At 56.9% G+C, this 40,495-nt stretch carries 37 protein-coding genes; 17 read left to right on the top strand and 20 right to left on the bottom strand.

The window, feature by feature from the left end; all coding sequences use genetic code 11:
* Nucleotides 1-863 precede the first annotated feature (863 nt).
* Both AB1644_07155 and AB1644_07160 read left to right on the top strand, forming a co-directional pair.
* Nucleotides 864-6,056: a PQQ-binding-like beta-propeller repeat protein gene (locus tag AB1644_07155; GenBank protein ID MEW6050822.1), complete on the top strand. Its 5,193-nt coding sequence runs from the start codon at nt 864-866 to the stop codon at nt 6,054-6,056.
* A 368-nt stretch (nt 6,057-6,424) separates the two neighbouring features.
* Entirely contained in the window at nt 6,425-7,483 is a 1,059-nt protein-coding gene (locus AB1644_07160; GenBank protein ID MEW6050823.1) for a site-2 protease family protein, read from the top strand.
* On the opposite strand, the gene AB1644_07165 is transcribed toward AB1644_07160, so the two are convergent.
* Nucleotides 7,458-8,975, bottom strand: coding sequence for an HD domain-containing phosphohydrolase (locus AB1644_07165; protein ID MEW6050824.1), 1,518 nt, complete (start codon nt 8,973-8,975; stop codon nt 7,458-7,460). The genes AB1644_07160 and AB1644_07165 overlap by 26 nt on opposite strands.
* Nucleotides 8,976-9,084: 109 nt before the next feature.
* On the bottom strand, nt 9,085-9,960 hold the full coding sequence (gene lipA, locus AB1644_07170) for a lipoyl synthase (protein ID MEW6050825.1): 876 nt from the start codon (nt 9,958-9,960) through the stop codon (nt 9,085-9,087).
* A 134-nt stretch (nt 9,961-10,094) separates the two neighbouring features.
* Here lipA and AB1644_07175 point away from each other — a divergent pair, with 134 nt between their 5' ends.
* Nucleotides 10,095-12,542: a dockerin type I domain-containing protein gene (locus tag AB1644_07175; protein MEW6050826.1), complete on the top strand. Its 2,448-nt coding sequence runs from the start codon at nt 10,095-10,097 to the stop codon at nt 12,540-12,542.
* Between the two features lie 368 nt (nt 12,543-12,910).
* Here the strand turns inward: AB1644_07175 and AB1644_07180 are convergent, their stop codons facing one another.
* From AB1644_07180 to AB1644_07230, 11 genes are all read right to left on the bottom strand, one after another.
* Nucleotides 12,911-14,014: a hypothetical protein gene (locus AB1644_07180; protein ID MEW6050827.1), complete on the bottom strand. Its 1,104-nt coding sequence runs from the start codon at nt 14,012-14,014 to the stop codon at nt 12,911-12,913.
* Between the two features lie 22 nt (nt 14,015-14,036).
* On the bottom strand, nt 14,037-14,801 hold the full coding sequence (locus AB1644_07185; protein MEW6050828.1) for a DNRLRE domain-containing protein: 765 nt from the start codon (nt 14,799-14,801) through the stop codon (nt 14,037-14,039).
* A complete protein-coding gene (locus AB1644_07190) occupies nt 14,798-15,112 on the bottom strand; it encodes a hypothetical protein (GenBank protein MEW6050829.1) in 315 nt (104 codons plus the stop codon). The genes AB1644_07185 and AB1644_07190 overlap by 4 nt, the downstream gene beginning before the upstream one ends.
* A complete protein-coding gene (locus AB1644_07195) occupies nt 15,113-15,487 on the bottom strand; it encodes a hypothetical protein (GenBank protein MEW6050830.1) in 375 nt (124 codons plus the stop codon).
* Nucleotides 15,488-15,497: 10 nt separating this feature from the next.
* Nucleotides 15,498-16,310, bottom strand: a complete 813-nt coding sequence (locus AB1644_07200) for a hypothetical protein (GenBank protein MEW6050831.1) — start codon at nt 16,308-16,310, stop codon at nt 15,498-15,500.
* Between the two features lie 2 nt (nt 16,311-16,312).
* Nucleotides 16,313-17,734, bottom strand: coding sequence for a hypothetical protein (locus tag AB1644_07205; GenBank protein MEW6050832.1), 1,422 nt, complete (start codon nt 17,732-17,734; stop codon nt 16,313-16,315).
* A 54-nt stretch (nt 17,735-17,788) separates the two neighbouring features.
* Nucleotides 17,789-18,889, bottom strand: a complete 1,101-nt coding sequence (locus AB1644_07210) for a hypothetical protein (GenBank protein ID MEW6050833.1) — start codon at nt 18,887-18,889, stop codon at nt 17,789-17,791.
* Nucleotides 18,890-18,901: 12 nt separating this feature from the next.
* Entirely contained in the window at nt 18,902-19,324 is a 423-nt protein-coding gene (locus AB1644_07215; protein ID MEW6050834.1) for a hypothetical protein, read from the bottom strand.
* 79 nt (nt 19,325-19,403) lie between these two features.
* Nucleotides 19,404-19,817 carry a hypothetical protein gene (locus tag AB1644_07220; protein MEW6050835.1) on the bottom strand — a complete coding sequence of 138 codons (414 nt, stop codon included), beginning with the start codon at nt 19,815-19,817 and terminating at the stop codon, nt 19,404-19,406.
* Nucleotides 19,801-20,157, bottom strand: coding sequence for a hypothetical protein (locus AB1644_07225; GenBank protein ID MEW6050836.1), 357 nt, complete (start codon nt 20,155-20,157; stop codon nt 19,801-19,803). The genes AB1644_07220 and AB1644_07225 overlap by 17 nt, the downstream gene beginning before the upstream one ends.
* A 54-nt stretch (nt 20,158-20,211) precedes the next feature.
* Nucleotides 20,212-21,747 carry a hypothetical protein gene (locus AB1644_07230; protein MEW6050837.1) on the bottom strand — a complete coding sequence of 512 codons (1,536 nt, stop codon included), beginning with the start codon at nt 21,745-21,747 and terminating at the stop codon, nt 20,212-20,214.
* A 257-nt stretch (nt 21,748-22,004) separates the two neighbouring features.
* Here AB1644_07230 and AB1644_07235 point away from each other — a divergent pair, with 257 nt between their 5' ends.
* The gene (locus AB1644_07235; protein ID MEW6050838.1) at nt 22,005-22,319 is read left to right on the top strand and encodes a PEP-CTERM sorting domain-containing protein; all 315 of its coding nucleotides are present in this window, start codon (nt 22,005-22,007) and stop codon (nt 22,317-22,319) included.
* 82 nt (nt 22,320-22,401) lie between these two features.
* Here AB1644_07235 and AB1644_07240 read toward each other — a convergent pair whose 3' ends face one another.
* Together AB1644_07240 and AB1644_07245 are read right to left on the bottom strand one after the other, a co-directional pair.
* Nucleotides 22,402-22,974 carry a DUF1697 domain-containing protein gene (locus AB1644_07240; GenBank protein MEW6050839.1) on the bottom strand — a complete coding sequence of 191 codons (573 nt, stop codon included), beginning with the start codon at nt 22,972-22,974 and terminating at the stop codon, nt 22,402-22,404.
* Between the two features lie 30 nt (nt 22,975-23,004).
* Nucleotides 23,005-24,378, bottom strand: coding sequence for a hypothetical protein (locus AB1644_07245; protein MEW6050840.1), 1,374 nt, complete (start codon nt 24,376-24,378; stop codon nt 23,005-23,007).
* Between the two features lie 193 nt (nt 24,379-24,571).
* Between AB1644_07245 and AB1644_07250 the strand changes: the two genes are divergently transcribed.
* Nucleotides 24,572-25,030, top strand: coding sequence for a DinB family protein (locus tag AB1644_07250; GenBank protein ID MEW6050841.1), 459 nt, complete (start codon nt 24,572-24,574; stop codon nt 25,028-25,030).
* A 312-nt stretch (nt 25,031-25,342) separates the two neighbouring features.
* Here the strand turns inward: AB1644_07250 and AB1644_07255 are convergent, their stop codons facing one another.
* Complete coding sequence (locus tag AB1644_07255) at nt 25,343-26,536, bottom strand: terminase family protein (GenBank protein ID MEW6050842.1); 1,194 nt, start codon at nt 26,534-26,536, stop codon at nt 25,343-25,345.
* A 137-nt stretch (nt 26,537-26,673) separates the two neighbouring features.
* Complete coding sequence (locus AB1644_07260) at nt 26,674-27,942, bottom strand: hypothetical protein (GenBank protein MEW6050843.1); 1,269 nt, start codon at nt 27,940-27,942, stop codon at nt 26,674-26,676.
* A gap of 315 nt (nt 27,943-28,257) precedes the next feature.
* Between AB1644_07260 and AB1644_07265 the strand changes: the two genes are divergently transcribed.
* From AB1644_07265 to AB1644_07285, 5 genes are all read left to right on the top strand, one after another.
* Nucleotides 28,258-29,049: a PEP-CTERM sorting domain-containing protein gene (locus tag AB1644_07265; GenBank protein MEW6050844.1), complete on the top strand. Its 792-nt coding sequence runs from the start codon at nt 28,258-28,260 to the stop codon at nt 29,047-29,049.
* A gap of 178 nt (nt 29,050-29,227) precedes the next feature.
* A complete protein-coding gene (locus tag AB1644_07270; protein ID MEW6050845.1) occupies nt 29,228-30,715 on the top strand; it encodes a tetratricopeptide repeat protein in 1,488 nt (495 codons plus the stop codon).
* A 65-nt stretch (nt 30,716-30,780) separates the two neighbouring features.
* A complete protein-coding gene (locus AB1644_07275; protein MEW6050846.1) occupies nt 30,781-31,350 on the top strand; it encodes a hypothetical protein in 570 nt (189 codons plus the stop codon).
* 89 nt (nt 31,351-31,439) lie between these two features.
* A complete protein-coding gene (locus AB1644_07280; protein ID MEW6050847.1) occupies nt 31,440-31,976 on the top strand; it encodes a GNAT family N-acetyltransferase in 537 nt (178 codons plus the stop codon).
* A 183-nt stretch (nt 31,977-32,159) separates the two neighbouring features.
* The gene (locus AB1644_07285) at nt 32,160-32,540 is read left to right on the top strand and encodes a hypothetical protein (protein ID MEW6050848.1); all 381 of its coding nucleotides are present in this window, start codon (nt 32,160-32,162) and stop codon (nt 32,538-32,540) included.
* A gap of 141 nt (nt 32,541-32,681) precedes the next feature.
* Here the strand turns inward: AB1644_07285 and AB1644_07290 are convergent, their stop codons facing one another.
* Nucleotides 32,682-32,810 (bottom strand): hypothetical protein, encoded by a 129-nt coding sequence (locus tag AB1644_07290; GenBank protein ID MEW6050849.1) that lies wholly within the window; start codon nt 32,808-32,810, stop codon nt 32,682-32,684.
* Here AB1644_07290 and holA point away from each other — a divergent pair.
* Nucleotides 32,809-33,822, top strand: coding sequence for a DNA polymerase III subunit delta (gene holA / locus AB1644_07295; protein ID MEW6050850.1), 1,014 nt, complete (start codon nt 32,809-32,811; stop codon nt 33,820-33,822). The genes AB1644_07290 and holA overlap by 2 nt on opposite strands.
* A 16-nt stretch (nt 33,823-33,838) precedes the next feature.
* Here holA and AB1644_07300 read toward each other — a convergent pair whose 3' ends face one another.
* Nucleotides 33,839-33,979 carry a hypothetical protein gene (locus tag AB1644_07300; GenBank protein ID MEW6050851.1) on the bottom strand — a complete coding sequence of 47 codons (141 nt, stop codon included), beginning with the start codon at nt 33,977-33,979 and terminating at the stop codon, nt 33,839-33,841.
* Here AB1644_07300 and AB1644_07305 point away from each other — a divergent pair.
* From AB1644_07305 to AB1644_07330, 6 genes are all read left to right on the top strand, one after another.
* Nucleotides 33,962-34,396, top strand: coding sequence for an RNA polymerase sigma factor (locus AB1644_07305; GenBank protein ID MEW6050852.1), 435 nt, complete (start codon nt 33,962-33,964; stop codon nt 34,394-34,396). The two genes, AB1644_07300 and AB1644_07305, sit on opposite strands and share 18 nt — an antisense overlap.
* A 34-nt stretch (nt 34,397-34,430) precedes the next feature.
* Complete coding sequence (locus AB1644_07310; protein ID MEW6050853.1) at nt 34,431-35,618, top strand: zf-HC2 domain-containing protein; 1,188 nt, start codon at nt 34,431-34,433, stop codon at nt 35,616-35,618.
* A gap of 132 nt (nt 35,619-35,750) precedes the next feature.
* Nucleotides 35,751-36,212, top strand: coding sequence for a PspC domain-containing protein (locus AB1644_07315; protein ID MEW6050854.1), 462 nt, complete (start codon nt 35,751-35,753; stop codon nt 36,210-36,212).
* On the top strand, nt 36,209-36,583 hold the full coding sequence (locus tag AB1644_07320) for a DUF5668 domain-containing protein (GenBank protein ID MEW6050855.1): 375 nt from the start codon (nt 36,209-36,211) through the stop codon (nt 36,581-36,583). The genes AB1644_07315 and AB1644_07320 overlap by 4 nt, the downstream gene beginning before the upstream one ends.
* On the top strand, nt 36,580-37,479 hold the full coding sequence (locus tag AB1644_07325; GenBank protein MEW6050856.1) for a DUF5668 domain-containing protein: 900 nt from the start codon (nt 36,580-36,582) through the stop codon (nt 37,477-37,479). The genes AB1644_07320 and AB1644_07325 overlap by 4 nt, the downstream gene beginning before the upstream one ends.
* 114 nt (nt 37,480-37,593) lie before the next feature.
* On the top strand, nt 37,594-38,373 hold the full coding sequence (locus AB1644_07330) for a basic amino acid ABC transporter substrate-binding protein (GenBank protein MEW6050857.1): 780 nt from the start codon (nt 37,594-37,596) through the stop codon (nt 38,371-38,373).
* A gap of 174 nt (nt 38,374-38,547) precedes the next feature.
* On the opposite strand, the gene lpdA is transcribed toward AB1644_07330, so the two are convergent.
* Entirely contained in the window at nt 38,548-39,966 is a 1,419-nt protein-coding gene (gene lpdA, locus AB1644_07335; protein MEW6050858.1) for a dihydrolipoyl dehydrogenase, read from the bottom strand.
* Nucleotides 39,967-40,495: the final 529 nt, after the last annotated feature.

Raw genomic sequence — 40,495 nt, forward strand, 5'->3', positions numbered from 1 at the left:
CGGGCGTCCCCGCCCGACACTTTTCGCGAGCTCGTGTAGGTCAAGACCCCACCAGAGGCCAAACAGGGGGGGGTCTTGACATCAACCGCCACCGATGCTCCCCCGAATCGTCAAAACCCCTCTCCAAAAATCCTCCGTTGGGTTTTGACCTACAAGAACTGAGTTTTGTGTAGGTCAAGACCCTATCAGAGGCTCAACGTGGGCAGGGGTCTTGACACCCCTTGGCGGATAATCCAACCGTTTTCTGTCGTTTTTGGGAAAAAGGTTCCAAATATTTCTTGACAACATGTGGAAAAGTTTTACCTTAGGGTCGAGCGTGTGTGACGCATTATAGGCGGATCCGAGAGCCAAATTAGATTCGGCTATAACAAGTATTCCTCTTTTAAGAACAGTCGATTGGTAAAGTGAACGGACCCACCCGAACGGTGAGTTCTGTCTGCTGTTCTCACATACTGCACTGACAGAACGTTCGTTCGGACGTCTTACCCTTCACCGTATCCCTGTTCATCCTCCCACTCATTCCACTATCGATGCGTAACCGTGAACCGTGAACCTTTTAGTGGAATCATTTCAGGAGGTGACTCAGTTAGTTCACCTGATATAAGCGTCCAGAAGCGACTAAGTAATTTACTGCACGACTATACTTGGACCGCGAAGCCATGTGATGAGGTGGCTCCGACGATCCAGACTCCAAGATAGGAATCATAATGAATTCGTTAACGGTGGTTAGAATCTCTCCCTTCCCTAGACATCATGAGATTATGGACATATCCCGCATGGTTGCCGATAACCTCGGTATATCTGGTATATGCTCCGGACCACAGAAGGCGGATTTACTCGTTCCTTATTTAAGGAGGAATTAAATGTTAAAAAGACTGTTAACCGCGGTACTCGTTTTGGGCGTCCTTTTTGCCTTTAACGGTACAGCATTTTCCAACCCATCGGACATACCACGGGATCTTGATCCTAAGGATCGTGACCTACCCACTGTAACGGGTACCACGTCCAAGGCTCAACTCCAGCCCGGTCAAGTCAACACGCCGAACAAGTCCTGGCCTCGCGTTCAGGCCTTGCCGACGGCGGCTGACATGACCCCGGGTGCGCCGGCTCCGGATACCACGCAGTGCTTCTTCCAGGACTACTACTCTGCGTACTTTACTGGTATCCCGTGCTACGCGTATCTGTGGGGCATGGAGGACGGAACAGGCACACCGGTCACCGACCAGATTGCCGTCCGTTACGACAACTACAACTACCCCTTGTATGTGGCCGATGTTTATCAAGTCGCGGTTCGAGTTTCCGAAGCCAGCCATCTCGGTGGCGCCGGAGTGCCGATCCGCGTTTCGGTCTATGACGATGCCGGCGGCCTGCCGAATGCTCTGATGGGCTTTGCCGACTTCGCTCTGCCGTATCTGGCGGTGGGCGGCTCCGGAGCCTTCGTAACTCTGGTCCTGCCGACACCGATAACGGTAGCTGGTGGGGCGTACCATGTTAGCGTTGGCTACGGTCCGACCGCTGCTTTCGGCGACACACTGACTCTGCGGTCAACCTCCGGTAATGATTTTGGCTGCACCAATGCCGTCTCTGGGCGGAGCACCTATTATTATGCCGGCACATGGTATGATCTGCCGACTCTGTTTGGCGACGATACCGGTTATGACTGGGGTCTTCGCGTATGGTCCTGCGAGCACTATACTCAGTGCTTCACGCAGATGTCTTTCGGCGGTTATGTGTGGCTCTGGGCTGTCCCGGATCCTGCCTGGTCGACCGGGAGCACTCTGAACGGTATGGCTCAGCGCTTCGTGGCGACTGGTCCCGATACGCTGAAGACTGTGCGGTGGCGTCACTATTACCTGAACGATGGCGCCTACACCGGTGCCAGCACCAACGGCGTTGAAATCTCTGTCTGGGGTGACAATGCCGGCATGGTTGACTATGCCTCCGGGCCTCTGGCCACGGTGACGCTGCCAGGCGGTGTGGGTCTGTTCCCGAACACCGGACTTGGCGCAACCACCGGCTGGAATACTCTGGATATCGATTTCAGTTCGTTCAACCTCGTTCTTCTTGGCGCCTTCCATCTGTCCGCCAAGATGACCAGCGATGTCGGTGCTACTGGCGTGTTGTATTTCGCTACCTCGTTTGAAGGCGGCGGTCCGAACAACAATGACCAGACCGGCATGTCGTCTAATTTCACCGGCGACACCTGCCCGTGGCAGCTCACTACTGGCGCGGCCGTGGGTTGCACGACTGTTGCTACGTGGGATACCGACCTGGGTCTCGATCTGGGCTTCCTGATCGGCTCCGTTCGCTGCAAGGACGAGTTCTATACCTGTCAGCATCAGGCTACACACGACGGCTACTTCAATACTGCCTGGGGCCTGGGATACGCCGCTATCGGCTTCTCGCGCCGCGCGGTCTCCCAGATGATCCAGGGTGGTGTTGGCGGAGCGCCGAACCGCGTCGAAAAGATCGGCTTCGTCGTTGCTGATGACGCCCTCTTTGGCGACCCGTGCTGCACCAACGGTACCCCGAGCCTGAAAGTCAGCATCGATGCTGACAACGGTGCGATGGGTCCCGGTGCGACACTGTGGTCAACGACGCTGACCTATGCTCAACTCTCGCCTACCATTAATGGGTGGACGGAAGTGGTAATCCCCGGTGGGTTTGTAGTTCCCGGCAACTTCTATGTCACTGCGGAAATCGCTCCCACCGATTCGACTGCTGAATACTGGTACTTTGGCGGCGACCGCATGGTCGGTTCCCACACTTCACCGCCGCACATCATGTTCAACGGCGGTATGTGGCAGTTACGGAACGATCCTATAGCCAACTACTGGCAGAATCGTCATGCCGCAGCCGGTGACCTGGCCAACGCCATCTTCGAGGTGGATTTCTGCTCAATTCCACCGAACGAAGCCACCTGTGCGACTCCTGATGTCTGGCCGACTGCCGGTCATGACTATCAGCGCACCAACCATTCGAACGTGGCACTTTCCGATGCCTATTGCGATCTGACTCTGAACTGGCTCTATCAGCATCCGACCCAGCTCGCAACGTTCGTTGGTCCTATTATCGACGGTAACGAAGTTGTCATGTCATTCACCGCCGAGTACAAGATCCTCGATCTTGCCACGGGCGCTGTCCTCTCCACCCTGAACGACCCGGGCATCATGGGTTCCACCAACATCCGCTGCATTCCGACGATTGCAACGGTGGGCGGCATCCGGACCCTGTTCGTGGCGGGCGGCAGCCAGAACGCCGTCGCGGCGTATGACATCACCAACCCGGCTCTCCCCGTGGAGCGCTGGCGGATTGGCCCGACCAACGGGTGGGCCGGTCTTGGCAACATTGGTGTTGCCCGGTACACGAACTTCACCGTCCAGACCGTGGCCGGTACCGAAATCGTAATCTTTGGTACGGACGGCGGTAAGGTGTTTGCGGTCGATGCGAACCTCGGTACTGCCTATGCTCCGTGGGGTGTCGGCCTGGCCAACGCCACCAACGTGGGCGGTTCGACCCTGGCGTCAGGCGCTACCGACGGCGTGCGTTATTACTGCGGCACCAAGATCGACGGCTTGAACGCCGATCTGTTCGCTCTCAGTCTCGTCGATGGCAGCATCGTATGGCAGCTTTCCACCTCCGCCGGCCTTCAGGGTACTGTCGTGTACCCAGGTCTCGGTGCTGGTGCGGAAGGCTTCGATGCGACCGTGGCGGTCACACCGGACGATGGCACGGTTTGGGCCAACGCCACCATGGGGATCGGTAATCACCCGACCGATGGTGTGTTCTATCGCCTGAACTCGGCCTCCGGCGCGCTGAAGAGCGCGGTTGCTTCCAACTCCTCCTTTGGCGGTGTAAGCAATCCGATTATTGACCAGAATCGCGTTTATATTCCGACTCGCAGCCGCTGGGTCACCCCTCCGTCGGGTGGCTTCCTGCTGGCCTTCAGTCGGTACACTGGTACTCTCTCCTATGCTACGTATCTCGGCGCGGACGACAACGCTGGTCCGTTCCGTACCAACGGTGTCCTGACCTGCGAGACCGGTGCTCCGGATCAGTTGTTCGTATTCTCTGATAACGGCTACCTGAGCTGTGTCAATGCCGACAATGGTGACGAAATCTACCATCGTCGCATCGACCACCTCAGCGCCTCTCTGAACATTGGTGGCGCGGGTGCGGCTGCTCCGGGTCATTTGGTCTTTGGCGATCGCTACGGCGACGTCATCGACATGTCCAAGCAGACCGACCGGGCCCGTTTGGAGATTCTCCACTACGCGATAGCGCTGCCGGTTCCGTTCGGTTCACCGAATCCGACTATGGTGACGGTACCGAACGTGTACACCAACACCGGTTGCGTTGCGTTGAACGTTGCCTCCATCGCTTTCTCGGATGTGACCAACGGTCAGACCCCGGGCGCGGCGATGTTCTCGGGCGTCAGCGACGACGCTATGGCGAACGCCTCGTCGATAGCCAACAACCTGGCTGCCAACGCCGCGTCGTTTGCCAAGTGGCATCCTGCTGCCAAGGGCGACGAGATGCTCGTGGAGAATCGTGAGATTGCCGTCAAGCCGGCTCTTAACAAGGCCGCTGCGGCTGTCCCGCCGTTCATCAACGTCGGCGTCATTGGCCCGTTTGTGATCCCTGCGGGTGACACCGCCGACATCATTCTCAACGTCAATGGCCCGCTGGTGAACCGTGGTCCGAACGTCGCTTACGCGCAGTTCACGACCGATGATCCCGACTTCTGGCTGGGCACTTCAGCCCTGTTGCCGGAAGTGAAGATCACGCTGGTTGGTGGCTGCTTGATTGACACCACCGCGCTGAATTTCGGCGCTGCCAGTGCCAACATGCAGTGGGTAACCAACACCGGCCGTTTGGGTACCGGTGACTGGACCCCGCACGCGTTTGACATCGACGGCGAAGATGCGATCTTCTATCAGGGCACGTATCTCTTCGGCGTGGATTCCTTCCGCCTTGCCATGAACACGCAGGATTGGTCCTCGGGTGGTGGCGAGAACGATGCATGGATTTCCATGCAGCCGGATCCGAACTTCTGCGACGGCGATTGCAAGCCCGCGCTGACGACGGGTGCCACCCTTGGCGCCGTGTCGCTCACCGGTGTGGGTCTCTATACCCCGCTGGTTGGCAACATCATCTGCAAGAGCTACATCGATTCCGTCCAGAACTTCGACGACGGTACCGGCTGGTACTGGAGATGGTACGGCGCTCCGTTCGACGACACGCTGACCATGGGTCTGTACTGCAACAGCAAGACCTTTGCGGTTGAAGACGCTCCTGTCGGTTTCGAGCTGCTGAACAACGTGACGGTTGAAGTCATGAAGTTCTTCCCGCGGTTCGGACAGGCTGTTCCGGGCTGGAAGTTCGCTTCCGACATCGACTATGATGTTGGCACCGATACGGCCGCTATGGACCAGAGCATTTCGACCGTCTGGTCGTTTAACGCCAACAAGCCGGCTACCGGCGATGCGTATGGTATGGTGAAGCTGCCGTTCGGCGGCTGCGGCATTGCACCCATGAAGAACGTGCGTGCGCTGCAGTCTCTGCAGGGTCAGTTTGAAGACACCGATGGTCGTGGCAACCCGTACTGGGATTCTGCCTATTACTACATGAGTCTGCCGTCCGGTTCTATGACTTCACAGAACATCCGGCAGTCCGGTGGTGATCAGCAGATGCATGCCACCTTCATCGAGCACGACTTCACCGGAAACGATACGCTCGTGTTTGGCGTGGCTCACTTTGGATTCCTCGGGCTGACTAATCCGCACGATGGTTCCAATTATGCGGCCCTGGCTCGCTTGGTTAACAAGTGGGTCGGCTATGGTCGCGGCGACGTAAACAATGACAACACCATTAACCTGGCTGACATTGTTTACCTGACCCAGACCGTTGCCGGTGGCCCGGGTGCGATTCCGTTCGCTCATTTGTCGGACGTGAACGCTGACGGCGCTACCGACGCTGCCGACGTCACCTTCCTGGTGAACTACTACTTCAACTATGGCGATTGCCCGAGTGGCGCGTTCATAGTGGGGTTGTAATTTCTCAGGTCGTTGACCAAAGCTGGTCATTAGACTAAAGAAGCGAGGGCACTTGCCCTCGCTTCTTTTTTTGTCATGCTTGTGCTTGGCACCCGTCCTCGTGTGCCAGCTCCGGCAGACGGGGACGTCTGCCGTTCACATACCAACGTTTGCGGCGTGACGCGCTGAGCGGAGTCGAAGCGCGAACCATGCCTTCGTTGACGCTTGTGCCACACCTATCAGGTGTGCCGATGCCAAGATGCGTATCGCAACAATTCGCACCTGTTAGGTGCGGCACAAAATCGCAAGCTGGCTAAGTGTGACCTGACGCCACCGCCCGCCCTCTTTTTTTCTGGCCCGCAAATCGAAAGGACGCGTATACTTGTCTCATGTCCAAGGAAGAACGCGAACTTCACAACATCTCGCGGCTGCTCGCCGACCTGTACGCGGTCGACGCCATGTACCGGCAGGGGCCGGAGTTTGTCTTCTCCATGACCAGCCGCGCCGACCCCGAGCGAACCGCATATCTGTTGAACGAGCGACTCCGGACCAGCGGCTATCATTTCGACCTCAAAGCCCGACCGGGGGAATCGGCGCTGCTGACCATCGACCCGAAACGACATGTCCGAATCCCTCTTGTCAACATCGTCTTGTTTGTCGCCACACTTCTGACAACCTACCTGGTGCCAGTGTATATGACGAGTCCGCAGGGGGAGTTCTGGTCGCGGTTGCAGCAGGGTGCCGGACTCGAATTCATGGCGGCGATGATGTCCATTCTGTTCGTGCATGAGATGGGGCACTATGTCGCCGGACGGCGACGGGGGATCGTGACGTCGTGGCCGTATTTTCTTCCGGCGCCCAATCTGATCGGGACATTCGGGGCGATCATCAAATCAAAGTCACCGTTTTGGAATCGAAGAGACCTCATTGAAGTTGGCGCGTGGGGCCCGGTAGCCGGGTGGATTGTGGCACTGGGGTGGTTGATATACGGGCTGCCCAAATCTACGCTGGTGGCCATGACCGGCGAGAATGCGCTCCGGTTGGGAGATTCGGTGATTATGAAAGCGCTCAGCTCGGCCCTGATGGCCTCGCCGCCCGCAGGGTACGACTATATGCTGAGCGAAGCGGCATTCGCCGGATGGGTGGGACTGCTGGTGACGGCCATCAATCTTTTGCCGGTCGGGCAGCTCGACGGCGGGCATATCCTCTACGGATTGGCGCCAAAACGGCAACGACTGCTCGGCTGGGCAGCATGGATTGGTCTTGCGCTATTGGGGTTGAAATGGGAGGGCTGGTGGCTGTTCGCGGCGTTCGGACTGATCTTCGGCGTGTCTCATCCCCCCACACTCGACGATCACCACCCGATCGGACGTTCCGCCCTGGCGCTGGGGGTTGTGGCGCTGATAATATTCGCGCTCTCTCTTACACCGGCACCGTTTCAGTTTTAGACGGTATTGTCTCAAGGCAGCTCAGATCGAAAGAGCGCCCGTACAATTCTTCGAGATTGATTTTCTTCTCGCGCAACACCTGGAGAAACACTTCGACTATTGCCGGGTCAAACTGTTTCCCCTTATTGGTGACCAGCTCCCTGAGAGCGATCTCGATTGACGCGCCGTTGCGGTATGGCCGATCCGACAGGATGGCATCAAACGTATCGACCACTGCCAGCAGGCGTCCTTCCACCGGGATCTCATCTCCGCGCAGCCCCTTGGGGTACCCCTTGCCGTCGTACCGTTCATGATGGGAGATGATGTACGGTACGGCCGCTTTGAACAGGTCGATACCGCTCACGATCTTGAGCCCGACCAGCGGGTGATTGATCATGCGCTGGCGCTCATCGTCGGTGAGCCGGTCCGGCTTGTTGAGGATAGAATCCGGCACGCCGATCTTGCCGATATCGTGCAGCGTACAGCCCATGACGAGGCTGTTCAGGCGGGCACCGGTCCAGCCCATTTCGCGGGCCACCGGCTCGGCCAGACGAATCACCCGGTCGGTATGACCGGCCGTGTGCGAGTCGCGTGCTTCAATGGCGTTGGCCAGCGCACGAATCGCCTGCAGATACGAGGTCTGCAAGTCCTCGTATAGTTTCTGGTTAGAAATGGCCGAAGCCGCTGCATTGGTCAGGATATTCAGCGCGTTCAACTGCGCCGGGTAGACCCGTTGGAAGCGATCCAGCACCAATAGATTGATGACGCCGTGCAGCGTCCGCCGTACGAAGATGGGTGACGAGATGAACGTCCGCACCATCATCTGATCTTCGATCTTGATCGGCGAGCTGGTGATATGAGGCTGTGGACTCTTCGTATACGTGAACTTGAGCAGATGTGCGTCTTCGAGCACGGCCGCCGTGTGGGCTTCGTCATCAGATTCATGAACGGTCCGGATAATTCTCCCCTGGACCGGATCGATTTCGATAATGCCGGCCGCCGCCGCACCCAACTCGGTCTTGCAGGAGCTGAGGACCATACGAAGGTACTGATCGATATCGATACCCATAGTGAATGCGCCGGCAGCCTTCAAGAATTCGACCTGCCCTTTCAGCGTCAGGTTCTCGCGCACCACTTTCTGATGCGCAACCCCCCGGCGGATCACCGCCTTGAGCACTTCGAGCTTGAACGGCTTCACTAGAAAATCGTAGGCCCCTTTTTTGAGAACAGAGATGGCCGTCTGGACAGTCGGGTGGGCCGTCATAATGATCACGATCGCGTCCTGGTGTTCCTTGAGCGCAACTTCGAGGACCTCCACGCCCGATGATTCCCCCATCACCAGGTCGGTCAACACGAGGTCGACCGGGTTTTCGTGCAAATGTTCGATCGCCTTGACCGGGTCGGTAAACGAGATGATGTCGTACTTCTCGGCCGTCAATGATTCGACAATGATGTCGCAAATATACTTTTCATCGTCGACCACTACGAGTCGGAGATTGCCTGGGTTGGTCATACTTTCTCGCGCTTTCCCACGTCGATTTACCCTATACTTTCGGACGTCGCCGGACAAACATAACGGCGCTTTCCGTATCTGTCTGATAATTGCGCTTGGGGATTTTCGACTATAGCCGTTCGGCTATGACGTCGGCAAAATACGATGAGCGAACCAGCGGACCCGAAACCACTGTTCCGATGCCTGATTCGCGCGCCCACGTCTCGAGCTGTACGAATTCATCCGGGTGATAGTAGCGAGCGATAGGATAATGTTCACGCGAGGGTGCAAGATACTGTCCGATGGTGAGGATTGAAACGCCGGTATCGGCGAGTTCCTTGAACACCTGTTTCAATTCTTCAGCCGTTTCACCAAGGCCCACCATCAGACCCGATTTCGTACAGGCATTATGCGAATGACGGGCGCGGTGCAATAGCTCCAAGGACTGGTGGTAGTTGGCGGCGGGCCGAATGCTCGCGTAAAGTCGCGGCACGGTCTCAATGTTATGATTGAAAATGTCGGGCGACGATTGCATCACAGTCGCAAGCGCCGTGTCGCTGCCGCGAAAATCCGGAGTGAGAACCTCGATAGTACACGCAGGAAGTTTTGAGCGGACCTCGCGAACGGTACTTGCAAAATGCGCAGCGCCGCCATCGGCCAGATCATCACGGGTGACGGACGTGATCACAACGTGTCGCAAGGCAAGGGCGGACGCCGCTGCGGCAACTCGAGCCGGCTCATTGGGATCAAGCGGCTTTGGCATGCCCGGTCGAACATCACAGAACCGACAGTTGCGCGTACAGGTGGGACCCATCAGGAGAAAAACGGCGGTACCACGATTGAAACACTCGCCGCGGTTTGGACAATTGGCCTCCTGACAAACCGTGTGCAAGCCAAGATTTCCGAGGAGCGCTGTCACACGACGATACTCCTCGCCGCCGAACGGCTTCACCGTCAGCCACGATGGCTTACGAGCCGGAGTCGTCGTCACTTTGCCGCTGTTCAATTGTTGCACATCCTCGACCATCGCGTTCCCGTCAAAACGTGTCGACTGGGAAAATCGACAGCGGGTCAAGTATATGGAAATTCGCTCGATAATCAAGGGAAAGGGTATGAACCGACGACTAAGGAGCTTCCCTCATGTCTTTGCGCATAGCTGCGAGCGGCCTGCTGATTCTGCTGGGGCTGTCGACCTCCCTATCAGCCGCCGATAAGCGTCAGGCCCGCGTCGAGCGCATCATCGACCTGCCGTCCCAGAGTCTGGGGAGCATCGGTTCCTTTGCCGCTGCCGAAGCCTGCACCGCCGGCAACGACTCGGCCATCGCCTACTGGATCGAAGGCTGGGTGCTTGGCAATGAATTGTACAAAGCCTACATCGACCCGGCTACCCAGTGTCCGTCACCGTACCCTTTCACCGTCCGCGAGATCAATATGCCGATGAAATTTGACGCGGCGGTGAGTTTCACGGTGTCGGTCGATGTCGAGTCTCCCGACAATAGTATCCCCTTATGCCTGTACCCCGGCAACACGCTGGCGATTTCATCAGACTGGCAGATCGATGTTCCAGGGCCGGGTGGCTATATGATCTGGATTCCTCTCGATACACCAATCGTTGTCAACGGCCCGTTCTTTGCGGGATTCTTTCTTGGTTCAGCTATCGATATAGCGTCCAATCCTTCCGTGTATTGTGACAACGACCCACGGGAATGCTTCACCTACAACATCTGGGACACCACCATTGGCTTTGTCGATCTCGTGAACAACTCCATGTTCAATTTCCCGGGTCGTCTGGCCATGTACGTCAACGGCACCACCGGCGGTGCCGGCGGTACGGACTGCTGCGACATTACGCCCGGCACGCTACTCGATTTCGTCACAGTACCAATCGGCCAGTTCAAGGACCTGATGTTCACTCTGAACAACTGCGGTGGCACGACGCTTAACGGCACCATCAGCGAGACAAGCCCGCAGTATAGTCTTGCCTCTGGCGGCGGCTCGTTTTCACTCGCTCCCGGCCAGAGTCGGACCGTCACTGTCCGTTTCGAGCCAACAATTGTGGGAGTCTATTCCTGCACAATCTGGACAGGTCTTCCCCAGTGCTCCACTGTCATTGCCACCGGCGTGTACGGAAGCAGCGAACCGGCGCCACAAATTGTGCTGGTCAATCCGAATGACGGCGATCTCCTCATGGGCTCGGTCGACCTCTGGGCGGCGGAGATCTTGGGATCGACGATCATCGATTATGTTTCTTTCGAGTATTCCGGCGGCGGTACGTTCGTTGAAATCGGGCGGGATTTCGACGGCACGAGGCCGCTTCGCGACGGCGTCACAGCCGCCATGGCCGGCAGCGGATACAACTGGGACTGGAACTTCGCGTCATTGGCAGAGGGGACCTATACGCTTCGTGCCACCGTCTACGACACGCTCGGGCGAAGCGCGTACGCCACGACGACCGTCTATCTTGAGCCAACGCCCCCCATTCCCCGCATCGTCAGTCCCGCCAACGGCGATACTCTCTGTTTGGCCGAGACATTCGTCTTACAGTGTTCCGATGAAGACATGTCGAACATTCAATTGTACCGCTCCAATGCGCTTGCGAATTACAGCATTGGGCTGGCAGCTTTTGATGAGCACTCGGTCGGCGATGCCAACGGGAACCCGTCTGACGGCAACCCGGCCGCAGCCGGCGAATTCGGAGACTATTACAGCGCCCCGGTCGCAGCCGCAGTGGCAGTCAAGGTCTGGTTTGACCGGAACTTCACACTAACAATGAGAGAGGGAGCCGTACAGCTTTCTCTCGTCGACGTGGCCGAACGACTGGCCACGGCCTTCAAGACACGGACGAATAAGGGAACTTATGACGAAGACCTGCTGACCGGCTTGACCTCATATTCCCTGGCGCATGGTGACCAACTCGATTTCGTCTACCGGAGAACTCCGGACTACTTCGAACTCCGCACCTGGGCCGAGGAAGAACAGAGATCGGTGATATTGGGACTCGGCGGAGCGCCCGGCCTCTGGGTGGCAGTCGATGGCTTCACTGGCTGGATAAATCCCGACAGCAGCTACTCAGTTTCCATCATGAACCCCATATCCGGAGCCATTGAGACTGCGTCGATGCGGTTGAGTCTTGGTGCGAGCGAGTTGTATGTGAACGGTTCCTGGCATCGCGTCGATATTATGGTCTCGATGTTGGCCAAAGCCTGGACCGTGAATCGAACGCTCGTCGCAGCCGATTTGAGCGGCGCCGACGGCTGGTCCATCAACTGGCCCCCCACCGGTTTGATCGAAGGGAGTCGGTACTTCTTCACAGCGATCGGACGCGACGCCACCTCATATCGCGGTAGTTCCACCGTCCTGCTCGAATATTCCTGCCTGAGTCAGTTTGCAAAGGGGGACTATAATGGCGACGGAGCATCGGATATCCTCGACCTGTACGTGCTGATCGATGTCATTCGCCACAATGGAGTTGCTCCGGTGGGAGGTCTTGGCCGAGCCGACTGCAACTGCGACGGCTATATAAACATCGCCGATATGGTTTACTACATAAACTACCTCTTTGGCACGTCCTCATCACCGTGCTATTGAGCTATTGAAGAGAGAGAGCCAATAGGACCCAGGCCCCGCCCATCGGCGGGGCCTTTGTATGTGAAGCTTACGACTACCACATCAGTTGTAGGTCGCGGTTTCATGCTGCAACATTCAGAGAGCCGTGCAAGTTAATCATCACATTCACCACAAGGACAGGTCAGACCAGCAATACACATTCAGCATGAAACCCGACACCCAAAGGAGCTACAACAGTAATGTCGGGTTTCTCGCTGGGTTCCTCTTGAGAAATAGCTGTAAGACTGTATTTCCTTACGATGCGTGTGGCGATTCCAGCTGTTCGATCGCTCGGAACGCCGACCTGGAGACCACAAAATACTTGATATCAAGACAGTCGCTACAATCCCTCACCACGTCAGCCGCCAGGAGGTCGTCGACGGCACTTTGACCCTTTGCCGAAGAATCGTCCCGTTCTGTCGCGCTATCGTGAACTCATACTTGGTGCCGCCGGCAGTGAGCGAATCGGAGGGAATTACATCCAGAAAGAAATAGCCCGCGCTGTCGGTGACTGTGGTCACAGCAAACGGTGATACCACCAGTTCCCCTGACCGCACCACTCCACCCGGCAGATAAGCCCCAACCGCAGCGCCTGCTTCGGGAGTTCCGCTTAGGCCATATAAATAACCGTACACCCGACAGAGCGTTGGCGAGGAGGGTGTCCCGGGGTCGAATCGGTATCCGAACACCGTGTCGATCCCAGTACCGGTGATGGTAACAGTATCAAAGGCGCTGAAGATATATCCCGGCGCACCAGAGATCGCCAGATACGATGCAGTGTCGAGATTAAGATTCACCCGGCCGGATGAGTTCGACATGCCGACGGCAATGAGCGCGCTCTGGTCCAGATTCCTGATCGCAAGCTCGGCTTCTGGAACCACCTGATTTGTCGACGAATCATAGACAATCACCGTGACGGCATATGCGCCGGAACCGTTGCAGCCACCCGTTTCGAGCGTCCCCAAAGTCGTGATTATCTTGCCCAGACTGTCGAGCGCTTTGGCCGAATTGCCCGCTCCCATGCCCACCGAATCAAGGGCATCGGACAACTCCCGATCGACTATCTGAAAGCTGAATCGGTTTGGCGTCAGGAGTGCGCCACTGTTTTTCTTGGCGGTAATGACCCCGGAATACCAGCCGGCCGCACCCGCGCTGTCAATATCGGCGATGGGGCGGTGATAGTAGTAGTACCGCTGTCCCGCGATAGTCAGTGTATCCAATCCGGACATGGCGGCATTACCTGAGTCACGGAAGATCGCTCCGTTGGCGTCTGATTTGCAGATGACCACATAGAAGCTGTCAGACGTCGTCGGGCGGCCGAGCGAATCCAAGCTCAGCACCAGCACCGACAATGAGTCCTCACCGGAGGAACCCACATTGTTGACAAGCCCCTGCGCCGACACCGCCGTGACCAGAAACGGCGCGAGCACGAACATCACGAACAGATATCTCATGGTAGACCTTTCTCAAAATTGATCATAGCCGAACGAGCACGTGGCGTCGCCGCGAATTGGCCGTTTCAGATGTGGCGGTCGAATACACGAACTTCACCCACGGTCGAAGTGCACTGTTGCTGTTTTCTGTGCTGGCCCCTTCGGTGCGGGTCGACAGGGTGCTGAAGGCACGCCCCTTGATGAATACGCCGTAATTGGCGCGCGTCCCTTTCAGCAGTGAATCGACCTGAACCGAATCCAGCACCCAGTAGTACCAACCGGCAGATGATCCCCCCGGAATGATCCGGTGCGCCAGTGTATCGGCCGTGGTGAAATCGCCACCTGCTGTTGTCCAAAAGGTATCCGGCGGCGTGGCGCTGACGCCGTTGTTGAACAAACGGTCCCAGTCCATTTCCGACGAGTCGGCCGTAATACCAAGGTTGTTGCCGACAAAATACCGGGCGTTGGGGCGGGTGCACCAGAAGATGTCGAACGTATCCGGGTTTATGGAAAGCGTGGTTAAGTACACTGCGAGCGAACAAACCACGTTCGTGTTGGTACCAGTCGGTGTATTGAACCAGAGATACTGGCGGAAAGCCACGGCAGTACCTGATCCCTTACCGATGATGACCCTGGTATCGCCACCATAATTATTGGCCGGATACGGCTGATAGATAAATCCGTCTTTGAAATCGGCTGCACCGGTGGCCGTGTAGCTGTCGGCGAAAACCGAACCACTTATCGACAAGACCAATACCGTGACGAGCCACAGAATAATCGACTTGTCGTGCGTCGCCGGTCGCCTCATTTCGGACTCCGCGGCCGCACCCTGGGTCGGGGCGACTTCACCGACTCAACGTGAGCTGTGCTGATGTCGACCGCGGCTCCGTCATTCGCAAGCGCTTCACGACGGATTCTATCCATCATGTTCCAGAACTCGCGCTGCGCGCTGTTCTGGGGTGCCAGTTTCTTTCGCATTTCAATCATTTTGAGCAAATCTCCCAGCTTTGGTTTCTCTTTGAGGGTTTTCGCAATCTCCATGTAGCACTTCTCGATGAGACCATCCAGTACGTCCAGTCCGACCGGCACGGTCTCCTTTGATGCTGCTTTCGATGCCACTCAGTCCCCCATTTCAATTATCATCAGATCAGTCATCACCGGGCCGGCAGCATTCGGGTCGCGGGCGATCACAAACTGTTCCGGCGATTCAGCCGCCACCACGTATACCGCGTTCTGTGTTCGCGCTCGCGGAATGACGCGCGGCGATTTGATGGTTTGCGGCAGGCTGTTGCCTCGGTGATCAACCAGATCCGCAAACGCCACCGTCTGCGCGCCGCCGCCGACATCGGCCGCTCCATAAAGAACGCTGGAGGTCGAATCGATCTGTTCGAGGGCCAGAAATTCGATAGCCCCCAGCCCCTGCACACCCCACACCACGAAGTCCTGCACAAACCAGGCGCGGCGCGAGGTAATCTTCTCTAATGCCGTCATCACGGTTACTCCTTCAACACAAGGTGGGTCCGGAAGGCCCTGCCACCGGTGGATGGAACGATTGCAGCAGGCGGTCGGCCCGGGTGGCAAACTCCTCGGCGAGTTTCAACCAGGCTTGGGCTGCGCCTGCTTGATTGGGGCCGGTCGACAGATCGCGCATTGCCGCGGCGCGGCACAGAATCTCGAGAGCACGCGAGGCCGCTGCGGCCCCGAGCATCGGATCGGCACCAAACAAACCGTCGGGATCGACCTCGCGTTCCACCAGCCCATTTGCCTCATCGACCGCCCCGGCCAGCAGTTCTTCTTCGAATCCCTGGCATTGCGGAGAATAGTCCAGAAAGACCGTCTCTCCCGATTCGATCACACCTCCCGCCAGCCGTTTGATTTCCCCTGTATCTGCCTTGATCTGATAGTCCTGACCGACGACGCCGAGGGTGTACGGCAGAAACCAGGCGGTAACGGTTTGCCCGGAACTCAGTGCTCCGGCTGCTGTCGGGGCGACCGTGGCGGCACCATAGTCCACGATGAAGTCTGAGTTTTCTTTGAAGACCGTCCCAAGCGAGCTGTCCGATGCGAGCAACACCGAGCCGCGAACTAGCGGCGTGCCGGCCAGCACGGTCGGCGAATCCCCAAGTGTAACCGACACACGGGTCGGTTCGTCGGCGCGAAGCAGTTTGGCGCGCACCGAATCTGCCTGCACCAAACCTCCGAAAAAGCGCACGAACTCCGTGTCGCGGAGTGTCACGACCTGATCCGTAACCCGGTCGCCGATCGGAGTCCGGGATCGCAGGTACGGACGGATCTGGTCAACCGATGTGTATCCCATGATCACCTCCTGACAATCATCCGTTGAACGGTTGAGATGGCGCTTATTTGCGAGCCTATGGGAGCTGTTGTGAACGCCGCTGTCACTTCAATCTTAATCCAGAACCTGGTGTGGCCGGACAGAAGATTCTGCTGCCAGTCGGCCGGGATCGACGCGTAATCGCTGAAGAACAGTATACGAACGTCGGAGCTGTTCAGGTACGACAAGCCGTTGGCCGGCGTGAATGTCACCCAGTGGTTGCCGTCCCAGTAACTGAAACTGAGCGTGCCCCCGGCGCCCGAGGTCGACAGCAGAAATTCCGCATAGCGGAACGGCCGCGTCATCCCCAGATACAGACAATCACCGACTGCCGATACGAGGCTGCCGGTCGCCGGATGAAAAACGTCGCCGGAGGTCCCATTGGCCGCAGCCGCCGTCACATCGACATAGCTGCCGGCGCTCTGTGAAAACAGCAGCATGCTGTCGAGTGTCTTTGCCCGTGTATCCAGAATTGCGGGCGCCGAGAATTCACCGCTTCGCCGCTCGACATATTTCATGTACGCCTGCGTGCCGACAAACCCGCACAGATAAAAAATCACCGGCACGCTCTCGCGAAACAGCAGTTGTGGCGAGTATCCCGGTCCACTGTCAAGTGTGACCAGTGCTCCCCAGTTGCGGCTGTCGAATTCACGATACCGGAGCTGTGAGTCGTTGAACACGAGGCCGAGACCGCCGTCCGGCCCGATCGCGGCATCGAAATGTTCACTGAATCCGCTCGTGCCGGTGGCGACCAGGTACTCATCTGACCAAGCGCCTCCGGCCAACGGCACCGAACGAATGGCGATACCGCTGCCGCCGTACGTATAGATCACATGCAGGTCGTTGGTCGCGACCAGTACCTTGGAAAACGCCTGAACCGCGCCCGTGCTCAGCGCCTGCCCGGAATCGGTCGGGCCGGTTCCCCAGCTTGCCCCGCTGTCGCTCGATGATTTGACATGCACATATCGATTGGGTGAGGCAAAACGAGACCAGTTCACCCAGAGCTTGCCTCCGGGCTCGATCGCGATCGACGGATCAAAGCACTGATTGCCATTGAATATGACAACCTTCGCGCCGACCGTCCAGGCGCCGGAGCCAAACGCGAGCTTGCGCGTCACCAGGTAATTGGTACCGGACTCCGGATAGACAACGTGCAGATTCCCGGCGCTATCCATGACAACATCGATGCTGCCGTCGGCTGCATCCGATGCGATCATCTGCAGCGATGACCAGGACGAATAGGGTGCGTCCGCGAACGCCAGCGCTATGTCACTGGCGGAAGTCCGAAAGACTGCCACCTGACGACCGGCGTACGCACCCGACACGATCCGGAACAGCTTCCGCCCCGGCGGTGCACCCACCCCTAACGCCGGATAAGCGGTGGTGTCAGAGAGTTTCTTCAGCATGAGTCCTCATTTCAAAGCTGCGCCCAGGTCCACTGACCCGGGCGCTCCTGCCGATTAGAACACGGTATCGAGAATTACCGCTGCCTCTTTGATGACCTTGGCGTACGCCACCGATTCGGTGATCACCGCTTCCTCGAAGCGCTGATCGATGATCTTGTCGTACTCCACGATCAGTGGCTGTGTCACCACTTCCTCGATAGCGAAGCGGCTGTCCAGACCGATCACATAGTCGGTCGGGACTTCGTCGGAGCGAACCAGGGTCGCCCCCAGCGGACTGAACAGCTCGCCGCTCTGCTGGAAGCGGTATCCCGCCAGCGGGTCTTTGAACTCGTTCAGCGTGAGTATGGTCTTGAGCTTGTCGATATGACACACCAGCGTCGTCATCTCGAACGGCGAGAACTCCGACCACAGCGTAATGAGATCGTTGTATGTCAGGGCGCCGGTGGCCGCCGCATTGACAACGGTCGCGGCGTTGTTGTTGCCGTCGCCGTTGATCAAGCAGTTCACGACCATGCCGATCTTGTCCGTCTGCATCCGGAACCCGATGTACCACAAGAGCACGCGAAACTGTGCGGTGGAGCGGTACCGAAGCGCCTTATAGCTCGCTTTGAGCGCCAGGCCGTAATCGGTCACTGTGATGGCGTGAGTCTGCTCGGTGACGAGCAGCTGCGGTATCTCTGTTCCGTCCCCCACCGGCCGCAACGAGAATTTTGTGTCGTTGGACGTGTCGATGAAAATCGGCGTGTACCGATTTGACGCGATCGTGCTGCTGCCGGCGATCAGCTTCGCGAGTTCCGGACGCATACCCTGGCCACGCTTGATCTCGCGCAGGATGAACTCGGGCATCAGCGAAGGGGCTTTCTGGTAGAACTGCTCGACAGTCGTGGGGTTCTTCCCGCCAAGGCGAATGCCCGCAATGGCGAGCTGTCGCTCGAACGCGTCGAGCGCACAGCCGTTCGGCGTTGGATCGTATTCATCACATTCAAGCAGTTCTGTCAGCGTCATGCCGCGGCTTTCCGCCTCCTGATACAGGTCGCGATTCACCTCGACTCCGGCGGCGCGAGTGAAGTCCACCGGTCCGGTAAGGCGCGAACTGTCGTCGTCATGCGACAATCGCTTGAGCATATCCATTTGAAGAAACGTATTGAAATCCATGGAGTCCCTTTCTCAGTTTAGCAGAAGCAGACAATTAGTCGTGCCGTTGATTTCGAGCACCGTCCCGCGAGCGATATTCCCGCCCGCAGGGTCATAGCCGGTCAGCAACGGCGCCTGTTTCACCGTGCCGGTCGTGCCGCCGACTACCCGGTTGCCGATTGTCGGATAGGTTGTCGAAATGGGCAGACGGCAGATGCCGCCAATTTGCACCGCCGCCAGACGGCTGCCGTTGTCCTTGTCTGTCAGCGTCAGGCCGATCAGCTTACCAAGCAGCTGGCCGCCGTTGCTGATCGGTCCCACTTCATTGCCGGCTGTCAACATCACCGGCTGGCCGATATTGGCGTCTTTGAGGTCATCGATACCGGTCGTCTGTTTGATCTTGAATGTCGCGATGACCGGCGCGATCGCCTCGAGATTCTGGTCTCGAATGGTCATATCATTCTCCTTGTTTCTGTTATCCGTTTGAGTTGTCCGGGAGATACTCCCACAGAATGGGGACGATTTGTCCCACAAGTCACTTGTACTCTGCGTACCTTTTCTCACGGCCAGTCGGCGTTGCCGATGCGATCAGCAAACCGAAGCTGGTCGGGAAACAATCGCGGAACCGGGCGGATGTCCGCCGATAGCACTCGATCAATTGCGCCGAGGTCAGATCGGCCAGCGTCTCCGCCTCTCGCAACACCGACTGAAGGCCGCTCTGCTTGCGGTCGGCTGCGGCGATCGCTTTGAGCATGCCGGCGATCCGGCCCTGGTAATCCTGACGAAGCAGCCGCAGTTCCTCATCGCTTGCCATGATCCGGTCGAGCACCGGCCCAAGCTGCTCCAGCCAGGACCGCAGTTGGTCGAAATCGATGTAAGACAACCTATCCTCGGTCAACGCCTCGCGCAGTTCCGCGATGTATGCGGTGTGATCACTTATCTCCATCATGGCCTCCTGCTTGATTGCTCAGATGAAACTCGATTTGCGCCAGGCGGCGATCGACCTCCTGCGAGAAGCGGTAAAACTGTTCCTTACTGACCACCCCCTCGCGCAGGATCACCTCGATATTGCCGAGTTTTTTGTCGAGTGTCTCCACCACCGCGCTTTCGGCCTTGGCGGCAAGCTCGATCTTGAGCGATTGAATCGTCATGAAGTATGCTGCCGCGATGCTCAGTGCCACCATGAGCAGGTTGAGAAGCTGTCCGCTTAGGCGCAGACCTGCACCATGCGGTTCGAGTTTCTCAATATTCCCTCCCGACATCTTTGTTGACCCGATCAGCCATTTCATCTCCGATTGCCTCCGGTGTATAGGTTGAATATCACGCACGTTTCGTCGGACCGCTTACCGACAGTCTCGCGTGGTCTCATGTGCTGCCTCCAAATAGAACAGGTACCGCTTCCTTCCGGCCAGGCTGACCGGACGAAGCGCTATTCTCTCCTTTGAGGGAGTGTTGATCGTCAACCGGATCCCACTCGATTCACCTACGGGATCGATTACCGCACGGCTCCGAAAGACCAGCGCCTGTCCCTCCGGTTGTCGATTCCGCAGTTCCGTCAGTCGGTCGGCGATGAACCGTCCCCCGTGACGCCACCGGGCCAGATTGAACTGACGGATCTCAAAGACCTGCCGCTCCGCGCCGAGACGGGCGACCAGGCGAGCGTGCGATGACGTTGCAGATGAAAGCAGTTCGATGACGTTGTCAGTTTCTGTAGGGATCTCTTTCAAATGATAGGCACGTACCGACTGAACGGCCCCCGTGGGATCGACCGGCCGAATCAGCACACCGTGTTTTGTGGCCAACTGTTTGATGACATCGGCGAGTTGTTCGCGATGTGCTATGCGGTGGCGGATCGTGCGGATGCTGAACCGGTCTTTCTCCCCGCCGCATTCGATACCGTCGGTCGACCCGTTCGGCTGCAATTGAAGTGACAGGCGCGAGACGGGGCCCGACTGGTCAAGCAGGTACTGCTTCACAGCCTCAGCCGAGCAGCGCTCTTTCCCCCGAAAACCAACCAGGAGCGCAGGGGTATTGTCGAGTTCCTGAAGGCCATCAAGCGGAAACTGAGCCGCCAGTCCAACCGGAACACTCAAACCATCCGGACCGCCGATCGACAACTCTCCGTCGTGAAGCGATGCTGTTACCGGAACCCCTTCATAGAACGGCACGACAACGAACGGACCCGTTTCCCTGATTGTCTCGATATCTGAAATCTCTACGGGACTCTCTTCGGCGCTTCTGTCCCGACCTGCCGTTTTCTGAAATAGCAGTTCTTTGCTCATGGAGGTATCCGGCGTAGCGCCGCGATAGACGAGTGATGTCTCCAGCACCCGTTCAATCTGGCGATAGTCAAAATGACAGACGGCCGAAACTCCGTCGGCGCGCCGATACTCCTGCATCGGCAGATGCTCGCAGGTGCGGATGTCCTGTCCACAGATGGAGCACTGCGGCAGATGAAACGTGAACCCGATCGAGCACTCTTTGTAAATGCCCCCATCGATGTTATCACGAAGCGTCTCCGCGCCGTCGGCCCGACGCATCCAGAAGAAGTAGCTTCTTACCCAATGCCGCCCCTCCCTGACTGTTGCCACCGAGTGAAAATTGCGCGCGATTGGAAGCTGGTCTTTACGATGTCCAATGAGAACAGGCGAGTCGATCAGCAAATGTGTCAGCCGCTCGTGTTCCTCGACCGGGAATCGCCCGCCGAAGCTGTTCACCTGGTCGGAGACGATATACATCGACCGGATGTAAACATCCCCTTCGGCGACGTGAGCCGGGGGCGAAATGTTCGTGTTGATAAGCTCGATCAATTCTGACGAGACCGTATTGTCGGCAGCGTCGGCAAGCTGCGCAGTGATTCGGCCAAGGCCGACATTCATGGTTGCCTCCGTGGTTTGCATTCGCTAACCCGGGCGGATTCAGAATCAGAGGCATTCTCACTCTATTTTTGCGCAAGCGGTTGCGGGGCAGAACAGAAACGAGCCGGTGGTCAAGCCCTTAAGGTCGCCCGCAAGCTGCTGGCCGGCAGCACCTTACTGCCAAACAGCGCCCTTGTGGTCGGGATTCGGGCATACCCTTTGCTCAATTGGCAGTTGACGTGAATTACAGGCTGTTCGCCTCGAAAGGATATAGGAAAATGAAAGTCTATCAACGAAGAGAGCATCCGCCGTTCAAGTGGGTGCTGGCAGCGTTGCTGTTTCTGTTGGTGCTGACCTTCACGGTGGCCGAGGTGAACGGGATCAATCTCCCTCCGACCAACCCCGGCGCAACCAAACCGGCTCTCGCCGATCAGACACAGGATAACCCAGCCGACGAAATGTACGATCAGCAGCAAAACTGCGTACCGCCCGAACCGCCCATGAACCCGGTGCCGGAACCCACTACGATCATGTTACTGGCAGCCGGACTGGGGGGCGCTGCGATCAGCCAGTTGAAAGCGCGCAAGAAATAGATAGTTCCCCCCAACCCTCCTCCTCCCTTCAACGCCTTCTGAGCTACCTTCCCTCAGAAGGCGTACTTGTATCAGTTTCTAATCAATGCCACTTTTGAGCCGATTTGTCAGTCGGCGGATACTTCGCCGCCAGCTTTTGAACCGTGCTCAACCCGTGAAACGTGCATCGTGTCTTCAACACCCGCTCGAACGCAACATTGGAGAAGGTCGATTCACTCTGCTTCTTCTTGCAAAGCCAGTATACCTCTCGGCCATTGACGTGGAAGTCATCGATAGCCGTCTTGAACGTCATCAGCATTTTCTTCCCTTCGCGCCCCAATGGTTCTGCCAGAAAGCCCACATTAAACGCGACAGCAGTCTTGAAAGCGGAGTCCGCAAAGGGTTGATATCGCGAAATCTCTGCTACCTCGGCATCTGTCCTGACAAACGTCGCAACTTCATACCCAAGCGCCTTCATCAGACAACTCTCGATTTTCCTCTCCAGTGCCGCTGCCTTGGAGTCGCTAGTAAAAATCACGTTCCCGCTCGCAATCAACGTCTCCACGCCTGTGAACCCGAGCGATTCGAACAGTTCGCGAAGACGCTCCATCTTGACGACATATCCTCCCACATTGATGGCGCGGAGGAAGGCGATGTAACGACTTGTGCACATCATCAGATTTCCTCAGGACGCGGTTCTTTTCGATTACATGCATGCAGGAAGGGATGCACCAAAGAACAAGAAGTCCACCAGCAGAGTTAAATCGGAAATGTCGATGGCGAGGGATTCGTCGACGTCACTTTCTTGGAAACAGCTTGAAATCGCACCTCCGAAAAATAAGAAATCCACCAGCGCTGATAGATCAGAAATATCGACAACATCTTCTGCGTCTGAGTCGACATTCCCAGTGGTGCCCGCACAGCAGCCCCAGACTGCTATATGCTGAGCCGGAATTCCGCCCGCCTCCAAGAAAAAGCCTCCGGCAACCAGATAGCCTCGGTAGCTTAGAAGTGTAAACACGTACGCGATCCCGGCACCTCCGTAGATCCCAAGTCCCAAGCTATCCCACGTAGAACCATCCCATGATGCAATGTTGTTCACGGCAAGCCCTCCCGCTTGCGTGAACGCCCCACCAGCAATAAGTCTCCCGTCGTGAACTACCAGCGAGTAAACGGCACCATTCATTCCTGCTCCAAGGGGAGACCATACGTTACCGTCCCACATAGCTATGTTGTTTGCTGGTATACCACCGGCTGTAGAAAAGTAACCACCTGCAACCAAGTGTCCGCCGAATTCTGCGAGGCAGTTGACTGACGGGTTGTCTCCCTGAATCTGCATTCCGGACCCGAGATTGGACCAAGAAACGCCGTCCCATGCTGCAATTGCGTTGGCTGAAACCCCGCCTGCTTGCGTAAAAACCCCGCCCACAATCAGCGTGTCATGATAAACGAGCAGAGCTCTGTTGTACCCATTCATTCCTGATGACAACGAATCCCATTGGCTGCCGTCCCATTCAGCTATGAAACGGCTTGGAACCCCGCCTGCATAATTGAACCTGCCTGCTACGATTAGTGCACCGTGGTATACCTTGAGGACCTCCGTAATGTCGTCCATGTCCGATCCAAGAGACAACCATGAACTGCCGTTCCATGCGGCGACATAGTTCACCGGCACACCACCGGCCGAGTCAAACATCCCGGCTGCATATAATGAATCATTGTAAACGGCAAGATCATTTACCTGCCCGCTCATACCCGAGGCCATCGGTCCCCACATGTTCCCATCCCACACAGCAATAAATCTTGCACTTGTCCCACCTGCGATAGTGAATTGACCGCCTGCTATCAGGTTTCCGTTGAACTCCCCAAGAGCCCATACGTCTCTGTCCATGCCTCCACCCAAGGGTGACCAGAAGTAGCCAGCCTCCCACAGAGAGGAACTCGACGTAGTCCCCACACGAATTTGATCTTGATAACAATTCGCTTCAAGTGATTTGATGTCCTGGCTGGCGCCCTGTGACTGCAGCATCAACACTACTATCTCAATTACTAGTAGCGCATGTGTAGTTGTCGATCTCATACCACCTCCTGACGTCAATTCGACTGGCTGTAATGAACCGGCATAGTAACAATGCCGTTTGACATTCAAAATATGAAACTGAACGGTAGCCTAGTCAAGACCAATATCTGAAACAAGCAGAATAGGAATGGAAAGAATGTGACGTACAATCTACCAAGTTCCCCGTATACATAGGCAAACAAAGGAGACCCGTATGACCGAAGTCCAACGTATCACCGACCAACTGCACCGCGCCTTCTATAGCGAGGCCTGGCACGGGCCGTCTGTCATGGAGTCGCTCGACAAACTGACTGCCGCACAAGCGGCCAAGCGACCAATCAAGTCAGCCCACAGTATCTGGGAGATTACCCTGCATATCGGCGCCTGGATCGATGCCGTCCGGCGGCGGGTGCTGGGAGAGAAGGTCGAACTCGACGACACACAGGACTGGCCGCCGGTCAAGAACACCAGCGACGAGGCGTGGCAGGAAACTCTGGCCGAACTGAAACGCCGCCACGAAGCGCTTGAGAAAGTGGTTGCTGCATTGAACGAAGCTCAACTCGAGCAATTGGCACCAAGCCGCACAACTACGATCTACTTCCTGATTCACGGCCTCGTTCAACATGACCTGTATCACGCTGGCCAGATCGCAATATTGAAGAGAGGGCTGTGAGGATTCCTCGCCGCTATGGCGTCGCGCTTAGCGGACGCCTGGACTTCGGAGTATCGTCGCGTCGAGCGCAGACGAGACGCGATTTTGACCTACTTCGGTTCTCGACTCCGCTCGAACCGACGGCAGACCATTGAACCGACGGCAAGGCTCCCCGTTGCGTCAGGTCCTGCTATCTGCCGACAGGCAGATAGTGTGACCTGACGCCCTTTTCCGTTCGGGCAGGTCTTGCTTGCCCGAGACACAACGAGACTTCCCTGCTTTCTCCAATCTTCGGTGTTGAGGGCGAGTGTGACCTGCCCGTTTTATCGAAGCCTACAGCTTCCCCACCCTCGGCGGGATGACCACGCTATCTGACCGATGCAGCGGCCACAATGCCAGAGCCAACGCCATCAGCGAATCACACTCGTTGTTGTCGCCCCACTGCGCACTACGAAGCTCATCCTCCAATGACCAGGTTCTCCCGGGACCGTCGGGCAACTCCCATCGCTCATACGACACCAGGCCTTTGGCGTGAATCAACTCGACATTGGTCAATAGCTCCGCCTTGACCGCCGGCGTGAAGATGACACTCATCGGATTAAACTCCGTCAACTGCGACACCACCACGTCCCCAAGGCCAGTAGCATCCACCACCAATTGACCCGGATAGTCACGTTGGCGGTGTTTGATTCTCTCGATAATGATGGGCCAGTCAAATTCCTTGTACCGTTCCAGTGCCACAACATGCGCTACGTCATCGATCAATTCGACCGTGATCCCCACGGTCGCGGTCCGTTTGCGCGCCAGGTCCCAGCCGGAAATGAAGCGACGCGACCGGGTGTTTTCGTCCGGTAGCGGCGAGTATTTTCGCGCAAGAGCGGCATCGATATATGCACCGGCGAGTATCTCGCCGCCGGAGTCAACAAACTGCCCCATGATGTTCTGTTTCTGCCGTCCCTCCGAAAAATACCTGACCCGCTCATCCAGAAACTCCGCCGATATGTGCGGGTTTTCGCGGCTGTCCCCATGTTGAACATACCCGGGACGTCGCTTCTCCAAAATCTCGCACGCACGACGGTAGAACCAGTTCTTACCGTTCGGTGTCGACACCAGGTCGAGTGTCCCTTCTCTGTCCGCCAGCCGCATCAGAATCACCTCTTCCACCACGTACTCCGGAAACGGCTCGAATGCAACTTCATCGAAAACCACCAGATCGAAATCATTCCCCAGCAGATACTCGCCGCGGTTCTGTGTCGAGCGGGCCTCAATCATGGCGCCGTTGCCGAACGTCAATCGCGGAAACGGCGTGTGCGTGTGCGAGTCGATCAGATCCGCCAGATGGGACGATCCGTGCACGAGCCGAAGCAGCTCGTTAAACACGATATTCGCCTGATCCTGGGTAATCGAGGCGACCACCGCTCGGTAACGGCCGGAACCGTCGAACCGCAGTGGCCGGACTCGATACAACGCATGATGCAGCAGCTTGACCGCCGAAACGAATGATTTCCCCCAGCGGTTGCCCGTCACCAGCAGGTTCTCTCGTTGCGTGGCGTTCTGCAGCCATTGGGACTGTCCGGCATGCAGTGTTACGCCGAGTACCGATGACGCAAAGTAGCTCGGATCAATCAGGCCCTGCCGCCAGTCTATGGGAGCAACTTCCGTGTTCAGAACAACCCCGCCGCGCGTTCACGGGCCGTCTTCTCATCGATCAACCCTGCCTGATACAGTTTCAGCAGACTGTCCACGCGTTGTGACTGAATGGAGGCATGCTCGGTAGCCTGGTAGGCGAACGTGTTGTCGAACACGAACTCCGCCCGTGCTTCAATTCCAGCCAACGCCAGATCGATGGCGGCGATCCAGTTGAGAAACCGGGCGACTTCCGCTTGCACCGACCGCACCTGCCGCATGACCACATCGAATTTGAAATTCGACCAGGTAGTCGTAGCGCCATAGGAGTAACCGAGCAGGTACGGCGCGAGGTTTGTCCCGGCACAGATGTCCTCGATCGTGGCGCGATGATTCACGAACCAGTTCGCCTGACTGCTCCGCGCGCTGTCCGGACCGATATACTCGATCGCCACGTTGTCCCATGTGACCGGGTTGTCGTCGACCTCGCAGGAGCGGATCATCTCCACCGTGCTGTCGAAATACCCGTTGATGCGGTTGGTATAGGCGCTGTCCGATTCCCCCGCCATCCGCTCCGGCGGCGTGATCTTGATATGCAGCCGATGATACCCCGCGTTGTGGTTGCTTCGCTGCATATCCCGCACCAATTGCTGCTCGATATAGCTCACGAACGGGATTGGCTGCAAGATTGAGCGGCCGAACGGATCCGAGCTACTGCTGTTCAAACCGAGGTAATAGAAATCCGGCCGGTTCAGCTCGAGCGAACGTTCGTCGAGTTCCAGAACCAACCGCGGTCCGGACCGTCCGGTTTCACGATGCATTCGCAGTGCATCCACGGGGATGATCCGATCCACACCGGTTCCATCCGGCATGACAGTCAGAAAGGCGCCGAAAATACCGTCGCGAAATAGCGCCCCGAACAGCTCCGGCATCAAGGTCGCAAGACCGACTCGATTGTCGAGCACGTTGGCAAACAGGTTCTCCGTGAGCCGCCCCAGTCGCTCCGCCGCCTTCGCTTCGACATGATTGTCAGCCGCGGCCGAGACCCTGAACGCTCCGGGCGCCGCGGACAAGCGGACCCAGGTCCAGACACAAGCGCTGATAATCGGAACATGGTCCACCAAAAAACGATACAACATCGTTCGGCACCGGCCGCTTTGGATATCCCAAGGCGACCACTGCAACGAGGCGTGAAGCTGGTCAGCGGTTCGGAAATCACCCCGTGACCCGGTTGAAATTGAAGTGGCCAGGCGCGGCCGCAGGTCCTGTGTTACTCCCACAGGCCATCTGAACGGTACTGCAGACATGTTTTTTCTCCTTTACGCCGAGCCGGCTCTCTGGTGAAATTGCTGCGATTCAGTGGCGAATCCGCCTTGCTCCAGCGATCAGACTTTCTAACTTCCATTCTCATGTCAGCCAGCGAGATGCAACCAAATGTCAAGAAAGTGAACAGCAGGTTTCACAATAGCGTTTGGGCAACCGGTCGGTACTGTGCGCCAATTCGTAACTGATAACGTGTCAATCAGTTACATATAGCCGGACATGCGCTACCGCGGGGGCATGGAGATTGCTCTGCAGAGGGTAGGTACGTGTATCTCTATGTTCAGCTTTGTGAGGATCTGATGCGAAAATCTCTAATCGTCGCGGCCGCGTTGACCCTGCTTTGCGGACAAGCGTTTGCCTTCCCTTATTACTACACCGGGGCAGGGTTCAACGACAGTCCGTTTGACCACAACAACAACTGGGCTCCCATCAACTATCCGAATGTCGGCAACCTGCCCTCGCCGGGGAATCATGGCGAAGGGGGCGAGAAGTTTGATCTGGAAGGACTTCAGGTTCGCGACAATGGTGGTTTCATCTATGTCGCCCTGGCCAATTCGTTTGGCTACTCTGCACATAGCACCTACTGGAACCAGAACTACTATCTGGGGGACCTGTTCATAAGAGCCGGTTCCCGGCAGTTTGCCGTCGACATGCGTGATGTCGGCTCCCTGGGCACTGAATACAACACGAGCCTGCTCGAAGTGACCAGCTGGTCCGGAATCGAAAATAAACCGGGCAGCTACGGCTACACCGGTGGTGGAAATCCTGCTATCGCGGCCCTGGCCGGCGCCTGGCGGGCCAACGGCAATTCGGTGGGTAATGTCTCATTCGCCAAAAGCTATGGCTACCATTACGAGACATTCCCCTCCGATTATGATCCCCGCGGCAACACCGGCAATACCTACGTGTGGGAATTCAAATTCGACAAGGCGCTTCTTGGGAACGCCAGCTCGCTTGATTTCCACATCACGCTCGGTTGCGGCAACGATGTTATCAATGAATCAGTGAACATGGTGCCGGAACCGGCTTCCATCATGCTGCTCGGGCTTGGCCTGGCCGGCGCCGGATTGGTCCGTTTCCGCAAGAAATAACGAACCTCCATTACTCACAAAGCTGCAAAGCCCGCGATGGCGATCACCGCGGGCTTTTCGTTTGGTCCTCGCGCCCGGATATTCACGGACCATTTCAGCAATTATATGCTTGAAGCCCGCCCTCCCCTCCGGTATCTTGGCGTTTCACATGACTGACAATTCGCCGATACCAGTGCGTATGAAACCCCTTTCGCGGATGCTGTCCGGCACAGTTCTTTTGGCTGGTCTGACTGTCCTGTCGTGCGCCGACAACCACGCCGTTCGGATCCGCTATCAGGCTGAGAAGCTCTTTTTTGAGGCGGATCGCCTCATGCAGAACGCCCGGATAAGGCCGGAACTCAATGACCCCCGCGCTCTGGCTACGGTCCGCAACGCCTACGACGAATTGGTTCGTTTCTGCATGACCGCTATCGATTCGGTCAGTCCCTCCGCCAACCCGATTGAGTACCGTGAGATGGCATCCCTCACTCACCGCTCGTCGATTCGGCTCTGTCAGCTCTATTTTGCGACCCATCGCTACGACAGTTGCGCAGAGGTCATCGCACGATTGGTCGCCAAAGTGCCGCTCGAAACGCAGGAGGCAGCAGGGGCACAGGTGTTGATGGGTCAGGCTCTGCAAGCGAGCGGAACGCTCGACAGCGCTTTCGCCTGCTACCGCCGCGGCGTCGATCTTCTCAACCCGCCGCTGGACGGCAAGGGCGAGATCGTGTTCAACGTCTTCAACGTACCGGCACATCTGGTGAGCCTGTACGCTCAACTCGGCGACAGCTTGAAAGCTGACGAGGCGTTTGCCCAGGCATCAGGCTACTATGGTGCTATAGCTTCAGGCAAATATGGTGCTCGACCAGCGCTGGCATCCAGCGCCATGCTTGCCCGTCTGAACACCGACCGCGGAAACTGGAACGCCGCCATTGCAGCGCTTGAGAAACTGGTGGATTCGAGCGGCGTTCTTAACCGCGACGCCAAACTCCGAATCGCCGACCTCCGTGCCGCTGAACTTGGGGATTTCGATATGGCGATCCGCTACTACGATGAACTGCTGGCCGACCTCAAAGGGCGAGACACCATGATGAAACCGGTCCTGTTCTTCAAGAAAAGCCTGGTACTGCTTGAGATGAAACAGTACGAAACAGCCCGACAATTGCTGGTGCAGATACAGACCTATTACCCGGGATATTTCGCCACCGACCCGCTACCGCAATACACCAAAGCACGTTCATTCGAAAGCGAGGGGAACTGGAATCGCGCCGAAACCGAATACAAGTACCTGATCGATAACTATCCGCCATCGGAGCAGACATTCTCTACATTGCTGTACCTGGCTGACCAATACACCAAAATGGGGAGGACGATCGAATCCGACAAGTTGCTCGAACAGGCCAGACAGACCTACGATCAGGCCGCCGTACAGGGGGCCGGTACGCCGCTTGAAGCGCTCGCCCTGATGTACAAATCCGAGCTGCTTCGACGGCAGCAGCAGTGGCGACCGTCGGCTGAGGCGCTGGTAGCGGTGTCGGACAGATTCCCGGGGACCGAATTTGGGCGCAATGCGCTGATCACGGCGGTTAATGTTTATCGCCAGAAGCTCAACGATCCGGCCACCGCCGATTCGCTGGTCCGGGCATACGTGACGAAGATGACTCGACTCGATGAGGATCGGATATAGGATCTTCACCGAGGGCGTGGGTGTACAAGCAGTAGTCTTGAGGAGTAATAATGACTGGAGGAAACATGAGAAGTTCTGTTAACGGAGCGCTGATACTTCTGGTGGTGCTGGCCGGTACTGCCATGGTGCAGGCCGGACCGGTAGACAAATTCGGCAAGGCCGACACGGTATACGCTGAAATCGCCAGTATCAATCCAACCAACTGGAGCATCACGATATCGTACAGCAACGACGAGTCGGTGCTGGCGCTCTCGGTGCCGCTCAAAATGACCGCCGGACTCAATCGGATCGTGGCGGACTCCGCGGTATACACGGGCGGGCGCTGCGATCATTTCGCCTACAAAGCGTTCCGCGCCGACACGGCCATCCAGTGCGTGCTGGTCGGTATGATCGCCAACATCGGCCCGACCAAAAACAAACTGAAACCGGGAACGGGACGGCTGGCGACTATCTATGTCTCCTCGCTGGAGGACAAACCGATCGAGAAGCTGGCGGTCGACACCACCACCATGCACCCGAATAACTCCCTGATGGCCGTCGCCGATGCCCTGCAGGGAGAGCCACCGGACACGACGCGCGTGGATCGGAAAGATATCGAGATCATCCCGGTGTTCGTCGCCAAACAATCCAAATGACCTTCCGGCGAAGCTGCAAAAGCCCGATCAGCGCGGTCGGGCTTTTTTCATAGACCGTAAAACACAGACCGAACTGGCGTGTATCGAACATGACACTCACCACGATCATTGAGAGCGAACGTCTGCTTTTGTTGACCGCGACACCTGACATGCTGGCCGCCGAGCTTAGCGACAGGTCATTGTTGTCGAGACTGATCGGTGCCGCGGTACCCGACAACTGGCCACCGGAGACGCTTCGTGACGCGCTACCGTTCTTTCTGGACAAAGTTCGCGCCAAACCCGAACAGGCTGGCTGGTGGTTCTGGTACTGGTTACGAAAGAGTGTGAATGGCGAACCGAGTATCCTTATTGGTTCAGGCGGCTTCAAGGGACCGATGGACGACACCGGCACTGTCGAAATCGGCTACTCGGTCCTGCCACGGTTCTATCGCCAGGGGTTCGCAACCGAGGGGGCTCGGGCTTTGATAGAATGGGCGTTCGAACAAACGGCACTGCGTGGAGTCATTGCTCACGTCGAACCGGCGAATGACGCCTCTATCGGCACGCTCCGAAAACTTGGTTTCGAACTCGTCGGCGAAGGAACAGAACCCGGCACCATCAAATACCAGATTTCCCGAGGCAAGTAGATTCCGTTTCCTATTATCCCCTCGTCGATGAAACTTACAGATACGTCTTTGGGGAGACAAACGCTGCATCGCCATTCACTGTTGGCAATTTCCTACTATTTCGCAACGTCATGTCGCGCAAAGAGATAGGTATGTACGGATGACTTCGGGTACGGCGGCACAGGGATTGCCAATACTCCCCCCATGGACTGCTATTTTGGTGCCTACCCCCTGCCTGAACACAACGAGATCGGAAAATCCTCGCTGGTGCTGTTTTCGATACCGGAGATCGGCATTCGCTTCAAGGCGCCGTTTGCGGGCGAAGATATCAACCACAGCGACTTCGCCTCGCTGCTCGCGTTGTTGGAGTTTATTGATTCCAATCAAAAGTACTTCACCAACAAGACATTCCAAATCCACGGCAACAACCTGACACTCATCAACCAGCTTAACGGCCGTGAAGCTGTCCCGCATCGGTACACACCACTTATCGAAAAGGCGGTGGCATACCGAAAGAAATATCACTTCTCTCTCGACTGGGTTCCCGCCCGCGAAAACAGCGCCTACGATACGTTGATTGAGTAGTCGTGTCGTGGTTGGTCGGTGTTTCGAGCAGTCGCTTCGACCGAGAAACCCGACACCGTGGGCTATTCCGCAGGGCTGAAGCAATCAATATTTCTGTTCCGGCGGTTCTTGCTCGCCCGAGACATTCATGTAACTCGTGATCTAATGCTCCCCGTCCATGGTCGAGGGCGAGTGTGAACCGCCGGTGCCGCATCCTTGTACTGCCATCACAGTCATCTCCCCCTGTTTTCGATTGACCGGTCCAAGTCCCCGACCGTATGTTTCCCCCATGACTCCCTCCGAACTGGTGACATCGGTAGGCGCGGGGAAATTCGCCCCGGCCTACTACTTTTGGGGAAGCGAGGACTACCGTATCATCGAAGCGGAAAAATATATCGCGCATCAGTTCCTCCCCGATGCCCTCTACGCCACCAACTTCCGCCGTCTCGACGGACGCAAGACCTCATGTGCCGATCTTCTGGCCGAACTGGCCGTCTACCCCATGCTGGGCGAACGACAAATGTTCGCCGTCAGCGATATCCAGCATTACAAGCCGACCGACCTGGAGCGCATCCTCAGAATGATCGCGCCCGGCGATGTCAGCCGGATTATAGTGTTTAGCACACCTTCAGTTCGCAAACCCAAAAAGGACTCAGCCTTCCTCCGGAACATTACGAAAGTGGCGGTCGATATCGAGTTTCGCAAACTATCGCACGCCGAGACTGCCTCGCAAATCCAGCGAAAATTCGCCAGGCACAAGATCAAAATCGAACCGGAGGCGCTCAGACTTCTGTCCGAACTCGTGGCCGGCAACCGCGGCGCGGTCGAGACCGAGACCGACAAGCTGATCGATCTAAAAGAAAGCGGCGCTGTCATAACGGCCGATGATGTCCGCCTCACCGGTGTCGGTTACGCGGTCTTCAGCGTGTTCGACTTAGGGGAGCAGATCGTTACGCGTAACGTCGCGCTGGCTCTCAAGCAGGTTCAGGCGCTCATCGCCGACGGCAACACGCCGAGCGGCATCCTGACCATCTTGTTCGGGCATATCCTATCGCTATATCAGGTCAAGAATGGCCGACGGCTGGAGCCATTTCGCCGTTGGCTTGAAGGCAAGTTCAGAGCCCAGGCAGAACAGTTCGACAACCGGACGCTCGAGCAAATGATGATCGACATCACCGAGACGATCGCCGAGACGCGAAAGACCGGCGCCAACGACGTGCTGCTTCTTGAGGCGTTGATCATCAAATTGCTGTCCGAAGAAAAAAAAGCGGGAGAAAAGAAACATTTCCCTGGAAGAAAATAAAGACCCGCAAGTAAGTCTATCTGGTGACGAGTCGGCCGAGCGAAAGCTGGTCGAAGCTGCTCAGAATGGCGACAACCAGGCGTACGGTCAACTGGTCCGGCTCCACCAGAAACGTCTGTTCCGGTATATCTACGGGCTGGTGGGGTCGTTCGACCAAGCAGAAGATATTGTCCAGGAGGCGTTTGTGCGGGCCTGGGGAGCGCTGAAGAGCTTCCGGACCGAGTATACCTTCTACCCGTGGCTCTCGACCATCGCACGAAACCTGGCGTTTACGCAGGTGAACAGAGAGGAAAAGAAGGAATCGCTTGATAAGATATCTGAGAAGGGATTCGACCCGGTCTCGACCGACCTGGGACCGCTCGACAAACTACTGGACGACGAGACCCAGGAGCGATTCTACAAGGCGTTGATGGCCATGCCGGTAACCTATCGGACGGTGTTTGTCCTCCGGCACTTTGAGGAGATGGACTATGCCGATATCGCCAGCTACCTCAAGATCCCTCCCGGGACGGTGGACTCACGCCTCTATCGGGCCCGGCAATATCTCCTGGAGGCACTGAAAGATTTGCTGTAGGGGACGGTATAGGCGATGAGAGCGTTGTAGAGTTATGGATCACGGATATTTCCTCGATAGAGTATCGGCCTACTTCGACCGGGACCTTCCCCCGCAGGAATTGGCCCTGATGGAGACCCATCTACAATCATGCGACGAATGTCGGGCGCTACTGGCGCAATTCGAGAAGCTGGATCAACTCGTTAAGCAGAATTCCGAGCTTGGCAGCGATGACTACTGGGAGAAATCAGCTCGGCAAATCGAAGAACGATTGGGCCGTGCCGAGAAAACTGAAATAACGGACGTTCGACCGTCACGTCGCATCGCACAACTGGGATGGAAAGTCGTTGCCGTGGCGGCCTCGCTCGTTCTCCTCGGCTACATCGGGATGCACAAGGACGATATCTTTCCGGAGCGGAAGATGGAAACACCTTCAGTGCAACCACGAACCGACAAAAGGTCTCACGGAGCGATCGATGAGACCGGCAGAGCGCAATCGACAATCGAGGACACCTTGGCGTCGGAGGGAGCCGAAGTAGCTCTTTCGACAAATGAGCCGGAGTCTCGCGAGGCCCCGCCGCAGGACACATTACGCCGAAGATCAAATGACACCTCGATGCCGAACAAACGAAAAACCGCAACGACGTCCGAGAAACCTTTGCAGCAGATTGACCGACAAACCGAAACATCTGTGATTCGCGAAAGCACATCACCAGCCAAACAGGCACCAGCTCCCGCAGCCGAAGCAGAACTTCGACCGCCTGTCGCCGAGAGTTCGCTTGTCGAAGAGGCGCCAGCGCTTCCCGAGGTTGTACCTCAGCAGCTCGTGCCAAAGGACACGGAAGTATTTGACAAAGCTGCCAAAGCGCTCGCCGGGCAGACGGCCGCCTTTGAAGCTTCTCCTTCAGTGTCGGCCGACTCAGCCATCGGCAACCTCGCGTCACTGCGTCACCAGCGAGATTCCCTCTCCGCGTTGTTGGCTCAGATCAACCGATCGCAATCAAGAACCATGTTCCCAACCGACCTTTCGCAGGGACTCGTGAAGAAATCCAAGCGCGAGGAGTCTGGGCGAGACAGGATCGAGCGACAGCTCCTCGATATCTGTTATCAACTGGCCCTCAACTCACCGGACTCTTCCGAGACTCACGCCGCCGAGACAGTCATTGAAAAAGCTGCATCGGATTCGATTTCTGTCAACCGGGACCTTGCGTCGCGCCTCTTGGAACAACTCCGCAGACGCTAAGGCGTTTTCAAGCCGTTCTACAACGCGGGCTCACCCCTCGGTGGACTTGCCCTGCCCAAAAACCCCCGAACCTTTTGGCCGGGTGGTTCGTAAATACCCTTAGTAGGCTGGTAATCTCGGAAAGGAGAGGCTATGGAACGACGTTTGTATCGCTCGACCACCGACAAGTATATCGGCGGGGTCTGTGGCGGCCTGGCTGAGTACTTTAACATAGACCCGTCGATCGTCCGCATCATTGCGGTCCTGCTCGTGTTTGCACACGGCATCGGCCTTCTGGCCTATCTGATCAGCTGGATCGCCATTCGGAAACGTCCCGCCGGACTGCCCGCCGAACAGGTGGCCCCACCGAGCCGGACCTGGACACGATATGTCCCCGGCGCCATTCTGATCGCCGTCGGCATTCTATTGCTCGTCGATATCAATTGGTACTGGTTCGATCTCGATGAGATCATCGAGCAATTCTGGCCGATTCTGTTGATCGCCGTCGGCCTCCTGCTGGTGCTCTATCGGGGAAGAGGACGCGAGGAACGTCCGGCCTCCGGAAGTATCAACCAGGGACATCTGGCCGAACACAACGGAGGAACCCTGTCATGACACCGGCTCACGGCATGTGGGGAGACGGATGGTTCTTTCCGGCGCTGTTCGGTGTGTTGATGGGACTCGTGGGATATATCATCGGATGGCTGGCGGGCGGACGTGGCGCCGAAAACGGGAACATCGAGCGACGGTGGGACTGGTCCGGGTTGTTTCCCGGCCTCTTGCTGGTCGGGCTGGGGCTCTTCTTCCTGATCGACCGCAACTGGTACCCGCTTGACCTCGGTGATATCATCCGGAAATTCTGGCCCCTCATTCTGGTGATATTTGGTTTGGGGATGCTCGTTCGTCGCCGTCGTTTTCACCGACCGATCGGGACGCCTACCCAGTCCTGGCACGTACCCGGCCAGAAAGGAGAAACGACACCATGACACCGGCACGATTTCGATGGGGGATGCTTCTGGTCCTGCTTGGGGCGGTCTTGCTGCTTCGGAACCTGGATGTCATCAACAACAACTTCTGGGAGGATTTCCTTATCTACCTCCCGGTGTTGCTGATTGCGATCGGGATAGAGAAGATCTTCACCAAATCGAAATTTCAGATTCTGTCATATCTGACCTCCGTCGCCTTTTTCCTCGGCGGTCTGTACCTCGTGTACGTGGGAAGTATGGGGGGCAGTGACCTCAGCTTTTTCTCCCAGACGAGTTACAAGGCGCCTGCTGATCCGACCGTGAAAGAACTGCATGCGTCACTTCACCTCACCGATGGCGACCTCACCGTTCGCGATGCTACCGATGATCTGGTCGACGGCCAGTTCCGGGAGTTCACGCATAAACCCGAGATCACCTATGCCGTTCAGGACGGCTCTGCCAATGTTACTTTCGAGGGGGGGAAGCGACGATTGCTTGGCAACGCTATCCGGGTCGAGACGGATGCCCCCGACGATTGGTATCTGTCTTTTTCCAACCTGGTGCCGCTTACTCTGGAATGCCTCGGCAAGGGCTCGGACATGCACCTTAATCTCTCCACCACGCCTCTCAAGGACCTCAAGCTCGAAGCCGATGAGGGCTCGGTGTATGTCAAGTTGGGAACGCTGCTGCCGCAAGTGGAAGTATCGCTGCGCGGTGAGAATTCGGACATCCGGCTTCGGTTGCCGAGCGATGCCGGCATCAGGATCAACGGTGTCGATGACCGGGAATACCTGCAACAGGTCGGCCTGAAACCGCGCGACGGCGCCTTCGTCAACGATGGCTACGATACACTGAACAACAAGATAAATGTCAATCTGGACGACCGTCTCAGCTCGCTCTCGATTGACTACTATTAAACGCTCTCTCCCTCCAGTAAGGCCGGTCCCGGCGTTCGCGCCGGAGCCGGTCTTTTTGTTTGCGGCGATCCCAAACCTGTTGCATGATGGGTCCCTCTGTGTATCTTAAGATCTATGAGTCGTCCGTCGCATTTCATCGCAGTTATTCTGTCTCTCTTAAGTGCAACTCCAATCCTGACCGGCTGTGGCCAGAAGAGCGAGAGGGCACAGGAGACTTCAACGCTCCGCATTGGCACCGATGCTACCTACCCCCCATTTGAAACCGTCAACACGAACACCGGCAAGCCGGACGGCTTCGACATCGATCTGATCAAAGAAATCTGCGCCCTCAACGGCTGGGCCCCTGAGTTCATCGTGACGCCGTTCGACGGCATGATTCCCGGCCTGAACGGCAAGAAGTACGATGTTGCCATTAGCGCCATGACAATCACACCCGAACGGGCGGCGCAGATAGATTTCTCTGAGCCGTATTACCTGGCGGGACAGACAATCGCCGTGCCGGAGTCAGTCACCACTATTGGCGGCTTGCCGGATCTGTACGGCAAAAAAGTCGGCGTGCAACTGGGCACCACCGGCGAGATTATGGCGAAGAATACAACTGGACTCGAGGTGTTCTCATTTGACAACATCGGCTCAGCGTTTATCGACATGGCAAATGGTAACCTCGATGCGGTGTTGAACGACTACCCGACTACACAGGCGTATATCAAGAGCCACGGCGGATCCAAAATGGTGGGGCCTATCTTGAGCAAAGAGCAGTACGGTATCGCTGTGCGCAAAGGGGATGCGGAACTATTGCAAGAGATCAACCACGCCCTCACCGAACTCAAGAACTCCGGCAAGTACTCGGAGTTACACCAAAAATGGTTCGGCTCCGAACCGGCCGAGGAATAGATGAACTAGACAAGTAAACGGCAGACCTCCCGGTCTGCCGCCCGTCGGCACACGAGGACGTGTGCCGTTTATCACTGAATCAATTTCTCCCACAGCAAGCTGTGGGGCACCGGTTTCGGTCCTTCTCCCTCTCAGGGAGAAGGTGGCCGAAGGCCGGATGAGGGTCTTCTTCTCCTACACCCGCTTCTTCGCCAGATGCACCGACATCCCGTGCAGATCGTGCGCCGCTTCCATAATCGACTCCGATATTACCGGATGGCCGAATATCAGATTCCCAAGCTGAGTCACCGTCAGCCCCTGATTGATCGCCAGCGCCGCCACATGAATGATCTCGGTCGCATGAATGCCGACTATATGCACACCGAGCAGCTTGTCCGTCTTCTTATCGCCGATAATCTTGACTTCGCCTGCGATTTCGTTCTCCGCCTGCGCTTTGCCCAGCGCGCGTAACGGGAACTTGCCAATTGAGACCGAGTGCTCCTTGGATGCCTTCTCCTCGGTCATCCCCACTGAAGCCACTTCCGGATGCGTGAAGATCACCGATGGCACTCCCAAGTAGTTCTTCTGCGCTTTCCCGCCCAGGCAGTTGTCGACCGCAACCGAACCATCATGAACCGCCGTATAGGCTAAGAGTATCTCCCCGCGCACATCACCGATGGCATAAATGTTCTTCACGTTCGTCCGCATATCGGCGCCGGTTTTGACGGAGCCGTTCTTATTCCGCTCGACGCCAACTTCATCGAGACCGATCTCTTCGGTGTTGTACGCCCGCCCCACTGCCACCAGAGCTTGGTTGGCGTCGATACTCTTGCCGCTGGAGAGCGCAGCATGGATACCTTCAGCACCGGGCGCAATTGACTCCACCCTGGTCTTGGTATGAAGATTCACCTTCAGCTTCTTCAATTCACGCTCGATCAATGTCGAGGTGTTGATATCCTCCATCGGCAACGCATGGTCCAGCATTTCCACCACGTGCACCTCGACATCGAGCATGGACAACATAAACGCCCATTCGCAGCCGATAACCCCCGCGCCGATTATTAACATCGACTTGGGAAGGTTGGGCAATTCGAGCAGATGGTCCGACGAGAGAATCCGTTTGCCGTCGATTGGAAATGCCGGCAGGTTCATGGCGCGCGAACCGGTGGCGATGATGATATTATCGGCTTTTAGCTTGCTTTCACCGCCATGTTCATCGACCACTGTCACGAAATTAGTGCCGGTGATTTTGCCGAACCCCTGATAATGGGTCACTCCATGCGATTTGAACAATTGGCTTATCCCACCCACCAACGTACTTACGATTTTGTCCTTCCGTGCCCGCATGGCGAGCCAGTCGTATACGGGTGCACCGGGCAGGTGGATACCGAACACCTCAGCTTCCTTCATGTTTTTGTATTGTGCTGCCGCCGCGATAAGCGCCTTGGACGGGATACATCCCCGGTTCAGACAGACGCCGCCCAGTTCGCGATCTTCCACCACCGCAACCTTGGCCCCCTTCATGGCTGCACGAATGCCGGCGGTGTATCCGCCCGGCCCGCCCCCGATTATGACTATATTAAACTGTTCGATGACACTGGCTCCTTTTTGAATTCTCTGCTATAACAGCCGGAAAAGTACAAGGTTTGAACGATTTCGCAAGTGCTCAGAGAGGTGGATTGGGCGACGCAAAGTCTCAAACGAATACATAGCGTGAGGCCCGCACGAATGTCATTCCGGCCGTCGAGAGCCGGAATCCAGCCCCAGCACTTGTCGTCGGTTCGAGCGAAGACGAGAATCGACAGACCAGAGGTTCGCGTCTCGTCTGCGCTCGACGCGACGACAACAGAGGGGCTGTCCCGACGTCAGTTCGAGCGAAGACGAGAACCGGCGGCAAACCGGTAGGCCGAAGGTTCGCGTCTCGTCTGCGCTCGACGCGACGACAACAGAGGGGCTGTCCCATCGTCGGTTCGAGCGAAGACGAGAACCGGCGGCAAACCGATAGGCCGATAGCCCGCGTCCCGTCTGCGCTCGACGCGACGGAAAGGCTTGGCACGTCGCCTCCGCCTTCTGTGCCATCACCTCACCACGACGCTATCGGCAGAACCAGAAGCGGTTCTGCCCTACGGCTCCGTTGTCGGCG

The organism is Candidatus Zixiibacteriota bacterium (assembly GCA_040753875.1).
Classification (GTDB): domain Bacteria; phylum Zixibacteria; class MSB-5A5; order GN15; family FEB-12; genus DATKJY01.

Excerpts from the sequence above, each read along its gene's own strand:
- AB1644_07215 (MEW6050834.1), bottom strand. The coding sequence starts at position 19,324 with ATGACCATTCGAGACCAGAATCTCGAGGCGATCGCGCCGGTCATCGCG.
- AB1644_07315 (MEW6050854.1), top strand. The coding sequence starts at position 35,751 with ATGGAACGACGTTTGTATCGCTCGACCACCGACAAGTATATCGGCGGG.
- AB1644_07220 (MEW6050835.1), bottom strand. The coding sequence starts at position 19,817 with ATGATGGAGATAAGTGATCACACCGCATACATCGCGGAACTGCGCGAG.
- AB1644_07165 (MEW6050824.1), bottom strand. The coding sequence starts at position 8,975 with ATGACCAACCCAGGCAATCTCCGACTCGTAGTGGTCGACGATGAAAAG.
- AB1644_07160 (MEW6050823.1), top strand. The coding sequence starts at position 6,425 with ATGTCCAAGGAAGAACGCGAACTTCACAACATCTCGCGGCTGCTCGCC.
- AB1644_07290 (MEW6050849.1), bottom strand. The coding sequence starts at position 32,810 with ATGGGGGAAACATACGGTCGGGGACTTGGACCGGTCAATCGAAAACAG.
- AB1644_07240 (MEW6050839.1), bottom strand. The coding sequence starts at position 22,974 with ATGATGTGCACAAGTCGTTACATCGCCTTCCTCCGCGCCATCAATGTG.
- holA (MEW6050850.1), top strand. The coding sequence starts at position 32,809 with ATGACTCCCTCCGAACTGGTGACATCGGTAGGCGCGGGGAAATTCGCC.
- AB1644_07320 (MEW6050855.1), top strand. The coding sequence starts at position 36,209 with ATGACACCGGCTCACGGCATGTGGGGAGACGGATGGTTCTTTCCGGCG.
- AB1644_07285 (MEW6050848.1), top strand. The coding sequence starts at position 32,160 with ATGGACTGCTATTTTGGTGCCTACCCCCTGCCTGAACACAACGAGATC.
- AB1644_07310 (MEW6050853.1), top strand. The coding sequence starts at position 34,431 with ATGGATCACGGATATTTCCTCGATAGAGTATCGGCCTACTTCGACCGG.
- AB1644_07205 (MEW6050832.1), bottom strand. The coding sequence starts at position 17,734 with ATGCTGAAGAAACTCTCTGACACCACCGCTTATCCGGCGTTAGGGGTG.
- AB1644_07235 (MEW6050838.1), top strand. The coding sequence starts at position 22,005 with ATGAAAGTCTATCAACGAAGAGAGCATCCGCCGTTCAAGTGGGTGCTG.
- AB1644_07270 (MEW6050845.1), top strand. The coding sequence starts at position 29,228 with ATGAAACCCCTTTCGCGGATGCTGTCCGGCACAGTTCTTTTGGCTGGT.
- AB1644_07230 (MEW6050837.1), bottom strand. The coding sequence starts at position 21,747 with ATGAATGTCGGCCTTGGCCGAATCACTGCGCAGCTTGCCGACGCTGCC.
- AB1644_07180 (MEW6050827.1), bottom strand. The coding sequence starts at position 14,014 with ATGAGATATCTGTTCGTGATGTTCGTGCTCGCGCCGTTTCTGGTCACG.
- AB1644_07225 (MEW6050836.1), bottom strand. The coding sequence starts at position 20,157 with ATGAAATGGCTGATCGGGTCAACAAAGATGTCGGGAGGGAATATTGAG.
- AB1644_07250 (MEW6050841.1), top strand. The coding sequence starts at position 24,572 with ATGACCGAAGTCCAACGTATCACCGACCAACTGCACCGCGCCTTCTAT.
- AB1644_07185 (MEW6050828.1), bottom strand. The coding sequence starts at position 14,801 with ATGAGGCGACCGGCGACGCACGACAAGTCGATTATTCTGTGGCTCGTC.
- AB1644_07280 (MEW6050847.1), top strand. The coding sequence starts at position 31,440 with ATGACACTCACCACGATCATTGAGAGCGAACGTCTGCTTTTGTTGACC.
- AB1644_07210 (MEW6050833.1), bottom strand. The coding sequence starts at position 18,889 with ATGGATTTCAATACGTTTCTTCAAATGGATATGCTCAAGCGATTGTCG.
- AB1644_07265 (MEW6050844.1), top strand. The coding sequence starts at position 28,258 with ATGCGAAAATCTCTAATCGTCGCGGCCGCGTTGACCCTGCTTTGCGGA.
- AB1644_07175 (MEW6050826.1), top strand. The coding sequence starts at position 10,095 with ATGTCTTTGCGCATAGCTGCGAGCGGCCTGCTGATTCTGCTGGGGCTG.
- AB1644_07260 (MEW6050843.1), bottom strand. The coding sequence starts at position 27,942 with ATGTCTGCAGTACCGTTCAGATGGCCTGTGGGAGTAACACAGGACCTG.
- AB1644_07200 (MEW6050831.1), bottom strand. The coding sequence starts at position 16,310 with ATGGGATACACATCGGTTGACCAGATCCGTCCGTACCTGCGATCCCGG.
- AB1644_07325 (MEW6050856.1), top strand. The coding sequence starts at position 36,580 with ATGACACCGGCACGATTTCGATGGGGGATGCTTCTGGTCCTGCTTGGG.
- AB1644_07275 (MEW6050846.1), top strand. The coding sequence starts at position 30,781 with ATGAGAAGTTCTGTTAACGGAGCGCTGATACTTCTGGTGGTGCTGGCC.
- AB1644_07155 (MEW6050822.1), top strand. The coding sequence starts at position 864 with ATGTTAAAAAGACTGTTAACCGCGGTACTCGTTTTGGGCGTCCTTTTT.
- AB1644_07330 (MEW6050857.1), top strand. The coding sequence starts at position 37,594 with ATGAGTCGTCCGTCGCATTTCATCGCAGTTATTCTGTCTCTCTTAAGT.
- AB1644_07245 (MEW6050840.1), bottom strand. The coding sequence starts at position 24,378 with ATGAGATCGACAACTACACATGCGCTACTAGTAATTGAGATAGTAGTG.